We start from the raw sequence: 45,950 nt of genomic DNA on the forward strand, positions 1-45,950 counted from the left end.
TAAAATCTAAAATCTAAAATCTAAAATCTAAAATCTAAAATCTAAAATCTAAAATCTAAAATCTAAAATCTAAAATCTAAAATCTAAAATCTAAAATCTAAAATCTAAAATCTAAAATCTATGTACAAAACTACGTAGTTAACTACATATATGCAACAAAAAAACTGCTGAAGACAGCAGTTTTAAGTGTTTTTTATGATTTCAAACGATTTCTTCGATAAGAAATTTATTCTTTTACTAAGACAATAACAGCTTTGTAGCCCGTACCAACATTCCATTCGCTTGACGAAATAACTTGGCCTTTGTCGTCATAAACTTTGAATTCGGCAGTATTAGGAGAAGCAAAACCTTCGTTTAAGGCTTCGATGTCAATTTTATTGATTCCTTTTACTAAGTTGATTTTTACGCTTTTAAAGTCGCCGTTTAATAAAACTTCAGGCTCAATTACTTTATCGTTTAAATATACTTTTACTTTATCGCCGTCTACAAAAGCAGCATCGCGATACATAACTGTAGAAGTCGTGGCTGTGGTATTGATATTTCCTAAAAACTGATTTCTTCTATAGAAAATGCCTTCAACATTGGCCTCTGGTTTATAGAGATTTGTGTCTTTAAATAATTCGTCTGGATTAACCTGAAGCGGTGCAGGTTTTTCTATAGGCGCAGGCGGATTTTCCTTTGGAGCTTCTTCTTTTGGCGGAATAGTTTCTTTTACTGCTGGCTCTTTGGTCGGAATTTTTTTGAATTTATTATCCAATTCCTGAGCAAAACTGTGCAGTGAAAAAGAAGTAAAGGCAAGTATCAAAAATATTTTTTTCATGTTTTCTTTTAAATTAATCTTGAGGGTATTGTTATAAAGATTAGATGCATCATAATCTTTTATATATAAACATTTTATAAAACTAATTATTGTCTTGTACAGCATTATTTTTCTAAAAAATTAACCAGTTTTTTATAAAGTAAAGAATCCGAAGGATTCAAATATTTATAGATTTTATATCGCATCTTAAGTATGACCCCGTCGGGGTCACATATCTGCGACGGGAATTCTATGCTATAAATATTTGAATCCTTCGGATTCTTTGATGAAAATAACTTGGTTATAAAGATGTTTTAAAATAGAGATAAATATTTTTAAAATACTGAAAATCAATATTATATATTTGTGTTTCAACCTAAATAATAGAGTTATGACCAAGTAATTTTCTAAAAATGGAATTGGTGTAAATAGCACGCTGAAATAACGGATAAAGAAAATTCTAAAGTTTTTATAAAGAAAGAATCCGAAGGATTCAAATATTTATAGCATATAATTCCCGCCGCAGCTATGCGACCCCGAAGGGGTCGTACTCAAGATGGGGCATAAAATCTATAAATATTTGAATCCTCCGGATTCTCTTGATGAAAATAACTTCGAAACAAATCTATTTTTTTATAAATAAATATTTTTAAAATACTGATAATCAATATTGTATATTTGTATTTGAACCAAAACAAATAAAATATGACCAAATTGATTTTAGCCTTTCTGTTTTTGGCAATTGGCGTTTTTGGGCAAGAAAATAAAACAGATTTAGGCATTAGAAAACAGATTGAAGAATATAACACTTCTTTTGCTACCGCTTTTACACAAGAAAATAAAAACGCCTTACTAAAAGCTTATACAGAGCAATCCATTTTGATGCCCGAGCACAGCAGACAGCGAACGGGTAAAAAGGAAATCGAAGCATTTTACGAGCAATGGCTCTCTCAAGCCGAAATTGCTTCGTACGAGAAAACGATTCTGGAAGTACAGGATTTTGGAAATTACGTTCTCGAAATTGGAAATTTTACCGAAAATCTGATCGTAAAAACTTTGGAACCCTTTTCTTATTCTGGAAAATATGCTGTTTTATGGAAAAAGCCTTCGAAAAATAAACCGCTTACTATTGCCGCAGAAATTTGGGGTTCAACAAGTTATTTCGACGATAAAAACATTCCTGAAATAGACGATGCTGCAATTTCGGCAACTAAAGAATATATGTCTTCAGATAAGTTGACTTTAGAGGTAAAAAAAAGAAATAATACGATTAAAAAACTGGTTCAAAATAGGCAAGGAGCAGAGCATGCAAAATTGTTTATGCCAGACGCGATGTATTTAACCTATTATACTCCAATTCTTTCGGGCCAAAAAGAAATCACCGCTTATTTTACCGAACATGAAAAACCGGGGACATTGCAAATCGAACAAATTTCGATTCAAGCTTCCGGAGTTATCAATGCCAATAAAGCCATTATCGAATTTGGTTTTTACAGCGTCGATTGGCGCGATGGAGACAGCCACGGAAATGTAAAAGGAAAGAGTATAAATGTTTGGAAAAGAGATAAAACAGGTAAATTAATGCTCTTTCGTCAGATCGTAAATCATGATTGATAATTATAATAAGGATATCACAAACTAAGATATTAGTGTGAGGGAAGATATGTCTACTAAATACTATATTTGTATAGTAATTCTATAGGATTTATATATATGGTATTAAAAGGCATATTGAAAGCGGTTTTCTTTTTGTTTGTAATTATTATAGCTGATAATGCAAATGCACAGGAAAATGGCAGTTTATCGCAGCAGTTTCAAATGAATATAGAAATACGTCCGAGAGCAGAATACACTTCCAATTATATACTTCCGCCAAACGATTCGATTGATCCTTATTTTTATATTACGCAGCGAAACAGAATTTCAATGTTATATGCGCGTGAAAAATGGCTTATAAAATCTGATGTACAAGAAATTCATTTGTGGGACGAAGCAAACTCCAGTTCTAAAGTCGGAAGTGTCAATTTTTACCAGTTATTTTTAGAAACGAAATTCAAATCTGTCAACTTTCGTTTAGGAAGACAAAACGTTTTATTGGATAATGGCAGATTATTTTCGGATGCGCCCTGGGCCCAGCAGGGAAGGGCGCACGAAGGAATTCGAATTATAAAATATGGTAAACATTTTGCCAACGATTTATTTTTTCTTTTTACCAGAAAATACAATACCAGTTTTGAAAGTGCCTATTCTCCAGTTGCTTCCAATAAATACAAATACATGCTGGTGTATAATTTTAGTTATAATTCGAAAGAAAATTTTGCCTTTAACTCTATAAATACCGTTGATTTCTTAGAAAAGACAAATTCAGAAACACTGTATACTCGCGCAACGACTGGAGGAAGAATTGAATTTAGAAAGAGACAATGGTACTATACTTTAAATAGTTATTTTCAATTTGGTCAAAATCAAAAAGGACAGCATTTGTTTGCCTATTATTTCCAACCAGAAATAAAATGGTCTTTGCAAAAATCTACTTTGCGTTTAGGAGCAGAAATCATTAGCGGAAGCAGCTCCAACTTAAATGCACAACACTCAGATGACTTTGATGTTTTGTATGGAGTTACTTGGAAATTTAATGGTAATATGAATGTTTTTACCCGATTTCCTGCTGATGTTGGTGGTAAAGGTCTTGTAAATCCGTACTTTTTTTATTCATTTCAGATAAATTCAAAATTATCACTTCGTTCCGATTTTCATCTTTTTTATACGCAATATCCTTTAAAAAACAATTTAAATCAGGAAATGTCACGATTTTTAGGATTTGAAAATGATATTTCAATGAAATATGCTCCTATTAAAGAGCTGGAAATTAATGCAGCATTTTCATTTTACAAAGCGACAGATTCTATGATAAATCTTCCAAAGATACAAGACGTAAATAAATTGTCTTACTGGAGCTATTTAATGGTTTCTTATTCTTTTAATGCAATCAATTTTAAAAGAAATAAGAAATTATAACCTTTAAAAACTTTCCAATTTACATTTAAAAAAGATAATCATATCTTTGCGCCAGATTTTGGTCTGCTTTTTCAATTCATAAAAAGCAGTTAAAAGGGAATCAGGTGTAAATCCTGAACAGACCCGCTACTGTAAGTTCTATATAAGTCTTTAAATAGTACTAATGCCATTGTTCGCCGCGGCGAATGAGAAGGCCGTTTAAAGATGGAATAAGTCAGGAGACCTGCCACGATCACATAGTTTAAAACTTTCGTGGTATGAAGTTGATGACAAGATAATAACCTGCTATCTAGGATAGTAGGCCTGTTTCTATGTTTTTGTAATTACTGCATCACGTAAAGTTTATTTAATAAAATCGTGATGTGTAATTTGAAGAAAACTTTACTTTTTATTTTTTTACTAATTGTTCCTTTTTTGCTTCATTCTCAAGCGTTGACTGATAGTTCGCGGGTTTTAAAAGAAGTTATTTTAAAGGGAAAACCGTATCAGGAAGTCATTCCGGTGCAAAGTCTTTCGGGCGTTCTGCTCGAGAATCTGTCAGCTCATAATGTTGCCGATGCACTTCGCTATTTTGCAGGAACTCAAATTAAAGATTACGGCGGAGTCGGCGGACTCAAAACGGTTGATGTCCGTAATATGGGGACGCATCATGTCGGCGTTTTTTATGACGGAATTCAGCTAGGAAATGCGCAAAACGGCGTAACCGATCTAGGAAAATATTCGCTTGACGACATGGAATCGCTGACGATGTACAACGGTCAGAAAAGTGAAATTTTTCAGTCTGCCAAAGATTTCGCGTCAGCTTCAACGATTTATTTACGCACCAAACGACCTTCTTTTTCCAATAATAAGAAAACCAATCTGCTGGTTCGCTACAAAACCATGTCGATCGATTATCATGATCCTTCTTTCAGATGGGAACAAAAACTGAGCGATAAAGTGAGTATGAGCGTCAGTTCAGAATACATCAAATCAAACGGTCAGTATAAATTTCGATACAAAAGAAAAAATCAAGACGGCAGCGTTGCTTACGACACCACAGCAACACGCTGGAACAGCGATATTGAAGCTTTCCGGTTTGAATCGGGTGTTTTTGGCAAAATAAATAAAGGCGTTTGGGATGCCAAAGTATATTATTATGATTCAGAAAGAGGCGCTCCAGGCGCTATTGTCGAAAATAAGTTTCGTGATGGTTTTCGCCAATTCGACAAGAATTTCTTTTCTCAGGCTTCTTTAATAAAAGACGTTTCAGAAAAGTACAAATTACAGCTAAAAGGAAAATTTGCTTACGATTATACCCATTACATTGCTAGAGATACGACCAATGTTTTAGGAGAAACGGTAACTGAAGGCGCGCAGTCCGACGATAGTTATTATCAGCAGGAAGCCTATTTTTCGGCTGTGAACATGTACAGCATTTTGCCTACTTGGGACGTTTCGCTTTCAACCGATTTTCAATACAATAAATTAAACGCGACGAGAAGAGGAATCCAAACGCAATTTTCTTTTCCTCAGCGTTATACCGCATTGGTTTCTCTTGCGACTTCTTATCGATATGAAGGTTTTAAAGTTTTAGGAAATGTTCTCGCAACCCGCGTGATTGAAGAGGTGAAGTACAATGCTAAAGCTCCCAATAAAACCGAATTTACTCCCGCGTTATTTCTCGGTTATACGCCTTTCAAAAAATACGATTTCAATCTGAGAGCTTTCGCCAAACGAATTTTCAGAATGCCAACTTTCAACGATTTGTATTACACCATGATAGGTTCAAGTACTTTGAGACCAGAATATATGAATCAGTACGATGTTGGTTTTACTTATAATTTTCCTGTAAAGGAAAGCTTTTTCGATAAATTTTCTCTTCAGGCAGATGCGTATTATACCAATACAAAAGACAAAATTGTGGCTGCGCCGACAGGAAATTTATTTCGCTGGATGATGACGAATATTGGTCAGGTAAAAGGAAAAGGAATTGAAACGGTTTTGAATATGGCTACTCATATTGACAAAGTAAACCTAACCGCAAACTTGACGTATACGTATTCTCAAAGTCAAGATTTTACCAAGATTGTCGGTTTAGAAATGTCGTCTTACGGAGACCAAATTCCGTACACGCCTTGGCACAGCGGATCTGGAATTCTAAATGCTGGTTACGAATCTTGGAACTTTAATTACAGCTTTATTTATGTTGGAAAACGTTACAACGGAAATGTCAATAATATTAAAGTGAATGAAGTACAGCCTTGGTACACGCACGATTTGGCGGTTCAGAAATCTTTCGCATTCAAAAATTACAAATTAAACGGAGCGATTGAAGTCAACAACGCTTTTGATCAGCAATACGAAGTGATTTACAATTATCCGATGCCGGGAAGAACATTCAAATTTATAATCAGTTTTGAGTTATGAAAAGGACGATTTTAAAAATAGTATTTGGTTTAAGCATAGCCATTTCTTTGGTTTCCTGCCGCGAAGACGAAACGATATTTCTTTCTTCAGATGTTAGCGTTGCGGCGCCGAGAAGTGACGGAAAGATTGAAGGATTTTATTTGCTTAACGAAGGAAATATGGGAATGAACCGAGCGAGTCTGGACGTTTTTAATTATAGAACGGGAAACTATACAACTGATGTTTATTCCGAACGAAATCCTTCTGTTGTCAAGGAATTGGGAGATGTTGGAAACGATATTAAAATCTACGGAAATAAAGTGTATGCGGTCATTAACTGTTCGAATAAAGTAGAAGTTTTAGAAAAATGGACAGCAAAACGCATTAAAAAAATAGATATTCCGAACTGCCGTTATGTGGCTTTCTACAAAGACAAAGCGTATGTGAGTTCGTATTCGGGGCCGGTTGCCATAAACCCGAATGCTGAAATCGGTTTTGTTGCAGAAATTGACACGACTTCATTAGAAATAAAAAGAAAAGTAACCGTTGGCTATCAGCCAGAGCAAATGGTAATTCATAACGGAAAATTGTATGTTGCCAATTCTGGCGGTTACCGAGTTCCGAATTACGATAGAACAGTTTCGGTAATTGATTTGGAAACTTTTACAGAAATTAAAAAAATCGATGTTGGCATTAATTTGTACAGCATGCAGATTGACAGTCGCGGCGATATTTATGTGAGTTCACGAGGCGATTACTACAACACGCCATCGAACCTTTTTGTGATTGATACGCAGACAGATGAAAAGAAAATACAGCTCGATATTCCAGTTTCTGGAACATGTCTTGTTGATGATTTATTGTATTTCTACAGTGTTTCTTGGAGTTATCTGACGGGTTCCAATAAAGTGAGTTACGGAATTTTGGATACCAAAACCAAAAAAGTAATTACAAACCAGATTATTACCGACGGGACAGACAAAAAAATCATGATTCCATACGGACTTCAAGTGAATCCAGAAACCAAGGAAATTTATATTACCGATGCTCAAAATTACGTCGTAACCGGTTATATCTATTGTTTTACGCCCGATGGAAAACTAAAATGGAAAACAACCGCTGGGAATATTCCAGCTCATATTGCTTTTATAACTAAAAATTAAAAATTAAAAATTAAAAATTAAAAATGTTGAATAAAGACCTTTTTAAAATCGCGATGTTTTTAATCCTCTTTTTAGGATTGGCAGGATGTGATAAAGACAATGATAACGAAGAAAATTTACTTCCTGTCGAAGTGCTGAAAGAATCGTATACAATTGACCGTTTTAAAGTGCTGAATATTGCGACGGCTCTTCCAAGCACGGCAAAACTGACTTGGAGTGTAAAAGATTCGATTATTTCAGATAATGTAGAATTGGATTTTATTAGTCCGTATCAAAAAAATTATCCGCTGACTTTAAAAGTAGAAGTTAACGGAGAAACTAAAGTCTACAATTCGTCCATTAATGTGGTAAAAGAAACAGGAACGTATAGTAAATATATTTCTAATGTATTTGATTTTCGTCCTGCTGTCGGGCAGTTTACCAACGGAATTCCAGAATACACCGCAGGAAATACCGAAGCCAATATGATTAGCGCCGCTAAAAAAGCGATTGCAGGTTCAAATACGACTATGATTTCGCTTGGCGGTTTTGGCGGTTATGTGGTATTTGGTTTTGATCATACCATTCCGAATATGGAAGGTCGTGATTTTAAAATTTTAGGAAATGCTTTTTGGGGAAATGAAGCCAACGAAGCGCGTTCAGGATCTTGCGAAGCAGGAATTATTATGGTCGCGTACGACAAAAACAAAAACGGAAAACCAGACGAAGACGAATGGTACGAAATCGCAGGAAGTGAATATTTTAAAAACACAACTATAAAAAACTACGAAATCACGTATTTCAAGCCTGATGCGAGCAAATCGCCAGTTGCTGGAACTGAATTTTGGCAGGTTGATAACGAATACATCAAATGGCAGGATAATGCTGGAAAATCAGGGTTTAAAGTCCAAAATGTATTTCACGACCAGAATTATTATCCACTTTGGATTGCCAATTCTTCTTATACTTTAAAAGGAACTAGAATAGCTGATAATTTCTACGACCAAAGTGGAGAAGGCTCGTACTGGGTCGGCAAATCGTTTGAATTTGGTTACGCCGATAATGCTCCAAATAATGATGAAGCTTCGAATATTGATATTTCGTGGGCGGTTGATAAAAACGGAAAATATGTGAAACTTCCAGGAATCGACTTTGTAAAAGTCTACACTGCAATTAATCAAGAAGCGGGCTGGTTGGGCGAAGTTTCTACGGAGGTTTCTGGAGCTTATGATTTGCATCTTAAATAATTTTTTAAAACACATAGAAACATAGATTTTGAAACTTAATAAAAGGCGTTTCACTTTGCTTGAAAACACATAGTTGTTGTGCCAAAGCTACATGAGACTACTTTGTCAAAGTTTCAAACTTTGACAAAGTTGGATTAAAGCACTGCTACTATGTGTTAGAAACTGGTTTCTTTCAATTTCCTTTTCGAACTAAGAAAAATCTATGTCCCTATGTGTTAAAAAAAAAACAACAGATTAACACAACAATTTAAAAACAATAAATTATGAAGAAAAACTACTTTATAGTAATTATGCTATTTTTTGCGTTTCTAACCAATGCGCAGACAACAGTACAAGGCGTTCCTAGAAACGATCTGAAATTAAAATCGGTAACGCAAAAACAATTAAAAGCACAAACAGCCAACGCAACCACTTTTGATGATATCCAATATTGGGTTGGAACAGGCGCAAATCAAGCGGCATTTGTGGTGCAATGGAATGACAATAAAACTTCGGATGCTTTAGTTTGGGGATTTAAATGGGATGGAACAGCAACAGGCGAAGATATGATTAAAGCCATTGCAAAGGCAGATCCTCGTTTTTTTACGCTGCTTTATCAAGGTACTCAATTCGGATCTGCGATTGGAGGTTTTGGATTCGATTTGGACGGAGCAGGCACAAACGGACTCTATAAAGGCATTGATAAAACCTTTCCTTTTTATCCTTTTGATGGTATAATTAATACGTCTGCTTACGATTTTGATTCTTATACGGTTATCGATACCAATGATCACTGGCAGTCAGGATGGACCACTGGATATTGGTCGTATTGGGTTAAAGATCCAACTGATAGCGATTTTGGCTATTCTGGTTTAGGAGCTTCTTCTCGCGAATTGCAAAACGGTTCTTGGGATGTTTGGAATTTTAATCCAGGTATGCAGCCAGCTGATCTTGCCACAACTTTTACTCCAGTTGCTACTTATTCTAAAACGATAGATTTTACTAAAGGCTATTTTATGGTAAATGAAGATTGGTTCGGGCACGTGAATGGATCTGTAAATTTTATTGATGCTAACGGAAACGTTCATTACAGAGTATATAGTGAAGCTAATGACAATCATACTTTTGGTGCGACTACACCATACGGAACTATTTATGGAGATAAATTTTATTTTGTTTCTAAGCAAGAAAAAGATGGCGGAGATACGCAGTACATTCCAGGTGGAAGATTGGTTGTTGCCGATGCAAAAACGATGAAAAAAATCGCTTCATTTGAAACTATTGGAGGAGGAGACGGACGTTCTTTTGTGGGTATAGACGAAAAAACGGGTTATATAGGTGCTTCAAATGGTGTTTATCTTTTTGATATTGAAAACATGAAAGTAGGAAGTCTGATACCAACAACAGGCGGAGGAAGCCAATATGCGGGACAAATTGGAAATATGATTCGTACTTCTCAATATGTTTTTGCTGTAAAACAAAGTGCCGGAATTTTGGTTATTGATCCTAAAACAAATACGGTTATAAAAACCATTTCTGGCGCGTTTCATTCGGTTACACAGGCCAAAGACGGTAGTGTTTGGGGAATTCAAGAACAAAAATTGATCAATATTAATCCACTGACTTTTGACACAACAGTTTATGCTATTCCAACAACTAAATATTTAGGTTCTTGGGGCGCTTGGAATGCGGGAAGTTTTACTTACAGCAATACAGAAAATGCTTTGTATTGGAATAATAACGTAAGCAGTTTTGTGGCAGGCACAAAGATTATACGATTTGATATTGCAACAAAAACATTCGACGAAAATTTTGCTACACTTCCGGGACAAACAGGAACTTACAAGCAAATTTTGTATGGTGCAGGATTAAGAATTGATCCAGTTTCGGGGAATTTAATTGTAAACACAACAGAAAGCGGATTTAGTTTTCATTATCAGAAAAACTGGATTCATACTTATGATACCACGGGGAAATTAATCGACACAAAAGTCTTAAACGATTATTACTGGTTTCCAGCAATGGCGGTGTTTCCAGATAATGCCGCGCCAGTTGTCAATTCAATTTTGCCTTCGCAAGTTTCAACAGGAAGTCCGACCATTATTGATTTAAAAACAGTGGTTTCAGATGAAGACAATTTATCGGCAGCGATCGTAAAAACAATAAAATCAAATAGTGATGCGAATATTGTTTCAGCAGAAATTAATGCGAACGAAGAATTAATTCTAACGCCAAAAAATGGTGGAACTGCAACCGTTGTAATTAGTTTTAATTCGAATGGAAAGATAGTCGAGAAATCTATTTCGGTTGATACTTCTGTTTTAGGCAGAGATGAATTCACGAAAGTGCAATTATCAATTTATCCAAATCCAGTATCAGATTATCTGAATATCAGCACAGAAGACGAAATTAAAAATGTTGTGATCTATAATGTCACAGGAAGAACGATTAATACACAATTAAATAACAGCCAAATCGACGTAAGTAATTTTGCGAAAGGTTTTTATATCATCAATATTGTGACGGATAAAGCGACTTATACTCAGAAGTTTATTAAGAATTAGAAAATTAGAAAATTAGAAAATTAGAAAATTAGAAAATTTTTAAACTAAACCTCTTTGCTTCTGTAGTAAAGAGGTTTTTTTTGCTTTTACTTATCCAATAATATTTAGAATAAAAGATAATCTGCAAGATCTGCAAAATCTGCGGGAGAAAAATTACTCTCGCAGATCTAGCAGATTTTGGAGATCATAACTATCAGCAACTTATATTAAAAATTATTTCAAACAAAGCCTTATATTTACTATTAATAAATCCTTTATTATGAAAGCATTGGTAATTGGAGCAACAGGTGCAACGGGAAAAGAACTGGTTAATTTACTTTTAGAAAGTAATGATTACGAAGCAGTTTCCATCTTTGTAAGACGTTCAACAGGAAAATCACATCCAAAACTCACAGAGCATATTGTTGATTTTTCAGATATAAATTCGTTTCAAAATTTAATCACAGGAGATGTACTTTTTTCATGTCTCGGAACGACTTTAAAAGATGCAGGCTCAAAAGAAAAACAATGGAAAATCGATTTTGATATTCCAGCCGAATTTGCTGCTGCTGCCAAACAAAACAACGTGCATTCTTTGGTTTTGGTTTCTTCTTATGGTGCTGCCGCGAAAAGCAGTGTGTTTTATTCGATGATGAAAGGAAAGCTAGAAGATCATCTTCAAGAGCTCCATTTCCCTCAATATATTGTTTTTAGACCAGGTCCGCTTATCCGCGAAAATTCAGATCGCTGGGGCGAAAAGATTTCTATAAATATCATTAAAGCACTAAATACAATCGGACTGTTTAAGAATCTTAAACCTATAACTACTAAATTTTTAGCCGAAAAATTAGTAAAAGCGCCAAAAGTACTTTCAGATGGAAATACAACGCTAGAACTTAAGAGGATTTTGGAGCTTTAGTCGTTTAGTCCTTAGTGCTAGTTTTTAATATTTAGTCAGTCTACATAGTCAAAAGACTAGGGACTTAGGACTAAAAAACTAGGGACTAAAAAAAAACATAAAAACGCGGTCAAGCAGGAGTTTTAGACTAATTTTGCCTTATCTTTATGCACTTTACCGCCTTAAAAATGAATAAGAATTACCCCATTCCAGAAAACGAACTTCAACGTTTAGCTGCCCTTAAACGTTATAATATACTCGATACACTTCCTGATGATGCTTTTGATGATGCTACAAGACTAGTTTCGTACATCTGTGGTGTGCCAATTGCCCATATTTCTTTTATTGATGAAGATAGGCAGTGGTTTAAATCTGAGATTGGAATAGGGGTTTCTGAGGTTCCTCGAGAAATCACTTTCTGTAATTATACTATTTTAGACACCAAAATCGTAGAGATAAACGACACGCATTTAAACGATCGTTTTAAAGATGATCCCAATGTTACCGGAGGTTTTAATGTGCGATTTTATGCGGGAGTACCGCTTACAACTCCAGACGGTTATAATATTGGAACCTTATGTGCGATTGATCATGTGGTGAAAGAACTGAATGACAATCAGCGAAATGCGCTTTCTATCATTGCCAAACACGTTATCGCGCAATTGGAATTAGGCACAAAAAACAATCAGCTCTATGTTCAGAGAAAAATTGCAGAACGTGCTGTTTTGGCAAGAGACAGTTTTTTGGCCAATATGAGCCACGAAATCAGAACGCCTTTAAATGCAATTACTGGTTTTACAGATTTGCTTGCTCAGACTGAACTCAATGAAACCCAGCGTGATTATATTGAAAGTGTGCAGATTGCAGGCGAAAATTTGCTTCTAATCGTGAATGATATTTTAGATCTTTCCAAAATTGAATCGGGAAATTTATCCATCGAATCGGAAAGTTTTAATTTAAAGAAAACACTTAAACACGTTTACAATTTATTGAAAGTAAAAGCACAGAAAGATGTAGAATTTAATCTGTTTTTGGATGCCGAAATGCCTGATATGGTAATTGGCGATCAAGGAAGATTGAATCAGATATTGGTAAACCTTATTGGCAATTCGCTAAAATTTACAAGTGAAGGCGAAGTAACCGTTTCTGTAAAGAAAATTGATGAAACGGAAGAAGATTATTCGCTTAAATTCTCCGTAAAAGATACTGGAATCGGAATTCCGAAAGACAAACTCGAAACGATTTTTGAACGTTTTACGCAAGGCGAAGAAAGTACAACCCGAAAATTTGGCGGTACAGGACTCGGTCTTAATATTGTAAAACAGCTGGTGGAGCTTCAAAAAGGAGAAGTTCATGTTAAAAGTACCGTAAACCGCGGTTCTGAGTTTTACTTTATTCTTTCGTATAAAAAAACAGATTCTGAGGAGACAGTTGTAAAAACAGTTTCTAAAAATGATTTAGGGAACCTTAAAATTTTGCTTTGCGAAGACAATGTTTTAAACCAAAAGCTTGCAAAAAGCGTAATTAATAATTTTGGGTTTGATTTGGATATTGCACAAAACGGAGAAGAAGGCATCGAACTTTTATCAAAAAACAAATATGATCTGGTTTTAATGGACTTGCAAATGCCTATTAAAGACGGTTATCAAACCACAGAATATATTAGAAATGAGATGAATTCCAATATTCCGATTATTGCGATGACGGCGCATTCTCTAGTGGGAGAGCAAGAGCGTTGCTACAAAGTTGGAATGAATGCTTATGTGCCAAAACCATTTAAACAAGCAATTCTCTTAAAAGCAATAAAAACGGTAATGACGCCGGGCAGCGATGCGCAACAGAAAAGAATTTTGGATATGTCATTTTTGGACGAAATGGCTTGCGGAGATCCTGAATTTAAAAAAGATATGATCGATCTTTTTGTTGAAAAAATTCCGAATCAGTCGGCGCAGTTAGCAGAAGCTTTTAAAAATACCGATTATGAGAATGTCAAAAAACTGGCGCATAATATGAAATCTAGTATGGATATTTTTATGCTAAATGATTTGAGTGATTGTCTTACCATTATTGAAGAAGAAGCCTTAAAAGGAAAATTTACAGCCGAAACATTAGATAAAATGAATATTTTCAGCTGTGGAATTGATGAAGTCGTTAAAATTTTAAAAGAGCTATGATATAAGGGAAATAAGCAATAGCTTTACAATATATGACGTTATAATTTTAAATGTCCCCAGATAAAAAAATAAAAAATGAGAATTATTGTAGCCGAAGATAATGATATCCTACGCAAATCATTATCTTTTTTCTTAGAGTCGAAAGGATTTAATGTTGACCAGTTTTCTGACGGAAAAGAAGCTCTTGAAGCAATCGAAAAAGAAAACTATGATTTAATATTAACCGACATAAACATGCCAGGTGTAAGCGGAATGGAAATTACGCAACATGTCAGAGAGAATCTTAAATCTGATATTCCTGTCATTATCTTGACTTCTTCGGGCGTTGAGCAGACCGAGCTTGATTCTTTTGACATTGGTGCAAACGAATTCATAGCCAAGCCTGTGAGTCCGGCCGTACTTTTAGTAAGAATCAATAAACTGCTAAAAACCCGAATCTGATGAAGTTTATCTATTATTCTATTTTTCTGCTATTTGTTTCTTCCGTTGCTATTGGACAAGAAATCAATATTGACGAAACTTTGGCAAACGTAAAACGCGAGGTTGAAAAAGAAAATTACGATAAAGCCTTGTCGCTTATCGAACCTCTGCGCGCCAAATATCCAGAAAATGAAGATATACAAACGTATGCCGGACGCATTTACAGTTGGAAAAAAGACTATAAAACGGCTATAAAAATACTGTCGCCAATGGCAGACCGAAATAATCCGAATCCAGAAGCTTTACAGGCACTTGTAAACATTTATTTTTGGACAGAAGATTACGAAAAATGTATTTCATATTGCGACAAATATCTTGCTATTGATCCAAAATCGGTTGATGTTTTAAGGATTAAAGCGACTTGTCTGGAAAAACTAAATCGAGATAAGGAAGCCTTAGATTTAATAGAAAAATCAGCTTATATCGATAATAGCACACAGGCTTTCAGAGGAATCCGTACGCTTATCGGGCGTAAAGCAAAAAATGCAGTTTCAGCTTCTTACCTCAATATTTCGACCTCAGATCCTGGACAATCTCCGTTTCATTATGGTTATGTGGAGTATTCGCATAAATTCAGCAAATCAGCAATTGTCGGAAGGGCAAATATTGGAAATGTCAGCAATGAAACCCAAATGTTATTTGAAACCGATTTTTATCAGACCTTTTCAAACAAAAGCTATCTGTATGTCAATGCAGGAGTTTCAACAGGAGAAACCATATTTCCTGTAGCCAAAGCAGGTTTAGAATACTATTTTGCTCCGCAGAAAAAGTTCGATTTTTCGCTAGGAGGAAGATTTATGCATTTTGAAACTGACGATATAACACTGCTTACCGGTCAAGTTGCGTACAACGCCGGCATTTATAGTTTTGCCTACAGACCGTATTACGATATTTCAAACGAATTGTTTTCTCATGTTTTAAGCGTTCAGCGTGTAAACGAAGAAAAAGAACGCCTTATCAGATTGGAATTGCAATACGGAAATGTTCCGTATCTGTATCTCTACAATAGCTTTACACAGCCTTTAAAAGCATATCGAGCAGGAATTCAATACCAGCATTGTTTTGGCGATTCCTTTTTTGTGCGCCCAATTTTTCTTTATGAATACGAAGAATATATACCTGGGGAATACAGAAATAGATTTAATGTACAGTTTATTGTAACGAAACGTTTTTAAGATGACAGAAATCTGGGAACTATACAAAAGCGGTGGTTGGGAAGTGCCTTTTCTCACTTTCTCCATTTATCTGTTTGTAGCAGCGTCATTCATCCTATATCTTATTATTGTTGCCAGCAGAAACAGCAAAATAAAAAAAGAACGGTTGAGAAAAGAATACAGTGAAATGATTGACAAAGTAATGTCGGCTGTTATTTTTGAAGATGTTTCGTTTTCTAAAATCAGAGAAGATAAAAATTTTCTCGTGCTTTTTGATACATCTTTTTTTAGAGAAGTTTTAACCGAATCGCTTATCAATCTGCATAAAAATTACGAAGGTGTTTATGCTCAGAAATTAGAACAGTTTTACAAAGATTCTCATTTAGTAAAAATTTCTTTTAGAAAACTTAAAAGTTTAAGGTGGGAAGAAAAATGTCAAGGAATTACAGAGTTGGCAGAGTTTAATATTAAAGAAGCATTTGTCCCAATTATAGCCTGTTCTAAAGCCAGAAAAAAGACATTAAAAATTGTTGCACTAAATGCTGCTATAAAACTAGAAGGAACTCGGAGTGTCAGATATTTAGTAGAACATTCCGATCCTATTGACGATTGGATGCAGCTGAATATTATTGCCGCTTTCAAAAAACACGATGTTGGCGATACCGAAGGAATAGAACATTTATTGGAGTCTCAAAACACCACTGTAATTACGCTTGGATTAAAGCTTATAAAAGAACTGAAATTATCGCAGAAAGTTCCTCATGTAGCGCAATTGGCAGCTCAGACAACCAATACAGTTATAAAATACGAAGCGCAGAGCATTTTGCAGACCTTAACAGCTTAAATTTAAGAAAATGACATTTTTTAATCCTGAAATAACATGGTTTTTGGATGTATATATACTCCTAATACTTGGTTACGCCATACTAATCATGTCTTCTTATTTAATCTTGGCTTATCTTTCTACAAAAGAGCTTAGAAGATATCTCAAACGCAACAGTTTTGTTGACTACGATGTGCTATTAACCAGCGAATTTGCTCCTAAACTTTCCCTAATTGCGCCTGCTTATAACGAAGGATTGACGATTGAAGAAAATGTAAAATCATTGCTTTCGCTAAACTACAATAACTATCAGGTAATTGTGGTAAACGACGGAAGCAAAGACAATTCGATGGAAATCCTGACCAAAACATACGATCTTGTTTTAACCGATTTGGATTTTCATCCAAAAATTGAAACCAAAAAGATTAGAGGAATTTATACGTCAAAAAACGCGGCTTTCAAAAAGCTGATTGTGGTTGATAAAGAAAATGGAGGCAAAGCCGATGCGCTAAACGTCGGACTGAATATTGCTCAAAATCCGTATGTGGTTTGTATTGATGTCGATTGTATTTTGGATAAAGATTCGCTTTTAAAATTGGCAAAACCATTTTTAGAATCGTACGGAAACCGCATTATCGCAACTGGCGGAGTGGTTCGAATTGCAAATCAATGCATCATCAAGAATGGTCGTTTAGTCGAAGTAAATGTTCCAGATGTAATGCTGTCGAGAATTCAGGTTTTAGAATATTTACGAGCTTTTCTTTTAGGAAGAATGGCTTGGGGAAAACTGGACGGATTATTGTTAATCAGCGGGGCTTTTGGTGCTTTTGATAAAGAAATCGCCATACTTTCTGGCGGTTACAGCACTAAAACCGTTGGCGAAGATATGGAACTTATTGTGAGAATGCGCCGTTATATGCTGGACAACAAATTGCCATATTCGGTAAGTTATATTCCAGATCCGCTTTGCTGGACGGAAGCGCCAGAAGATTTCAAGATATTCAAAAAACAGCGCTCCCGCTGGATGAGAGGAACCATAGAAACCTTAAGCATTCATCGCAGAATGTTCCTGAATCCGAAATATAAATTGTTAGGAATGTTGAGTGTTCCGTATTGGACCTTGTTCGAGTTTCTAGCACCTGGAATCGAATTTATTGGTCTTCTCATAACGGTCGTTTTTATCGTTTTCGGATTGCTGAATTGGCATTTTTTCTTTTTACTGTTGTTTTTTGTGTATTCGTTTGCGGTTTTCTTTTCGGTTATTGCGCTTTACAGCGAAGAAAAAACGTACCACAAATACCCAAAACAAGCTGACTTTTTTAAACTTTTAATGGCGGCTTTTATAGAACCTTTCTATTTCCATCCGCTTACGGTTTACGCGGCTATAATTGGCTACAAAGAAAAAATTATGGGAACCAAGGGCTGGGGAGAAATGACTAGAAAGGGGTTTACAAAGAAGGAATAATTAGTCAATTAGAGAATTGGTCAATTAGATAATTTGAAAATTGAAATTCTATAAAATTGGTTTCACGCAGATTTTACAGATTAGAGCAGATTATTTTAAATCTAAAAAATCTAAAAAAATCTTGTAGATCTGCTTAAATCTTTTTTAATCTGCGTGAAACAAACTTTGCGCCCTTCGACTCCGTTCAGGGTGACAAAAAAGGAGAAAAACTTTGCGACTTTGCTCCCGATAGCTATCGGGATTGCGCGACTATATTACAAACGTTAGACGCACTGCAGTGCGTCTCTACATTCAATCTTTGAGAAAAACTTTGCGACTTTGCGTCTTTGCGAGATTCATATTTTTTAGAATAAAAACCTTCGCGAACTTTGCGGTAAAAAAACAAACGATAAAATCTTTATTTTCGTAATATGAAAATCGAACTGAAAAAATCTTCTTTTCTTGAAAAGGAAATCAACGAACCTTATTACTACATTATAATGTTTGATGGAGAAGCCGTTTTTTCTGTTGATCTCACGGAATATGAATGCAAAGGAAAATGTCTTTTGTTTTTAACGCCGTATCAGTTATTGCAATGGAAAAGTTCTACAGCACCTTTCATTAATTCTTTAAATTTTCATGGAGATTTTTACTGCATCGAATACCATAAAAAAGAAGTAGCCTGTAACGGAATTTTGTTCAACGATATCTATAGCGAACCTTTTGTAACCGTTTCTGATTTTATTTTCGAAGAAATCACCAGCATTATCGAAAGAATGAAAAGAGTAGAAGACTCCGAATTGGATTATGACAATTCGATTCTAAAATCGTATCTACAAGTTGTTTTGGCATTGAGCAGCAAAGAAAAACAGCTGAAAATGTCGCCACACGTTCAGGAATCTATTGGAAATGCTGATATTCTGAAGTTTCAGCATTTGTTAGACACGCATTTTCTAGAAGCCAAAGAAGTTGCTTTTTATGCTTCTAAATACAATCTGAGCGTGAACACTTTTAGTAAAAGAATCAAAAAACATTTCGGAAAATCGCCTTCACAGCTTATTCAAGATCGGATTGTTTTGGAAGCTAAGAAACAGCTGCATTTAACCACTAAGACCATAAAAGAAATCGCAGATGATCTTAATTTTGAAGACGAATTCTATTTCAGCAGATATTTCAAGAAAAGCGTTGGCATTTCGCCAAAAGAATTCAGGAAAGAAGTCGGTATTTCTATCGTGGCAAAATAGTCCATGAAAACTCCTTTAAGTCCATTTTTATCCAGACAGCGCTAAAGTAATTTTGGTATGTATTTAAAACATAATCAAAATGGAAAAATTTATAAGATTTATAGCTGGTGGACAAAACAATTTCATTCACTTTTTAAGAATAGCCATATTCATTGTAATGGCATGGATCGGCGGACTAAAAGCCTTTAAATATGAAGCAGATGGAATCGTTCCGCTTGTCGCGAATAGTCCGTTTATGAGTTTCTTTTATAAAGAGGCTAATACGAAAGTCGTTAATGAAGACGGAAAAACAGTAAAAGCTTATACACTTTACAAAAATCTAGAAGGCAAAACGGTAGAGAAAAACATCAAATGGCACGAAGCCAACGGAACTTATATTTTTTCTTATGCACTAGGAACTGTTATTGTAACAATAGGATTATTGGTTCTTTTAGGAATCTGGTTTCCGAAAATTGGCTTAATAGGTGGATTATTGACTTTCATAATGGCATTTGTAACCTTATCCTTTTTAATTACAACACCCGAAGTTTACGTTCCAAATTTGGGCGGAGATTTCCCGACACCGCAATTTGGGTTTCCTTATCTTTCTGTTGGAGGGCGTTTGGTACTAAAAGACATCATCATGATGAGCGGCGGATTGATTGTAGCTTCAGACAATGCAAAAGAAATTTTGCAACGATTTTATGCGTAATCAAAATAAAAAAAGCTGTGCAAGATTTTAAACTTGCACAGCTTTTCTACTAAACATAAACTGATTATTCGTATTTTAAATATTTTAAAACATCTGCTTTTGTTGCCTGATACGCTTTCGCTAAAACAATGATTAAAGTAAGTGCCAATAAAAAAGCAAAAGAAATTAAGAAAGGCAAAACAGGAATTTCTATTCTAAAGGCAAAATTATTCAGCCATTTTTGCAGCAAAATATAAGCTGGAACAACCGCAATTAAAAAGCCAATTATGCAATACAAAACATATTGTTTTGATAATTCTTTTAGCAGAACATTGGTGTCTGCGCCTAATGTTTTTCGAATCGCAATTTCTTTCATTCTGCGCTGAATCGAGTAGGAAGCCAAAGCGAACAATCCAAACAAAGCAATAATAATTACAACAACGTTTAACAAAGAAAAAAGATTCTTTTGCTTGACATACGATTCATAACTTCGAGCATATTCCTTATCTACAAAATCATATTGAAACGGATATTCGGTATCAACTTTTGTCTTCCAAAATTTTTCGATTTCAGCAATAGAATTTTGAATTTGATCTGCTTTTAATTTGACATAAACGCGATTCATTTCATTGGCCATATCCAAAGATTTTATGTGGTAAAAAGTAATGGGCGGAACATCAACTTCTGGGCTTAACAGATTAAAATCTTTTACTACTCCGATAATTGTCATTTTTTGATTTCCAATTTTAATCTCTTTTCCAATTGGGTCTTTAACCTGCATTAAACTCAATGATTTTTCATTGATTAAAACTGAATTAATAGTATCTGAAGCTATATTCGGACTAAGATTTCGACCTTTTATCACTTTTATATTGAGCAGATTGAGCATGTCATAATCAAGTCCGATAGCTTTTTGTTTGAAAAGCACATCTCGATACCAAATTGGCCATTGCGAATCATCAGCTCCATCAAAAGAAAGAAGACCAGTTGAAACATTCTCGACACCTTTTATCTTTTGCAATTCCTGTTTTATCGTATTGTATCTTTCGAAAATGTTCTTTCCAGCATTTTCTCCCTGATAATAGGAAGAAGGTAGATTTAACGAAATTGCCATAACCTGATCGCCTTTAAAACCAAGATCTTTATTGTTTAAATATTTAATTTGCTGATAGACAATTACAGAGCCAATAATAAAAAACGAAGCAATCGAAAATTGCAGAATCAGCATTCCGTTTCTTATCCAAACACCGCTTTTGCTTCGATCATAATTGCCTCTCAAAACTTTTAGAGTCCCAAAATTAGCGACATATAACGCGGGAAATATCCCAGCAAATAAAATGGTTGTGATAAAAACGAATATTAATTGAAGATAAAAATGGCTTTCGACTATTTTTAAATCTTTCTCCAAAAAAGAATTATAGTAAGGAAGTGCAATTTCGACAATCATTAAGGCTAATAAAACGGAAAACGCAGTCATTAAAATGGTTTCAAATATGAATTGTAAAACAATATTCTTTTTTGAAGCGCCCAATACTTTACGAACTCCAACTTCTTTAGCTCTTTTTATCGAATTGGCTGTTGCCAAATTGATGTAATTGACAATGGACAGAATCAGAATCAAGACCGATAGACAAGCCATAATAACCAAAAACTGATAATTTCCTCTTCCTTCAGGATAGCCATCAGTTACAGAATGCAATCTGGCAGACGAAAGCGGTTCCATAACAACTTTGAAACTTCCCATTTTTTTGATCATTTCAGCAGGTGTAAAACCAGCTTGTTGAGCAGCTCTCACAATAATCTCGTCGTAAAAGACCTGATCTAGCATTTTTCGGGTCGATTCTACTTTTGATGGATCTTTTAGTTTTACTAATACTTTTAAAACAAAAAGGCCAGGATTTTTAGCAGGATCTACTAAATCTTTCATTCGATTTATCACGATATTTGGCGCAATAGATGAATTTCCAGGAATGCGGTATACACCTTGAATAGTAAAGGTAGACTCTAAACATTTGATTTGTTTTCCCACAGGATTTTTATTCCCAAAAAAGCGTTCTGCAAGCTTTTCTGAAATAGCAATACTGTTTTCGTCTTTTATAGCCGATTTGGCATCCCCATAGATAAATTCAAACGGAAAAAGAGAAAAGAAATCTTTTTCGGCATTGATGATTTTATCTACAAATTCCTTTTGTCCTTTGTAAATCACTTTGTCTTTCTGATACCATTCGTCTGCGTAAACAACAGTTTCTACATTAGGATCATTTTGTAAGTGAGGCTTAAGGCGTACAGGATTATTTGCAGTTACAGGCATATCGCTTAATTGCGCCAATACCTGATAAACATTGTCTTTCTCAGGATTCCAAGAATTGTAATTGTGTTCGTCATTCCAATAAAGAAGTGCGAAAATCAAACCTGAAATTCCAATTGATAATCCGAGAATATTGAGAGCAGTAAATAGTTTACTGTTTTTTATTTGATATATAAAAGTGTTAATCCAGTTTTTTAGCATATTATTCGTATTTTAAATAGCGTAAAACATCAATTTTGGTTACTTGGTACGCTTTTGTCAATACGATAGTAAGTGTCAAAAACAAGAGAAAGAAAAGTGCAAATACAAAAGGCAAAACGGGAATATCAATTCTGAACGCAAAATTTTCAAGCCATTTCTGCAATAAAAAATAAGCAGGAATAATTCCGATTAAGAATCCGATTAAACAGAAAATGACATATTGTTTGGATAATTCTTTCAGTAAAATATTGGTTTCCGCACCCAGCGTTTTTCTAATAGCAATTTCTTTTGACCGTCTTTCCATAGAAAACGAGGCGAGAGCAAACAATCCGAAAACAGCAATCAGAATTACTATGATATTAAGTAAGGCAAATAAGTTTCGCTGATTTTCATATTTCTTAAAATTTCGCGCATAATTTTTATCTACAAAATTATATTCAAACGGATATTCAGCATCTACTTTGTCGGCCCATAATTTGTTGAGACTGCTGATAGTTTGCGACATATCATTAGGAGAAACCTTTACAAAAATATGTCTGATATCATCTTGCACGCCATTAATTTTAGTAACATAAAAGAAAACCATAGGCGAAATTCGGCTTTCAAACCCAAAATAATTGAAGTTATTCACGACGCCCACAATTTTCATTTTTTCATCTCGCCATATAATTATTTTGTTTAAAGGATCTTTTTCGCCCATCAATTTTGCCGTTTCTTCATTTATTAAAACCGATGAAATAGTGTCTGAAGAAAAGGCAGGATTCAATTTTCGCCCTTTTAAAAGTTTAATGTCCAGCATATCCAGGATATTATAATCCATTGCCATTTCTTGTATTAAAAAAGGTTTTAGATTTTTGTAATTAATGCTTGACCATGAGTTTTCTTGTGACCCCATTGCAAATAAAGCTGTAGAAACGCCTTCTACACCTTTTATTTGCTCTATTTGTGGTTTTATGGCTTTGTATCGCTCAAATTGAGTTCTTTCTTTTTTGGCCTTAAAAGTGATGTCCAAAACTTGTGCGCCTCTAAAGCCCAGGTCTTTCTCGGCCATAAAATTTACCTGTTTGTAAACGATAAAAGATCCGATGATAAAAAAAACGGCTATAGCAAATTGTAATACCAGCATTCCGTTGCGAAGCCAAATTCCTCTTTTACTGCGCGAAAAATTGCCTTTTAAAACTTTCAATATTTCAAAATTAGAAACATAAATAGCAGGTAAAACACCAGCAACTAGAATAACCACCAGCATAATTAATAGTAGCTGAATGTAAAACTGCGCTCCAATAAGACGAAGATCTTTCTCTAAAAAGGCGTTGTAGTACGGCAATAATACTTCGACAAAAACTAAAGCCAATAAGACAGAAAAAAGAGCAAGGAGTGCCGTTTCAAAAACAAACTGCGCTATAATCTGCGATTTTCCTGCGCCAGAAATTTTTCTTACTCCAATTTCTTTCGCTCTTTTGATTGCATTGGCAGTAGCCAGATTAATATAATTTACAATAGAAAGAACAAGAATTAGTATAGACAAACCCATAAAAATAAGTAGATATTGTAAATTCCCATTTTGCTCAGCAAATGGTTGGCTTCCTTCGTACAATTTTGCTTTTGGCAATGGCAACAAACTTGATTTCACTGGTTCACCATATTTTTTTATAAACTCATTGGGCGTTAAACCTTCTTGTTTAGCATATACTTTGGTGCAGTTTTCAAAAAAAATAGTATTAAGCGTTTTTTCAATTGTTGGAGTCGCATTTGGATTTTTTATTTTTAAAACCAATCCATAATGATATGTCCATTCGTCTTTTGTGCGTTTTAAATCATTTTCGATTAAAGTGGTAATAGCCTGAGGCATTACAGAAGATTTTTCGTTAAGTCTGTAAACGCCGCGTACAGTAAACACCTTGCTGTCGTAATGTACCAATTTTCCCATAGGATTTTCTGTTCCGAACAAACGCTCTGCCGTTTCTTCAGACAAGGCGATACTGTTTAAATCCTGAATGGCCGCTTTAGCATTTCCATGAACAAATTCATAGGGAAAGAAAGAGAAAAAGTTACTTTGAGCAGTAAAAATTTTAGTCAAAACTTCTTTTTTTCCTTTATATGAAATAACGTCTTTGTCGTATTGCGCATAGAAATAACAATAACTTTCTACGTCTGAAGACACAGCTTTAATTAGCGGGCCCATAGTTGCTGGGTTCGTAGTCCAGACATTATTGTTTCCGATGTCATTTAGCACCGAATAGATTCTATCTTTTTCAGGATTCCATTGGTCATAAGAATGTTCGTCGTTCCAAAAAAGAATAGCAAAAATGAGCGTTGCCATCCCGATCGATAATCCTAGAACATTTAAGGCTGTAAAAAGCTTGTTATTTTTGATGTGATAAACAAAAATATTGGTCCAATTTTTAAGCATGACTCTAGTTTTTAGCAGTTACCAAAACATCTACATTTCTATGATTTACTTTTTCAGACAGAATAGCACCGTCTTTCATAAAAATGGTTTTTTGAGAAAAAGACGCATCATAATCGGAGTGCGTTACCATCAGGATCGTCGATCCGCTGGCATGAAGATCGGTTAGTAATTCCATTACTTCATTACCATTTTTGCTGTCCAGATTTCCTGTTGGCTCATCGGCCAAAATAATTTTCGGATTATTGATTAAAGCTCTTGCTACGGCCACACGCTGCTGCTGTCCACCCGAAAGCTGCTGGGGAAAATGTTTCAATCGATGCGCAATTCCTAAAATTTTAGCCATTTCGTTTACACGAGATTTTCTTTCGGCAGAAGGAACATTGTTGTAAATCAAAGGCAGTTCGATATTATCAAAAACGGATAATTCATCAATTAAATTGAAATTCTGGAAGATGAATCCGATGTTTTCTTTTCTAGCTTGCGATTTTTGTTTCTCTTTCAAACCAACCATTTCTTGGCCAAGAAGCTCGTAACTTCCGCTCGAAGCACTATCCAGAAGTCCGATAATGTTTAACAAAGTTGATTTTCCGCTTCCTGATGGTCCCATAATAGAAACAAAATCGCCTTGATTGATAGTTAGTGAAATTTCGCTTAAGGCGCTGGTTTCTAATTCCTCAGTTCTAAATACTTTTGAAAGTTTTGTAATGGTAATCATAATTGACTGTTTTAATTTTTGATTGATTTTCTTTTAAAATTTTTATGCCTTCGGAAAATGCAAGAAACAAGTCTGAAAATTAAGATAAATTATTTTCAATTATTGTTATTTATTTTTGTTATTTGTACTTCCGAAAGCTGTTAATTATTAATGATTTACAAGTTTTAATGTGATTTTCGTGCCAATAAATTAAACCTTCTAAACGCCTTGTTTTTAAGGGTTTGTTTTTCGAAATAAAATTGAACTGTCCATTAATGGACACCTTTCGTCCAAAACTGAACAATAATGAAAAAGACCAACGCCTCTATTTTAATCATCGACGATCAGGAAGACATTCTTTTTGCATCAAAAGTCTATCTGAAAAAGTATTTTGAAAACATTTATACGCTCAATAATCCGAAAAATATTGTCGAATTATTGTCTAAAAATACCATCGATGTCGTTTTGTTAGACATGAATTATAGACTGGGTTTTGAAGATGGGAGAGAAGGTTTATATCTGTTGAAAGAAATAAAAACGCTTTCGCCAAAAACGGTTGTGATTCTAATGACCGCTTTTGGAAAAGTAGAAACCGCTGTCGAAGGCTTAAAATCGGGTGCTTTTGATTATATATTAAAACCTTGGGAAAATAAGAAATTGCTAGAATCGGTAAAGCAAGCGGTTGATAAAGCGCGAAAAGAGCAGAAGAAAAATAAGGAAGTTGAAATAAAAGATGAATTCTTTATTGGCAATTCTGAAATTATAAAAAAGGCTTATTCTCTAGCCGATAAAGTAGCAAAAACAGACGCCAATGTTTTGATTTTGGGCGAAAATGGAACTGGAAAATTTGTTCTCGCACATCATATTCATACACAATCGGAAAGGAAAAATCAGCCGTTTATTGCGGTTGATTTGGGTTCTTTAAACTCAAATATTTTTGAAAGTGAATTGTTTGGTTACGCCAAAGGGGCTTTCACTGATGCCAAAACCGATACAGCCGGACGTTTTGAAATGGCACAAAACGGGACTATTTTCTTAGACGAAATAGGAAATGTACCGCTTCATTTGCAATCGAAACTGCTTCAAGTTATTCAAACCAAAACGTTGACACGATTGGGAGAAACGAAAGTAAGACCTTTGAATGTGCGCATTATTACGGCAACCAATTTGAATCTTAAACTAGAGGTTGCAGATAAAAACTTCCGCGAAGACTTGTATTATCGCATAAATACGATGGAAATTATTTTGCCTCCGCTAAGGGAAAGACATGGAGATAAAATTCCGCTTGCCGAATATCTTTTAGATAAAATGATTGAAAAATACGGCCGAGAGGAAATCACTTTCGATAAAAAAGTTTTAGAACAAATCGAAAAACATGCTTGGAACGGAAACATCCGAGAGATGGAAAATAAGATTGAACGCGCCGTTATTCTTTGCGAAAACAACACGATCACCGTTTCTGATTTGGATTTGGAAATCATAACGCCTTATGACGAAAACGCAGATGATATTCAGCTTTCTTCTGTCGAAAAAGCTGCGGTTGAAAAAGCACTTCTAAAAAACAATAATAATATTAGCAAAACTGCCGAAGAACTGGGTTTATCAAGAGGCGCGCTGTACAGACGTTTAGAGAAATTTAATATCAATATCGGCTAACTATGTTGAGGACTTTACAAACTTATAAACTTCTTTTCCTACGGTTAATTTTTATCGTTGTCGGGATTGAATTGTCGCTTTATTTCTTCCGAATTGGTTTGTTTTTCACTGGGATATTTGGACTGTGTATGGTTTTTCTGCTGGCGCGCGAAATGTATTTTTATGTTCGAAATCTGGTTTTGGTTTACAATAAAACCATTTCTTCGATTTTGCAGGATGATTTTAGTTCCGATTTTTCGAAACATAAATTTAATAGCACCTACAATGATTTGTTCACTTTGTACGAAACAATGAAAAGTAAACAAAATGAGCAGGTTACGAGAGATATTATTTACCGTTCGATTTTAAACAATATCGAATCGGGCGTTATTATTTTGCAGAAACAGGAAGCCGATTGGAGTATTTTTTTAATGAATGATTATTTTTCGAGTCATTTTAATGTTTCGAAAGTTTCGAAATGGAAATACCTAAAAAATCAATTGCCGGCTTTATGCGAAATTATTGAAGAAGATGATTTTCATGAAATAAAAACCTCAATCGAAATTAGTATTGATGAACAGAGCAAACAGACTTTTGTTTTACAAGCTTCGCGAACCGAGATTTTTGGACAGGATTATTTTATTGTTCTGTTAGATTCGATTCAGAATGTCGTAGAGAAAAAAGAGAAAGACGCATGGATTAATTTGATGAAAGTGATTTCGCATGAGTTGCTGAATTCCATAACGCCAATTCGTTCCATCTGCCAGAATCTGGAAGATTTAGTAGAACAAGATTCGCTTTCGACAGAAGATTTAGAAGATATCAAACACAGTGTGCAAACCATGCTGAGACGAAGCGATCATTTGCAGAAATTTGTCGAAGGCTATCGAAAATTGGCAATGCTTCCGTCTCCTAAAAAAGAAAAAGCAGATCTACAGCAACTCATTGAAAACGGTATTCAAATTATGAGTCCGCTGTTTAAGAAAAATAATATAGAAGTAAGCAATACGGTTGCTCAAAATTATTGGATAAATGTTGACTCGCAGCAGACAGAACAAGTGCTTATTAATTTATTGACGAATTCGATATATGCGGTAGAAAACAATGCTTTAAAGCAAATTTCGATTTCGGCGGAAGCCAAAAACAATCGCATTTTTATTCGAATTACAGACAACGGAAAAGGAATTGAAAAAGAAATTGAAGACAAAATTTTCCTTCCTTTTTTCACCACGCGAACAGAAGGCGCGGGAATTGGACTGACTTTATCTAAAAATATCATAGAAGCGCACGGCGGATATATTTCGCATAAAAATGAAAATGGAAAAACAACTTTTGAGATTTGTTTGATTGAGGATTGATAGAAATTCTATTAATAAAACGTTTTTATAGACAGCTATTATTTTTTTTTTAAATTTGTGAAGAGGAGCTGCCAAATAGACTCTCCTAAAATAACGATATTACAACCATGAGTACAGATTCAACTTCTACAATAGCTTCTACTTTTCTTCAAGATTTAAAAACACAAACGGCTGATTCTCATAAGAAATTAGAAGAACTTCCAGTATCTAAATCGATTATGTCGCCAGAGATGAAGATCGAAGATTACACTTATTATTTGAGTTTAATGCACGATGTTCACAACGATACGGAAGGACTTATTTTTCCTTTCTTTTCTAACCGTTTAGAAGATTTAGAGCAACGAAGAAAGAAACATCTTATAGAAGAAGATCTTATTTTTCTGAATGCACAAAAAACGAATTCTGAGAAAGTTTTTCAAAAAGAAATAACTTCAGTGCCTTTTGCTTTAGGCGTTTTATATGTGGTTGAAGGTTCTACGCTAGGCGGAAGATTTATTTTAAAGAATGTATCTAAATTTCCTGAATTGTCTGGAGAACAAGGAGTTTCTTATTTTAATGGCTATGGCGACAAAACGGGAAGCTTCTGGAAATCTTTCTTGAGTTTCTTGGCAGATTATGAGCAAGAACACAATTGTGGAGAAGAAATTATCGAAGGAGCAATTTTTGCATTTGACAGCATTTATAATCATTTTGCAGCGAAGTAATACAATGAAGATTAAAGATATAGTTAACAGGGATCTTGTTACTTTAGACAATTGTGAAAACGAGCCCATACATATACCTGGAAAAATTCAGCCTCATGGCTTTTTGTTGGGAATTACCTCAGGATGGATTATTGATTTTTGTACAGAAAATATTTCCTCCTTTTTTGATTTGGTTCACACGCAGGTTTTAGGCAAACCTTTTGCAACCATTTTTAGTACAACTTGTCAGGAAGAAATCTCAGACTATATCAATGGCGATGAAATAAAAGATGCTTTTCCTCTTGAAATAGATTTGCTCGGTAAGCTATTTCAAATCAACATACATAAAAGCGGCGAAACGTACATTTTAGAAGCCGAAGCTCTTTTTCCCGATAAAGAAAAACTCGCCGATGTGTACAAACAGACGATTCAGTTTGTTAGCCAAATGAACAAAACTGAATCGCTAAAAGAGCTGTGCGCACTTGTAGCACAGGGAACACGTGAAATAACGGGTTATGACCGTGTAATGATTTATCGTTTTGACGAACAATATAACGGAGAAGTTTTTGCAGAAGATTGCAGAGAAGATTTAGAGCCGTTTTTAGGACTTCATTATCCACATACCGATATTCCGGCGCAGGCCAGAGAATTATATATCAAAAACGAGCTTAGGCTTATTGTAGATATCAATTATGAGCCAGTACCGATTTTTACTGTAGATGATAAAGAAGGGAAAAATTTAGATTTAAGTCTTTCAATCCTTAGAAGTACGTCACCAATTCATGTGGAGTATTTAAAAAATATGGGCGTTGGTGCCACACTTACAATCTCGCTAATCCATCACGGAAAATTGTGGGGATTGATAGCCTGTCATCATTATTCTGAAAAAAATATTTCGCCAGAAATTCGATTAGCCGCAAAATTGCAGGGTCAGTTTATCACTTCTCAAATTGATATCAGACAATCGAATGATGAGAATGTTAGTGCCCAAAAAACAATTCTGGCACTGGAACATATAACGGCAAAAGATTTTGAAATTTCGCAACAGGCATTAGAAAGTATTGTTAAAGTACCCCAACTACTGGAGCTATGTAATGCAGCGGGTGTATCTATTGTTTCCAGAGAGAAAATTTATAAAAATGGGTTAGTGCCTTCAGATGATCAGATTATCAATTTGTTAGATGAGATTCAGGCTCTTAATAATGAGACTTTTTCTACCAATAAACTCATTGATTTTTTTCCTGAAATAGCTAATAATTCGTCGGTTGCAGGGATAATTTATCATTCTGTTGGAAATAATGATCATATTATCTGGTACAGACCCGAAACCATTTCAGAAATTAATTGGGGAGGCGATCCTGAAAAAAGTATTATTAAAGATGCTAACGGACTTCATCCAAGAAATTCTTTTGACATCTGGAAACAGATTGTAAAAAATCAAAGCAGTCCGTGGAAACCGTACGAAATTAATGCTGCGGTTCAATATGCCCATACTTTACACAATCAGCTTATTTTGATTATGTTGAGTGAAGAAGAGGAAAAATACCGCAACCAGAGTGAAATATTGAAAGAAACAAATTCTGAACTCGAAAACATTAACTGGATTAGTACGCACGATTTGCAGGAACCATTGCGTAAAATACAGCTGATTACTTCAAAAATGCTGACAGAACTGGATGTGATTTCTACAGAATCAATTTCGAATTCTTTGCAGCGCGTTTCTAAATCTGCGAGCAGAATGAGCGGTTTATTAGAAGATATTTTAAAATATACGCGCATAAAAAATACGAGAGACACATTGCAGCCAGTAGATTTAAATAAAATCTTGAAATCTACTGTTAAAGAGATGCATGAAAATATTTCTGAGAGCAATGTCTTAATTGAGCATGAAAACCTTCCGGAAGTTCATGCTATTGGTTTTTTAATGCGTCAGCTTTTTATTAACATTCTGCAGAATTCCATAAAATATGCTTCTGCAGAAAGACAGTTAAAAATTCAAATTACAGCTTCTCAAGAACCAGTTATAATACACGATAGATATAAAGTGTATTGCCACTGGGTTTGTTTTTCTGATAACGGAATCGGTTTTGAACAGCAATATGCAGAATCTATTTTTAAAGTTTTTACCAGACTTCACACACAGGAGCATTACACTGGTTCAGGTATTGGTTTGGCACTTTGCAAAAAAATTATGCAGACTATTGGAGGAGATATTCGCGCAGAAGGAAAACCAGATCAAGGTACCAATATCATAATTTATTTTCCTTGCGATTCTGAGGATACACTTTTGCCAATTTAAAATAGAAAATAGAGAATAGAGAATAGAGAATAGATTTTTTAAACACATAGAAACATAGATTTTTTCTCTCTCAGAAAGGAAATTGAAAGAAACTAGTTTCTAACACATAGCTGTAGTTGGCGATACGTTAGAACTTTGTCAAAGTTTCAAACTTTGACAAAGTTTACACATGCCGTATAGAACATAGCCCAAAGTTTTAACTTTGGGAGACTTTAGTAGGTCCAGTAAACTATGTTTTATGTGTTTAAAAAAATCAGCATCTACACAAATCAATTTTTCTACTCAACAGTTTTAATCTTTCGGCTTTTAAAATTCACTTCTGAAATAATAGTTGCCGAAAAAATCAAAGTTCCGCCCAAAAGCAAACGCCACGAAAGATTTTCTCCCAAGATAAAGAAAGCCCCAATTGCACCAAAAACAGGCTCAAACAAATAGATAACCGCCACGCGCTCTGCTGATAAATAACGCTGCGAAATATTGGAAACCGTATACATAAAAGCCGTAGAAAACAAAGCGCAGTAAACGGCACCAAGCCAAAAAGTATCGTTTTTAGGAAACCAAACAGCTTGCGAATCGGTGAGTGCGATACAAAAAGTAAACAACGCACAAAACGCAAACATAGGAACAATAGAATATAAAAGATTTTTGGCAGCCGAATGTTTTTCGACCGAAATCAGATAAACGGCAAAAGCAAACGCACCCGAAATGGTAAACAAATCACCAATGTTTATGGTAAATTTATCTGTTATGGCAATAATGAATAATCCTGTTAAAGCAGTCAGAGCAGCAATCCATATTTTTAAAGGCGTATTGGTTCTGTAAACCGCTAATTTCAGCATCGGAATAATAATTACGGTAAGTCCGGCGATGAAAGAACATTGTGAAGCATCAGTGTATTTGAGTGCCGTAGTCTGCAGTTGAATTCCTAAAAACATTGGAACTGCAAGCACAAATCCTGTTTTAATTGCTTCTCTATTGATGTTTTTAACGTATTTCCAGAAAACAATGCTCAATACAAATACAGCTAAAAGGAAACGATAAAATAAAAAAATATTGAGCGAATAGTGGCCAATAGCCATTTTGGTAACCGAGTATGAAACTCCCCAGAATGCTGTGCCGAGAATTAGTAAAAACAATAAAAGCCGTTTTCTTTCCATTTTGAAATTATATTAAAGCAATGCTTTTTTCATCATTAAATCGGTTTGCTCGTCGTCGCCTAATCTAAAAATATGCGTGTCAAATTGCACAAAACCATTTTTAGTATAGAAACTTACCGCTCTAAAATTCTTTTCCCAAACGCCCAGCCACATGTAAGTAGCCTTAATTTCTTCAGCGATTTTTTCTGCTTGTGCATACAAAGGTTGCGCGACTTTTTTGCCGTGAAATTCTTTGGCTACATAAATGCGTTCAATTTCTAAGGCGTTTAGATCTTCTTTTTCTGTTTGCGCATTTCCGGTATTCAATTTCAAATAACCGACTACTTTTTCGTCTAAAATAGCAAGATAAAAGTAGGAAGATGTATTCTCCAATTCAGCAGTTAGTTTTGCTGTAGCGAAGCTTTCGTCCAAATATTTATTCATGTTTTCTTCACTGTTTACATCAGCAAAGGTTTCAGCAAAAGTTTGTCTGCCAATCGATTGCAGTTTTAAAACGTCATCAATTGTTGCTTTGGTTATTTTTAAAGTATTCATCGTTTTATTTTTAGTTACGAAACCTGACAGGTTTTTAAAACCTGTCAAGTTTAATAGATTGCTATGTTTTTTAAAATAAGTGAAATGCCTTTCAGCATCTTCAATATCCTATGATTCTATGTGTTAAAACAATTAAGTTTTAATGCATTAAAAGCTATTTTTTATTCTCAATAAATGCGTAAATTGCATCAATGGATTTACAGCAGATAAAATATTTTTTGGCGTTGTCGCGCGAACTTCATTTTTGGAATACTGCCGGAAAAATGAATATTACACAATCAGCACTCAGCCGTCAGATTCAGTCTTTGGAGAATCAGCTTGGTGTGCAACTTTTTGAACGCAATAAACGCAATGTCAAACTTACGGCAGCGGGTCAATTCTTAAAAGAAAAATGGGAGGTAGAATTGAGTAAATTAGAATTTATTCATCAATCTGCCCGCCAGATTCAGTTAGGGGAGAGCGGTACCATTACCATTTCTCATCCTGATTCGATTTCGGCTTCGCTTATGCCTGATATTATATCTCGTATTTCTGATGCTTTTCCAAAACTTAAAATCAAATTGGTTCAAGTGCTTTACGAAAACCAGCAGGATTTCCTTCGCAATTATAAAATAGATCTGGCTATAACCAGAGATATTAATAATGCTAAAGATATTCAATCTCAAAAAATCTATACCGATCATTTGGCCATTGTGGTTCCAGAAAATCATCCGTATCAAACTCCAGAAGATCTGACGAAAGAAACGCTTGGCTCTCAAAAGTTTATCTTGCCAACAAACGATGAAGGAAGCAGTTACAGCGATCTCATCAGAAGATTGTTCCATTCTCTAGAAAATGCTCCAGAAGTATATCTTCACTCTGAATTTGGTTCTTCTATTATTGCTTTGGTTCGAAAAGGGCTCGGAATAGCGATTTTACCCGATTCTTATCTTTTTCATGAAATCCCCGGAATCCGATTTATCAAATTGCCTTTGGAAACCGATTTGTACATTAATTGGAGAACCGAAGATCATAATCCTGTATTGGCCAATGTTTTGAAACTGATTATTCCGTAAACTTATGCCCGCAGCATTTCGATATGCGGAATTCCGTCTTCATCGTAAACTTCGCCTTGTTCTGCAAATCCGAGCGATTGGTAAAACGAAGACAAATGATATTGCGCACTAATTCTAATTGGTGCTCTTCCAAACTTTTCTTCGCAGCCCGCAATAGAAGCTTCCATCAGTTTTTTGCCTAAACCTAGTCCGCGGTGCGTGCGCGCAATTACAACTCTTCCAATCGAAATTTCATCATATGAAATTCCAGCAGGAAGCAAACGTGTTACGCCTGCCAATTCATTATCGACGTAATATAATAAGTGAAAACTTTTCTGGTCTTTATTGTCTAAGTCAAGATAGGGACAGTTTTGTTCTACAACAAAAGCATCGCATCTTAAACGAAGCATATTGTATAATTCGTGATTGGTTAATTCGTCAAAAGATTTAATGGAATGGCTGAATGTCATGTTTTAATTTATGCTTTAATTTTTTTGACAAAGATAATGTCGAGAATAATGTGGTAAAATGCTATTTTTTTATCATGTGATGCTGAAAACGCATTAGTTTTTTAATTAGATAATTGGGGTAATTAGGAAATTAGATAATTGTGTAATTTGAAAATGGAAAATGGAAAATGGAAAATGGAAAATGGAAAATAGAAAATAGAAAATAGAAAATAGAAAATAGAAAATAGAAAATAGAAAATAGAAATGTAATTATACTCCAATTTTAAAACATAGCCCAAGGTTTCAACCTTGGGGACGTTACGATTATAAAATATCGTGGGTTAATATATTGTGTACCCAAGGTTGAAACCTTGGGCTATGTTCTATGTGAGGTGCGTAAACTTTGTCAAAGTTCGTCAATCTTTGTCGAATCGCGCGTGAGATTCCTCGTTCCTCGGAATGACAAGATTGGGATGTTGAGCGTGTATACCTATGTGTTAGAAACTAGTTTCTTTCAATTTCCTTTTTTTGGAGAGAATAATCTATGTTTCTATGTGTTTAAAAACAAAAAAAACTTTGTCAAAGTTCGAAACTTTGACAAAGTTGAATGTAACAATTTTAAAAGTTTCAAATTAAGTTGAGTAACGTGAAACTTGAAACCTGAAACAAAAATATATTTTTAGTGCGAAACCGCTTTTAGACCAACAATAGAACCAACTAGAGTCGCTAAGAAGAACAATCTCCAGAAAGCAGCAGGTTCTTTAAAAACAAAGATTCCGACCAATACAGTTCCGACCGCTCCAATTCCGGTCCAGACCGCGTAAGCAGTTCCAAGCGGAAGCGTTTCTGTAGCTTTCATTAACAACAGCATACTTACCGTTAATGAGATGAAGAAACCAATATACCAATAGTACATTTCGGTTCCTGTAGTTGCTTTTGCTTTTCCGAGACATGAGGCGAAGGCTACTTCAAACAAGCCTGCAATGATTAAAATAATCCAGTTCATATAGTTAAATTTTATGCTGCAAAGTTCTTTTATGGAAAGCAGAAATAATTTAACAAATGATAAAAAATGAAATTATTTTAACTCTGCACGTATTCTGCTTAAGCTGACTTGTGTAATTCCTAGATAAGAAGCAATATGTCCTAATTGAACTCTTTGGAGCAGTACAGGATGATCTTTCATTAATTCCAAATAACGTTCAGAGGCATTTTTGAATTGCTTAGAAATCAAACGTTCTTCGGTTTTAATCAATTCTTTTTCTGCAAATTTTCTTCCCCAATTCGCAATATGAACATCTTCGTTAAAGAGCTTTCTCAAGTTTTCCGTTTTGAGTTCGTACAATTCGCAATCTTCCAAAAGTTCAATATTTTCATATCCCGGCTGGTCTTCGACATAACTTTTCATCGAAATAATAGTTTCTCCTTCTTTTCCAAACCAGAAAGTTACTTCATTATCTCGCTCCACATACGCTCGCACTAATCCTTTTTTTATAAAATAAATATTCGATTCTATTTTGTTGGCTTTTAGTAAAATATGCCCTTTCGCGAAAGCAATTTCGGAGACATTATTTTGCAATGCCAATTTGGACTCTTCAGGAAGTGCGTGTATAAGATCAAGAATTTTGGAAATATCCATTTTCAGTTTTTTTAATAAAGATAATAGTTGTTAAGTGTAACCGAAAAAAATCGATAAAAAAACAATAGCTTTTCTGTTGAATGGCATAAAAATTAACGCAAAGTTCGCAAAGATATTTTTGTTCTGAGACTAATCCTAATCGATATTTTAAGTTCGCAAAGCTTTGTGCAGACAAAGCTTTGCGAACTTTTTCAATGTAAATGATTTAAAAAAAATTTGCGCACTTTGCGTAAAATCTTTTGCGCTCTTTGCGGTAAAATATATGTCTTTTCTAAGTGTTAAAAATAAGGGTACTATTATAAAAAAAAATCCCACTTCAATTAAGAAATGGGATATAAAACAGCCTCTGCGATGAGCTATTATAAACAGAAGCAATTTTTGACCAACATATAAACTAATTTATTCCTCCGCCTAAAGCTTTGTACAGCAATACTTGTGAGTTTGCATTTCGAAGCTGGATATCGACAAAGTCCAATTCGGCCTGCAATTTATTTTTTTGTGCATTAATGATTTCCAGATAATTGGCATAACCGCTCAAATACAGGTCGTTTGAGACGTTTACGGCAATTTCGAGATGGTCAATTTCATTCAATTTATATTTTAAAACATCTTCATATGCTTGATTTCTATGCAGTAAAGCACTTAACTCGTTGAAAGCTGTTGTAACGGTATTTTGATATTGTAGAAATGAAATTTCCTGTCTTCTATTCGAAACATAAAATTCCTGTTTGATCTGACCTTTGTTGAAAACTGGCGCTGTCAAACCGCCCAATAATTGCCAAGCGAAAGAACCCGCATCAAAGAAAGTACTGAACGAAAACGAATTAAAACCTGCATATCCGCCCAGATTTACAGTTGGAAAAAAGGCCGCACGAGCCGATTTTGCGTCAGCATTGCTTGCCAGTAATTCGAAATAAGCTTCAGATACATCTGGTCTTTTGTGAATGATAGAATCTACGCTTATTTTTTGGTTTAAAACCTCCAAATGTCCAGACAAGAAATCGCTGCTTCTGTCGATTTTTCCGCCGTATTCACCTAAAAGCGTCAATAAAGCTTTTTCGGTCTGATCGATGCTTAGTTTTAATTCTGAAGCTTCGGCGTGAATATTACTGTTTTGCGCATTAAATTGCTGTACAGCCAATTCAGTCGCTTTTCCAACCGATCTTTGCGCCGAAACAATATCAAGCGCTCTTTCTTGCGTTTTTAAGTTGTCATCATATATGGCAGCTTGTTTGTCTAAAGCAATCAATTTAAAATACAAATCGGCAACATCGCCTAAAAGACGCGTCTGTAATAAACGCATTCCTTGCTGAGAAGCAAAAAATCGCTGTTGTGCTGCTTTTTTACGATTGCTCAGTTTTCCCCAAATGTCAGCTTCCCAAGAAACTTTTGCTCCTAAAAATAGGTTTGGCGTAAGATCTTCGTTAATTCTTTGTTTTTCGGTAATATTCTGAGAAAAGTTAGTATCGTAGTTACCAACTCCATCCATTGTATATTTTCCATAATGCGTTCCAGAAGCATCTGCCACAAGATCTAAAGAGGGAAGAAGCGCCAGTTTAGCGACTTTTAAATGCGAATTGGCAATTAAAATTCGCTCCTGCATGATTAAATAATCAGGATTTTTAGCCACCGCTTTTTTAAGCAATTCGTCTAATTTCGGATCTTTAAAAAAGGTTCCTGTTTTTAACGGAATAAAAGGTGTCTCGCTTGAAGCTTCTTTAGTTTTTGTGTCAAAATTTTCAGGAAGCTTTGCTGCGTCTAGTTTGTTACTGACTTTTGGAGCAGAACAAGCAGTCAAAAGTAAAATTCCGGTTATTACAACGGCACTTTTGGTTGTCCTTATCACATCAGTATTTTTATATTGATTTAATATGTTTTTCATTTTTTCGATTTATTTTATTTCTCACTGTGCGTAATTTTTAACACATAGAAACATAGTTTTTTCTTTTTTGGAAAAGGGAATTGAAAGAAACTAGTTTCTAACACATAGCTTTGTGTACTTGATGTCAACTTTGTCAAAGTTTGAAACTTTGACAAAGTTTTTTACAACGATTAGCTATGTTTATTTAAACTAAGTGAAACGCCTTTCTGCGATTCGCATGTCTATGTTTCTATGTGTTTAAATAAAAGAATTAAGATTTACTCATTCGTTTTTCCAATTTCGCAAACAGTATGTAAAGTCCTGGAATAATCAAAAGACCAAATACAGTTCCGATTAGCATTCCGCCTGCAGCAGCTGTACCGATCGAACGGTTACCAATTGCACCCGCACCAGAAGCAATACACAGCGGAATCAAACCTGAAATAAAAGCAAATGAAGTCATCAAAATTGGGCGGAAACGAAGTCTTGCGCCTTCAATTGCGGCTTCGACGATATCGCGTCCGAGTTTGTTCTGCGCCATGGCAAATTCGACAATCAGAATGGCGTTCTTGGCGAGCAGACCAATCAGCATGACGAGTGCTACTTGGGCGTAAATATTATTGTCTAATCCAACCATTACAAGTGCAATGTAAGAGCCGAAAACTCCAACTGGAAGACTTAATAAAACTGGGAACGGAAGCAATAAACTTTCGTATTGCGCGGCCAATAATAAGTATACAAAAAGTATACACAGTCCAAAAATGTATATCGTTTGGTTACCCGAAAGAATCTCTTCACGCGTCATACCAGACCATTCCAATTCGAAACGGCTTGGCAATTTTTCTGCAGCAATCCTTTCCACTGCAGCAATCGCATCTCCAGAACTGTAACCTTCAGCAGGTTCACCATTAATCATAGCCGACATATACATGTTGTAACGCGTTAAAACCTCTGGACCGTACACTCTTTCTAATTTGATGAAAGTAGAAAACGGAACCATTTCGCCAGCTTCATTTTTCAAATACATATCCAAAATGCTTTCTGGATTTTGACGAAACTGCGGACTGGCCTGAACCATTACTTTATACATTTGAGAGAAACGAATAAAATTGGTTGCATAAAACGAACCTAACATCGTCTGTAAAGTACTCATGGCATTGTCTACCGAAATTCCTTTTTTCGCAGCCAAATCATAATCAATATGAATTAAATATTGCGGGAAAGTAGCGTCAAAACTCGAAAATGAGTTCTGAATTTCTGGCGAAGCATTTAATTCTTTAATAAATTCTTTCGTTACTTTATCGGTATTGGTAATGCTTCCTCCAGATTTATCCAGCAAACGAAGCTCAAAACCACTCGTGTTACCAAAACCAGGAACAGTTGGCGGTGCAAAAATCTCAATTTGTGCATCAGAAATATTTTTAGTTTTTTCTGTAAGCTCGGCCATAAAATCGGTAACCGAAATATCACGTTCGCTCCAGTCTTTCAAGTTGATCATTCCCATTCCGTACGAAGCTCCAGCGATTTCAGTTACAATGCTGTATCCTGCAAGTGTTGTAACGTTGTCAACACCTTTAATGCCTTGCGCAATTTTAGTTACTTCATCCAACGCTTTTTCAGTACGTTCTACCGTTGCTCCTTGCGGAGTAGTAACACTCACGTAAACCATTCCCTGATCTTCCGTCGGGATAAATCCTGAGGCTAAAAATCTAGTAGTTCCCCAAGTTAAGATGCAGAAAAGTACCAATAAACCAACGGTAACGGTATTTCGATCGGCAAATTTCACTAATACTTTAATGTATTTTGAAGTAATATTATCAAACCAATGGTTGAATCTGTTAAAGAAACGATCTAAAAGTGATTTTTTCTCTTTATTCGGATCGTGCGCTTTCAGCATAATAGCACAAAGAGCAGGAGTAAGCGTAAGTGCGTTAATACCCGAAATCACGATACTGATCGCCATTGTTAAGGAGAACTGTCGGTAGAAAACTCCAACAGGACCGCTCAAGAAAGCAACCGGGATAAACACCGCAGCCATTACAATCGTAATCGCAATAACGGCACCTGTAATTTCTTTCATCGCACTAATGGTCGCTTCCATAGGCGCCATGTGTTCTTCGGAGATTTTTACGTGAACGGCTTCGACCACGACAATCGCGTTATCGACTACAATTCCGATCGAAAGTACTAAGGCGAAAAGCGTTAATAAGTTGATCGAGAATCCCATCATCGACATAAACGTAAACGCACCAATAAGCGCGACAGGAACCGCTAATACAGGAATTAAAGTCGATCTCCAATCTTGAAGGAAAAGGAAAACGACAAATGCCACTAAAATAAAGGCTTCTACCAATGTTCTTAATACTTCGTGAATAGAAGCGTCTAGGAAACGAGAAACATCATACGCAATATTAAATTCCATTCCTGGAGGAAAAGAAGACCCTTTCAGTTCTGCCATTTTTTCTTTTACGCTCGCAATTACTTCAGAAGCGTTCGAACCTGGGCGCTGTTTCAACATGATTGAGGCAGAAGGTTTTCCGTCGGTTTTAGAAACCATTCCGTAACTCATGGCGCCAAATTCGATTTTCGAAATGTCTTTTAATCGTAAAATAGTTCCGTCTGAATTGGCTCTTAATGGAATTTCTTCGTATTGCTTCGGTTCGAAAAATTTTCCTCCGTACTTAATCACATATTGCAGCTGATTGTTCATTTGTCCTGAACCTTCACCCACTTTACCAGGTGCAGCAGAAATGTTTTGCTTTTGAAGCGAATTAATCACTTCATTTGCTGAAATATTATACGAAAGCATCTTTTCTGGATCTAGCCAGACACGCATCGAATACTCTTTTTGTCCCATGATTTCGGCACGTCCGACACCGTCTATACGTTTTAATTCCTGAAGGATATTAATATCCGTAAAGTTGAAGATAAACTGCTCATCCTGAGTTTTGTCGGTACTTGTAATATTCAAGTACATCAACATACTGTTTACCTCTTTTTCGGTGGTAACTCCGGCACGAATTACCTCTTCAGGAAGTTCGTCCAGAATTGTGGTAACCCTGTTCTGCACGTTTACGGCAGCCAGATCGGGATCGGTTCCTACTTCAAAGAAAACCTGAATTAAAGTCAAACCATCGTTGGAAGTTACGGTTGACATATACGTCATTCCCGGAACTCCATTTATGGCTCTTTCTAACGGAAGGGCGACAGCATTGGCCGAAACCTCTGCGTTTGCTCCTGTATATTTTGCTGTAACGGTTACAGACGGTGGTACAATATCTGGGAATTGGGTAATGGGAAGCTGAAACAACGCCAGCAATCCCAGAAGCACTATCATAACCGAGATGATTAATGACAATATTTTCCTTCTGATAAATAGCTCTATCATTTTAAATTTTTTAGATAAATAATTAAATAACTGTTTTACAAGTCGATAAACCTATATTTGTTTCATATTGATTTTATCGCCGTCTCTCAATGATTGTGTACCTTCTTGTACAATTAGGTCGTCGCTTTTTAGACCGTCATTTAAGATGTACACATCATCTAGAGTCGTTTCAATTGTAACATTCGTCATTTTAACTACTCCATCTTTGTTCACGCGGAAAACGTATTGTTTGTCCTGAATAGAAAAAACAGCTTTCTGCGGAATTAAAATTGCATTGGTTTTTGGCTCTGAAATAATCAGTTTTCCAGAAGTTCCGTGTTTGATAAACCCTTGCGGATTGTGAAATTTTGCTTTGTATTGAATAGAACCAGTCTGTCTGTCGATTTCTCCGTCAGCCGTTCTTAATTCTCCTTTTTGACCATAAACCATTCCGTTTGGCAACACCAGTTTAATATCGCCATGAGTGTTTAAGGTTTTGTCTTCCATCATCTGGAAATAGGTATTCTCTGGAATAGAGAAATAGGCGTACACATCATCCAGTTGAGAAACGGTTGTCAATAGAGAACCGTTTTCAACCAAACTTCCTTCTTTAAACGGAATTCTATCTACAGTTCCGTCAAATGGCGCGCGTATGGTCGTAAAACTAATTTGTTGGTTGATGGCTTTTCTTTCTGCGGCTGCGTGAGCTAATTTCGCGGAAGCGGCATCATTTTTTGCTTTAGACAATTCTAATTCTTTGTCTGCAATTACTTTTTTATTGAAAAGTGTTTGTGCCTGTTCTAGTTCGACAGTTGCAATTCTTAAATCGGCTTTAGCGCTTTTGTAAACCGCTTCGGCTTTCAGCAATTGAATCTGAAGTTCAACATCGCTTATTTTGAAAAGAAGTTGTCCTTTTTTTACTTTTTGTCCTTCGCTAACGTATACTTTGTCTAGTAAACCCGGAATACGAACGTGAATTTCTACATTGTTTTTAGCATGTACATCGGCAACAAATTTGCTCGAAACTATGGTGTCTTTTAAAGTTACCTTGTAAACAGGTACTGTTTTTATGTTGTTAGAATCTTTTTTTGATTTATCTCCGCACGAGACTAAAACGAATAAAGCCAAAGTGCATAAAAGAAATGGATTTTTATAAATGCTCATCATTAGGTGTATTTTTTGAATAAATAGATTTTCTCCCTTGCTAAGTGAATACAGGGAGTACGAATTTGGATTTAGAAAATAAATGGATTACTAATACTTGTTTTTGGAAAAAGTACCGCAATAAAAATGTTTTTATAGCAATAACTGCTCAATCGCATCAGCAAATGAGGTATTGTTTCTGAAATTAGAAATATAAAAACGACTAAATCCTGCAGCCTAGAAAAGCTGATACAAATGAAGATGAGGATGTCTTTCGATGTGGTATATTGAAGCTATACCATAAATTAAGCTCTTTTTATAAAGCTTGAAGTTGACTAAATTGCTAAAATACGGAGCCTTGATCGTACTTTGTTCTAAAGTAGTGGCTCTTGATTTGATTTTCTTTTTGAGTTTGTAATGAACTTCTAAATTTTTAGAAGAAGAAAATTCAGAAGAAAAAATCTGCGTATCGTCTGCTGTTACGCTATCTAAGGTAATACAGTTGCTCGTATGATAAATCGGATGATACGTTTCGGTGCCTCTAAAAAAGCAGAGCAGCGAAAGTAAAACGATATATATGAACTTTGTGGGTTTCATTTACGTACGGCTTATAAAATTTGTCCTTAGAAAAAGAGATTAATATTGTTTAAAGTGCGCCAAATATAGTAATTTGAAAAGTAAGGTTTCTTAAAATTATTTTAAAAACCATGAAAATTAAAAATTTGATAATAATTGAAGTTGGTTTTTACTGTTTTAATTTTTTACCGACTTTGTAATTAATAAGTTAGTATTGCTATCTTAGTAGAATAATTAAAAAACTACAAAATGGCAGACCAATTTCAAGAAGTAATAAAAAAAGCGTACAATGCTTTTAACGAAAGAAATATCGATAATTGTTTAGCTACGATGCAGGAAGATGTGCAATGGTCTAAAGCTTGGGAAGGCGGTTATATTGTCGGACATGACGAAATCAGACAATATTGGACAAGGCAATGGTCTGAAATAAACCCAAAAGTAGAGCCGGTTGGTTTTGACGAAAGAGAAAATGGCAGCCTTGAAGTTAAAGTGCACCAAAATGTAAAAGACTTGCAAGGCAATTTGATGTTTGACGGATTGGTAAAACACGTTTATACTTTTCAAGATAGCTTGATTAAAACCATGGATATTGAGTTGGTTGAGAATTAATTTCAAGAAAGAGCACCAAATTGATACGTATAATATTAGAAATAGTTTTTAGTTAAAGCCTTATCTTTGCGTTTTAAGAATACAAGGAAACGAACTTTGTTTCCTATAATAAAAGAATACTACGTGAATCACTTAAAGCTTTTCGGAACAAAAATACTGCTAATGCTATCTGTAATTAGTTATGGACAAAATCTAGACAAAATCATAAAAGAAAATATCGGAAAAAGAACAGATACTTTGGTTCAGTTACAAACAGACTCGCCTTATAATTATATGCCTGTAACAATTATTTCAGGAAAAGAAAAAGGGCCTGTTTTTACCATTGTTGCAGGAATACATGGTTATGAATATCCTCCAATCGCAGCGGTTCAAGAGTTAATCAAAGAAATTGATCCTAAAAAGTTAAAAGGAACTTTAATTGTAGTTCCGATTGCCAATGTAGGTTCATTTTATAAAAGAACACCATTTGTAAATCCGCTTGACGGGAAAAACTTGAATAATGCTTTTCCAGGTTCAGAAACAGGAACAATTACAGAACAGATTGCCAATTATATTACGAAAGAGATTATTCCGCAATCGGATATTTTTCTAGACATTCATGGCGGAGATGCCAACGAAGATTTGCTTCCATTTGTCTGTTATTACAACAACACAGCAGAAGAAAAGAAAACGCTTTTAAGTGCTAAACTTTCAGAGATTTCGGGAATCAATCATCTCGTTTCTTATCCGTACACGATTACCAAAACCGAACCTGCCAAATATGCTTTTAAACAAGCTTCTCAAAACGGAAAAACCGCTTTAAGCATCGAAGCTGGAAAATTAGGAAATGTGCAGACAGAATCGGTGCATTTAATTAAAAAAGCAGTTTATAATATGCTCAATTATATGGAAATGTACAACAACGGAACAGCTTCTGCAAAAAATCCGTCAGCGGTTTATTTAAACAATCAGGAATATGTAAAAGCAGAAATTGCTGGAATTTTTCATAGCACTTTAAAAAGCGGTGATTACATTAAAAAAGGCGATAAAATCGGTTTTGTTTCTAACGAATTTGGAAAGGTTTTAACTGAGATTAAATCTCCTGCAACGGGTATTATTTTGTATAAAATTGGTACGCCGCCTGTGAATATGGGGGAGACTGTTTTTTGTATTGGGTATTGAAAAGTTTTTCGATTTAGTCATTTTATAAAATATTATATAAACATCATTTTAAATATAAGCAATCAATAAAAGATGAAGCTAAAAATGACTTTTTGGAATCAAATGCATGCATTATTTGATTTAATACTTATATCATGTTTATATTTTGGTTTTTGGATTTTTAACTTAGAAGTTTTAAGTTCTAAATTCATCCTATATTTAGGATTACCTTTTCTTGTAATTTTTGCAGTGCCTGTAATTATTATCCATCTAAATTATTATTTCGTAAGTGCAAAAACAGTTTATGACATAAATGACCAATACTTTGTAGTAATTTATAAAAACAAGAGTGTAAAATATAATATTGCTGATATTGAAAAAGCTACTATTGTTATGACACCAAACAAATTAAGCGATAGTGCAGTTAGAAGTTTTCCTTTTGAAAACTATTATTACATAAAATTACAATTGATAGATGGTAAGGTTTTAATAATGACTAGTTTGCATTCTAGAAAAATAGACAAGATAGTAAAAGACCATTTCAAAGAAATTGAAATTGTAAAAATTAAAAACATTTTTCCTCTTGCCAAAAAAGTTGATTTAAGTCTTTTTAAGTAACTGTATTTGAAAAGTATATTTACCCCTCGCTGGCGCGAGCGTCCCGCTCGTTGTCTCGTCCTGAAATAAGTTGAAACTGTTTTAAAAACTCATTTGGATTTATTTTCTTGTCTTGTCCTAAAATAGGTTTACACAAAAGTGTAAAAATATGGAAAGATATTCAAAAACATCATCATCAAAATGGCAGTCTAAGTACAGTGAAGAATTCAAACGATTTGTTTGTAATGAT

Annotated in this window: 35 protein-coding genes and 1 riboswitch; of the genes, 22 read left to right on the plus strand and 13 right to left on the minus strand. The window is 34.9% G+C overall.

Translation table 11 applies throughout. The features are described from left to right. Nucleotides 1-226: 226 nt before the first annotated feature. Nucleotides 227-820: a hypothetical protein gene (locus AC3E9W_RS22615; protein WP_456893390.1), complete on the minus strand. Its 594-nt coding sequence runs from the start codon at nt 818-820 to the stop codon at nt 227-229. Between the two features lie 684 nt (nt 821-1,504). Between AC3E9W_RS22615 and AC3E9W_RS22620 the strand changes: the two genes are divergently transcribed. From AC3E9W_RS22620 to AC3E9W_RS22685, 14 genes are all read left to right on the plus strand, one after another. Beyond that, on the plus strand, nt 1,505-2,413 hold the full coding sequence (locus AC3E9W_RS22620) for a DUF4440 domain-containing protein (protein ID WP_488770159.1): 909 nt from the start codon (nt 1,505-1,507) through the stop codon (nt 2,411-2,413). Between the two features lie 99 nt (nt 2,414-2,512). Then, the gene (locus AC3E9W_RS22625; RefSeq protein WP_488770160.1) at nt 2,513-3,817 is read left to right on the plus strand and encodes an alginate export family protein; all 1,305 of its coding nucleotides are present in this window, start codon (nt 2,513-2,515) and stop codon (nt 3,815-3,817) included. Nucleotides 3,818-3,859: 42 nt separating this feature from the next. After that, nucleotides 3,860-4,062, plus strand: a riboswitch (cobalamin riboswitch). 115 nt (nt 4,063-4,177) lie between these two features. Then, complete coding sequence (locus AC3E9W_RS22630; protein ID WP_488770161.1) at nt 4,178-6,226, plus strand: TonB-dependent receptor; 2,049 nt, start codon at nt 4,178-4,180, stop codon at nt 6,224-6,226. Further along, nucleotides 6,223-7,368 carry a YncE family protein gene (locus AC3E9W_RS22635; protein ID WP_488770162.1) on the plus strand — a complete coding sequence of 382 codons (1,146 nt, stop codon included), beginning with the start codon at nt 6,223-6,225 and terminating at the stop codon, nt 7,366-7,368. Before AC3E9W_RS22630 ends, AC3E9W_RS22635 begins: the two co-directional genes overlap by 4 nt. A 23-nt stretch (nt 7,369-7,391) precedes the next feature. After that, nucleotides 7,392-8,594, plus strand: coding sequence for a cell surface protein (locus AC3E9W_RS22640; protein WP_488770163.1), 1,203 nt, complete (start codon nt 7,392-7,394; stop codon nt 8,592-8,594). A 263-nt stretch (nt 8,595-8,857) separates the two neighbouring features. Further along, nucleotides 8,858-11,137: a DUF5074 domain-containing protein gene (locus AC3E9W_RS22645; protein ID WP_488770164.1), complete on the plus strand. Its 2,280-nt coding sequence runs from the start codon at nt 8,858-8,860 to the stop codon at nt 11,135-11,137. 259 nt (nt 11,138-11,396) lie between these two features. Beyond that, nucleotides 11,397-12,035, plus strand: coding sequence for an NAD(P)H-binding protein (locus AC3E9W_RS22650; protein WP_488770165.1), 639 nt, complete (start codon nt 11,397-11,399; stop codon nt 12,033-12,035). A gap of 167 nt (nt 12,036-12,202) precedes the next feature. Then, a complete protein-coding gene (locus AC3E9W_RS22655; protein ID WP_488770166.1) occupies nt 12,203-14,188 on the plus strand; it encodes a GAF domain-containing hybrid sensor histidine kinase/response regulator in 1,986 nt (661 codons plus the stop codon). Nucleotides 14,189-14,263: 75 nt separating this feature from the next. Further along, nucleotides 14,264-14,629 (plus strand): response regulator transcription factor, encoded by a 366-nt coding sequence (locus AC3E9W_RS22660; RefSeq protein ID WP_111369569.1) that lies wholly within the window; start codon nt 14,264-14,266, stop codon nt 14,627-14,629. Beyond that, the gene (locus AC3E9W_RS22665; RefSeq protein WP_488770167.1) at nt 14,629-15,843 is read left to right on the plus strand and encodes a tetratricopeptide repeat protein; all 1,215 of its coding nucleotides are present in this window, start codon (nt 14,629-14,631) and stop codon (nt 15,841-15,843) included. Before AC3E9W_RS22660 ends, AC3E9W_RS22665 begins: the two co-directional genes overlap by 1 nt. A gap of 1 nt (nt 15,844) precedes the next feature. Continuing rightward, nucleotides 15,845-16,666, plus strand: coding sequence for a hypothetical protein (locus AC3E9W_RS22670; protein WP_488770168.1), 822 nt, complete (start codon nt 15,845-15,847; stop codon nt 16,664-16,666). A 10-nt stretch (nt 16,667-16,676) separates the two neighbouring features. Next, on the plus strand, nt 16,677-18,110 hold the full coding sequence (locus AC3E9W_RS22675; RefSeq protein WP_488770169.1) for a glycosyltransferase family 2 protein: 1,434 nt from the start codon (nt 16,677-16,679) through the stop codon (nt 18,108-18,110). A gap of 410 nt (nt 18,111-18,520) precedes the next feature. Then, entirely contained in the window at nt 18,521-19,333 is an 813-nt protein-coding gene (locus tag AC3E9W_RS22680; protein WP_488770170.1) for a helix-turn-helix domain-containing protein, read from the plus strand. A gap of 79 nt (nt 19,334-19,412) precedes the next feature. Continuing rightward, nucleotides 19,413-20,024 carry a DUF417 family protein gene (locus AC3E9W_RS22685; protein WP_488770171.1) on the plus strand — a complete coding sequence of 204 codons (612 nt, stop codon included), beginning with the start codon at nt 19,413-19,415 and terminating at the stop codon, nt 20,022-20,024. A gap of 64 nt (nt 20,025-20,088) precedes the next feature. Here AC3E9W_RS22685 and AC3E9W_RS22690 read toward each other — a convergent pair whose 3' ends face one another. From AC3E9W_RS22690 to AC3E9W_RS22700, 3 genes are read right to left on the minus strand one after another with little or no spacing between them, the layout of a single operon-like run. Further along, nucleotides 20,089-22,512: an ABC transporter permease gene (locus tag AC3E9W_RS22690; protein WP_488770172.1), complete on the minus strand. Its 2,424-nt coding sequence runs from the start codon at nt 22,510-22,512 to the stop codon at nt 20,089-20,091. A 1-nt stretch (nt 22,513) separates the two neighbouring features. Further along, nucleotides 22,514-24,925, minus strand: a complete 2,412-nt coding sequence (locus AC3E9W_RS22695) for an ABC transporter permease (protein ID WP_488770173.1) — start codon at nt 24,923-24,925, stop codon at nt 22,514-22,516. 4 nt (nt 24,926-24,929) lie between these two features. Then, on the minus strand, nt 24,930-25,640 hold the full coding sequence (locus AC3E9W_RS22700) for an ABC transporter ATP-binding protein (RefSeq protein WP_488770174.1): 711 nt from the start codon (nt 25,638-25,640) through the stop codon (nt 24,930-24,932). Between the two features lie 285 nt (nt 25,641-25,925). Here AC3E9W_RS22700 and AC3E9W_RS22705 point away from each other — a divergent pair, with 285 nt between their 5' ends. The 4 genes from AC3E9W_RS22705 (at nt 25,926) to AC3E9W_RS22720 (ending at nt 31,594) form a co-directional block, all read left to right on the plus strand. Further along, the gene (locus AC3E9W_RS22705) at nt 25,926-27,275 is read left to right on the plus strand and encodes a sigma-54-dependent transcriptional regulator (RefSeq protein ID WP_488770176.1); all 1,350 of its coding nucleotides are present in this window, start codon (nt 25,926-25,928) and stop codon (nt 27,273-27,275) included. 2 nt (nt 27,276-27,277) lie between these two features. After that, the gene (locus AC3E9W_RS22710) at nt 27,278-28,612 is read left to right on the plus strand and encodes a sensor histidine kinase (RefSeq protein WP_488770177.1); all 1,335 of its coding nucleotides are present in this window, start codon (nt 27,278-27,280) and stop codon (nt 28,610-28,612) included. Between the two features lie 107 nt (nt 28,613-28,719). After that, nucleotides 28,720-29,316, plus strand: a complete 597-nt coding sequence (locus AC3E9W_RS22715; RefSeq protein WP_488770178.1) for a biliverdin-producing heme oxygenase — start codon at nt 28,720-28,722, stop codon at nt 29,314-29,316. A gap of 4 nt (nt 29,317-29,320) precedes the next feature. Continuing rightward, nucleotides 29,321-31,594 carry an ATP-binding protein gene (locus AC3E9W_RS22720; protein WP_488770179.1) on the plus strand — a complete coding sequence of 758 codons (2,274 nt, stop codon included), beginning with the start codon at nt 29,321-29,323 and terminating at the stop codon, nt 31,592-31,594. A 278-nt stretch (nt 31,595-31,872) separates the two neighbouring features. Here the strand turns inward: AC3E9W_RS22720 and AC3E9W_RS22725 are convergent, their stop codons facing one another. Beyond that, nucleotides 31,873-32,751 carry a DMT family transporter gene (locus AC3E9W_RS22725; protein ID WP_488770180.1) on the minus strand — a complete coding sequence of 293 codons (879 nt, stop codon included), beginning with the start codon at nt 32,749-32,751 and terminating at the stop codon, nt 31,873-31,875. Nucleotides 32,752-32,763: 12 nt separating this feature from the next. Continuing rightward, the gene (locus AC3E9W_RS22730; protein WP_488770181.1) at nt 32,764-33,285 is read right to left on the minus strand and encodes a GNAT family N-acetyltransferase; all 522 of its coding nucleotides are present in this window, start codon (nt 33,283-33,285) and stop codon (nt 32,764-32,766) included. A gap of 191 nt (nt 33,286-33,476) precedes the next feature. On the opposite strand from AC3E9W_RS22730, the gene AC3E9W_RS22735 reads away from it, so the two are divergent. Continuing rightward, on the plus strand, nt 33,477-34,340 hold the full coding sequence (locus tag AC3E9W_RS22735; protein ID WP_456893343.1) for a LysR family transcriptional regulator: 864 nt from the start codon (nt 33,477-33,479) through the stop codon (nt 34,338-34,340). Between the two features lie 2 nt (nt 34,341-34,342). Here AC3E9W_RS22735 and AC3E9W_RS22740 read toward each other — a convergent pair whose 3' ends face one another. The 7 genes from AC3E9W_RS22740 to AC3E9W_RS22770 form a co-directional block, all read right to left on the minus strand. Continuing rightward, complete coding sequence (locus tag AC3E9W_RS22740; protein WP_488770182.1) at nt 34,343-34,789, minus strand: GNAT family N-acetyltransferase; 447 nt, start codon at nt 34,787-34,789, stop codon at nt 34,343-34,345. Nucleotides 34,790-35,447: 658 nt separating this feature from the next. Beyond that, nucleotides 35,448-35,774, minus strand: coding sequence for a DMT family transporter (locus AC3E9W_RS22745; RefSeq protein ID WP_026728926.1), 327 nt, complete (start codon nt 35,772-35,774; stop codon nt 35,448-35,450). A gap of 72 nt (nt 35,775-35,846) precedes the next feature. Continuing rightward, nucleotides 35,847-36,407: a Crp/Fnr family transcriptional regulator gene (locus AC3E9W_RS22750; protein WP_488770183.1), complete on the minus strand. Its 561-nt coding sequence runs from the start codon at nt 36,405-36,407 to the stop codon at nt 35,847-35,849. Nucleotides 36,408-36,801: 394 nt separating this feature from the next. Then, nucleotides 36,802-38,289 (minus strand): efflux transporter outer membrane subunit, encoded by a 1,488-nt coding sequence (locus tag AC3E9W_RS22755; RefSeq protein WP_488770184.1) that lies wholly within the window; start codon nt 38,287-38,289, stop codon nt 36,802-36,804. A gap of 250 nt (nt 38,290-38,539) precedes the next feature. After that, nucleotides 38,540-41,656, minus strand: coding sequence for an efflux RND transporter permease subunit (locus tag AC3E9W_RS22760; RefSeq protein WP_488770185.1), 3,117 nt, complete (start codon nt 41,654-41,656; stop codon nt 38,540-38,542). Nucleotides 41,657-41,707: 51 nt separating this feature from the next. Beyond that, nucleotides 41,708-42,802 carry an efflux RND transporter periplasmic adaptor subunit gene (locus AC3E9W_RS22765; RefSeq protein ID WP_456893333.1) on the minus strand — a complete coding sequence of 365 codons (1,095 nt, stop codon included), beginning with the start codon at nt 42,800-42,802 and terminating at the stop codon, nt 41,708-41,710. A 213-nt stretch (nt 42,803-43,015) separates the two neighbouring features. Then, nucleotides 43,016-43,375, minus strand: a complete 360-nt coding sequence (locus AC3E9W_RS22770; RefSeq protein ID WP_488770186.1) for a hypothetical protein — start codon at nt 43,373-43,375, stop codon at nt 43,016-43,018. Nucleotides 43,376-43,603: 228 nt separating this feature from the next. Between AC3E9W_RS22770 and AC3E9W_RS22775 the strand changes: the two genes are divergently transcribed. The 3 genes from AC3E9W_RS22775 to AC3E9W_RS22785 all read left to right on the plus strand — a co-directional run bounded on the left by AC3E9W_RS22775 (nt 43,604) and on the right by AC3E9W_RS22785 (nt 45,721). Then, nucleotides 43,604-43,963, plus strand: coding sequence for a nuclear transport factor 2 family protein (locus AC3E9W_RS22775; protein WP_488770188.1), 360 nt, complete (start codon nt 43,604-43,606; stop codon nt 43,961-43,963). A gap of 162 nt (nt 43,964-44,125) precedes the next feature. Beyond that, entirely contained in the window at nt 44,126-45,124 is a 999-nt protein-coding gene (locus AC3E9W_RS22780) for a succinylglutamate desuccinylase/aspartoacylase family protein (protein WP_488770189.1), read from the plus strand. Nucleotides 45,125-45,196: 72 nt separating this feature from the next. Beyond that, nucleotides 45,197-45,721 carry a PH domain-containing protein gene (locus AC3E9W_RS22785; RefSeq protein WP_488770190.1) on the plus strand — a complete coding sequence of 175 codons (525 nt, stop codon included), beginning with the start codon at nt 45,197-45,199 and terminating at the stop codon, nt 45,719-45,721. The last annotated feature ends 229 nt before the right edge of the window (nt 45,722-45,950 follow it).

This window comes from Flavobacterium sp. 38 (genome assembly GCF_057799715.1).

What these genes read in the sequence shown, in the direction of transcription:
- AC3E9W_RS22615 (WP_456893390.1), bottom strand. Translation starts at nt 820, where the DNA reads ATGAAAAAAATATTTTTGATACTTGCCTTTACTTCTTTTTCACTGCAC.
- AC3E9W_RS22620 (WP_488770159.1), top strand. Translation starts at nt 1,505, where the DNA reads ATGACCAAATTGATTTTAGCCTTTCTGTTTTTGGCAATTGGCGTTTTT.
- AC3E9W_RS22625 (WP_488770160.1), top strand. Translation starts at nt 2,513, where the DNA reads ATGGTATTAAAAGGCATATTGAAAGCGGTTTTCTTTTTGTTTGTAATT.
- AC3E9W_RS22630 (WP_488770161.1), top strand. Translation starts at nt 4,178, where the DNA reads ATGTGTAATTTGAAGAAAACTTTACTTTTTATTTTTTTACTAATTGTT.
- AC3E9W_RS22635 (WP_488770162.1), top strand. Translation starts at nt 6,223, where the DNA reads ATGAAAAGGACGATTTTAAAAATAGTATTTGGTTTAAGCATAGCCATT.
- AC3E9W_RS22640 (WP_488770163.1), top strand. Translation starts at nt 7,392, where the DNA reads ATGTTGAATAAAGACCTTTTTAAAATCGCGATGTTTTTAATCCTCTTT.
- AC3E9W_RS22645 (WP_488770164.1), top strand. Translation starts at nt 8,858, where the DNA reads ATGAAGAAAAACTACTTTATAGTAATTATGCTATTTTTTGCGTTTCTA.
- AC3E9W_RS22650 (WP_488770165.1), top strand. Translation starts at nt 11,397, where the DNA reads ATGAAAGCATTGGTAATTGGAGCAACAGGTGCAACGGGAAAAGAACTG.
- AC3E9W_RS22655 (WP_488770166.1), top strand. Translation starts at nt 12,203, where the DNA reads ATGAATAAGAATTACCCCATTCCAGAAAACGAACTTCAACGTTTAGCT.
- AC3E9W_RS22660 (WP_111369569.1), top strand. Translation starts at nt 14,264, where the DNA reads ATGAGAATTATTGTAGCCGAAGATAATGATATCCTACGCAAATCATTA.
- AC3E9W_RS22665 (WP_488770167.1), top strand. Translation starts at nt 14,629, where the DNA reads ATGAAGTTTATCTATTATTCTATTTTTCTGCTATTTGTTTCTTCCGTT.
- AC3E9W_RS22670 (WP_488770168.1), top strand. Translation starts at nt 15,845, where the DNA reads ATGACAGAAATCTGGGAACTATACAAAAGCGGTGGTTGGGAAGTGCCT.
- AC3E9W_RS22675 (WP_488770169.1), top strand. Translation starts at nt 16,677, where the DNA reads ATGACATTTTTTAATCCTGAAATAACATGGTTTTTGGATGTATATATA.
- AC3E9W_RS22680 (WP_488770170.1), top strand. Translation starts at nt 18,521, where the DNA reads ATGAAAATCGAACTGAAAAAATCTTCTTTTCTTGAAAAGGAAATCAAC.
- AC3E9W_RS22685 (WP_488770171.1), top strand. Translation starts at nt 19,413, where the DNA reads ATGGAAAAATTTATAAGATTTATAGCTGGTGGACAAAACAATTTCATT.
- AC3E9W_RS22690 (WP_488770172.1), bottom strand. Translation starts at nt 22,512, where the DNA reads ATGCTAAAAAACTGGATTAACACTTTTATATATCAAATAAAAAACAGT.
- AC3E9W_RS22695 (WP_488770173.1), bottom strand. Translation starts at nt 24,925, where the DNA reads ATGCTTAAAAATTGGACCAATATTTTTGTTTATCACATCAAAAATAAC.
- AC3E9W_RS22700 (WP_488770174.1), bottom strand. Translation starts at nt 25,640, where the DNA reads ATGATTACCATTACAAAACTTTCAAAAGTATTTAGAACTGAGGAATTA.
- AC3E9W_RS22705 (WP_488770176.1), top strand. Translation starts at nt 25,926, where the DNA reads ATGAAAAAGACCAACGCCTCTATTTTAATCATCGACGATCAGGAAGAC.
- AC3E9W_RS22710 (WP_488770177.1), top strand. Translation starts at nt 27,278, where the DNA reads ATGTTGAGGACTTTACAAACTTATAAACTTCTTTTCCTACGGTTAATT.
- AC3E9W_RS22715 (WP_488770178.1), top strand. Translation starts at nt 28,720, where the DNA reads ATGAGTACAGATTCAACTTCTACAATAGCTTCTACTTTTCTTCAAGAT.
- AC3E9W_RS22720 (WP_488770179.1), top strand. Translation starts at nt 29,321, where the DNA reads ATGAAGATTAAAGATATAGTTAACAGGGATCTTGTTACTTTAGACAAT.
- AC3E9W_RS22725 (WP_488770180.1), bottom strand. Translation starts at nt 32,751, where the DNA reads ATGGAAAGAAAACGGCTTTTATTGTTTTTACTAATTCTCGGCACAGCA.
- AC3E9W_RS22730 (WP_488770181.1), bottom strand. Translation starts at nt 33,285, where the DNA reads ATGAATACTTTAAAAATAACCAAAGCAACAATTGATGACGTTTTAAAA.
- AC3E9W_RS22735 (WP_456893343.1), top strand. Translation starts at nt 33,477, where the DNA reads ATGGATTTACAGCAGATAAAATATTTTTTGGCGTTGTCGCGCGAACTT.
- AC3E9W_RS22740 (WP_488770182.1), bottom strand. Translation starts at nt 34,789, where the DNA reads ATGACATTCAGCCATTCCATTAAATCTTTTGACGAATTAACCAATCAC.
- AC3E9W_RS22745 (WP_026728926.1), bottom strand. Translation starts at nt 35,774, where the DNA reads ATGAACTGGATTATTTTAATCATTGCAGGCTTGTTTGAAGTAGCCTTC.
- AC3E9W_RS22750 (WP_488770183.1), bottom strand. Translation starts at nt 36,407, where the DNA reads ATGGATATTTCCAAAATTCTTGATCTTATACACGCACTTCCTGAAGAG.
- AC3E9W_RS22755 (WP_488770184.1), bottom strand. Translation starts at nt 38,289, where the DNA reads ATGAAAAACATATTAAATCAATATAAAAATACTGATGTGATAAGGACA.
- AC3E9W_RS22760 (WP_488770185.1), bottom strand. Translation starts at nt 41,656, where the DNA reads ATGATAGAGCTATTTATCAGAAGGAAAATATTGTCATTAATCATCTCG.
- AC3E9W_RS22765 (WP_456893333.1), bottom strand. Translation starts at nt 42,802, where the DNA reads ATGATGAGCATTTATAAAAATCCATTTCTTTTATGCACTTTGGCTTTA.
- AC3E9W_RS22770 (WP_488770186.1), bottom strand. Translation starts at nt 43,375, where the DNA reads ATGAAACCCACAAAGTTCATATATATCGTTTTACTTTCGCTGCTCTGC.
- AC3E9W_RS22775 (WP_488770188.1), top strand. Translation starts at nt 43,604, where the DNA reads ATGGCAGACCAATTTCAAGAAGTAATAAAAAAAGCGTACAATGCTTTT.
- AC3E9W_RS22780 (WP_488770189.1), top strand. Translation starts at nt 44,126, where the DNA reads ATGCTATCTGTAATTAGTTATGGACAAAATCTAGACAAAATCATAAAA.
- AC3E9W_RS22785 (WP_488770190.1), top strand. Translation starts at nt 45,197, where the DNA reads ATGAAGCTAAAAATGACTTTTTGGAATCAAATGCATGCATTATTTGAT.